A 57,671-nucleotide genomic window follows, 5' to 3' on the forward strand; every position below is an offset into this window, starting at 1 on the left:
AATGGCAAGAAAACGTTATGACATATGATATAAAGCAGTTCAATAAATTAATGAAGACAGTGATCGAATGGAAAAATGAAATTATTGCAGCAATTTCAACGGGTTATAGCAACGGATATATAGAAGGATGTAACAATCGAACAAAGGTACTCAAACGGACTTGTTATGGCATACAAAAATTTAAACGAATGAGAAATCGGATACTTTATATGGCTGCATAAAAATAGAAAATAGCGAGGAGAAATCCCTCGCTAAAAATTCACTTTATGTTTTTACCCCAACACTTGACAAAGAACCAAAATAACGCAGGACCAGAAGCTCAGCTTCCGGCTCTGCGTTATTTTTTTATTGCCAATCAAACCATTTTTCAATAAAACTCATTTGATTATTTTTCTAATTCTTTATACAAAAAATAATCAAAATCTGCTGCTTTATTGTCACCTGTAATATCGATACAATTCATCCCCACAAACGCTCCCGTAAAAAAGCCGCCGCCGCTTACATAATCATCTGACAAGCGATACGATTTAAATACAACGGGAATTGCATGATACGTTTCTCCATCAAACGAATAAAAATACTGATAATGATCCACACGAACCGACACCTTAAAATGAACTATTGTTATGTTATCCGGTATCGGAATTTCAGCATTTTCGAGCGGCATGGAAAATACAAAATTGTCTGCCACTGCAACATCAATGACTCGCCCAACATCTTCTTTCCAGGTTATATGAATACTTGACCAGTTTTTCGTATTGTAATAACAAGTCAAACCTGCCAGCTGTTGAAAAGATTCGGGATAAAATTCCACAGCCGTTGCTGCGTCAAAAGAAAATGCCTGCCAGCGGCGAGCTACAAACGCCTGTGTGAATTTTGAAAGTAGTGATTCCTTCCCATAAAGCCGCAAATACCCTTTTCTCGCAGTCAAAGAAGCAATATCCTCTGTCAGAGGAATCCGCAGTGATTGAAAGTTCAAGTTGAGTTTTGGTTCTGTAAAATCATCTTTTATTGGGCAGGTTGGCTCCCACTTTTTTTCTGACAGCTGCGGGGCCACAACTTTAACAGAACCCTGTTTACCACCAACAACCTTTGGCCAGCCATCAATCCATTCAATTTTCTGAATTGCTGTTTCTCGTCCCAATGGACAATAAGCGTGCTGTTCTCGTTCCAGTATTGGCTGATCGCCTATCGGCAGCGGACGTCCTGTCAAATGGGCCAGATACCACTCCCCAGTTTGCGTTTGGACAAGCGATGCATGTCCGCATTTTTGCAATTCATTATGTGGTGCCTGCCATGCTGTCAAGAGCGGATAATCTGGCTGAATTTCATATTCGCCCATAAGAGTCTTGCAACGAGCAATCGTTTCAGAATGCTGATACCTTGTACCACCTTCTGCCGTAAGCAGATAATACATACCATCAATATAATACAGATGCGGACCCTCTGTATACTTAATATCCGTCCCCTTATAAATAATTGATGATTTTCCGATAAGCTTTTTCAATTCCGTAGAGTATTCTTGTAAAACTATTCCATAAAAATTATGGTGGTAGACACGTTGATCCCAATACATATTCACCAAATACTTTTTCCCGTTCGGATCATGAAACAAGGATGCATCAAACCCGGAGCCATTCAGCCGAACTGGTTCACTCCACACACCATCTATATGCTCACAGGTAGTCAGATAATTGTGACAGTCTTTCCACATACCATCAACAACTTTAACATCCGTATAAATCAACCAAAACTTACCATCTGCATAGCTAAGATCCGGTGCCCAAATTCCGCCGGAATCTGGATTGCCTTTCATATCCAAATAACTGCTTTTATTCAATGGATGTGTAATCAAATGCCAATTTACTAAATCTTTCGAATGATGAATCTGCACGCCTGGAAACCATTCAAACGTCGAAGTAGCAATGTAATAATCATCGCCCACCCGGCAAATGCTCGGATCGGGATTAAAACCTTTTAATACTGGATTTTCAATAAACACAACAAATAGCCTCCCTTAAATATGAATAACTCACAAGCAAAGAACACTTTATTTAAAATTTAATAGGTAATATTTCAAACATGACTAACGTTGACCGGACCAACCTGATTTACTTCAGTTTTACGATTTTCTATAACTTGAATAATTTCTTTATATTTTTTATCATCTAAATTATAAAAAGAAATATCCACAATTGCCACAATCAAAAAAACAATAGGGATAAGAGTCGTCGTAATCAAAATACCACTTAAAGCTTCCGGTGTTTGTACTTGATTTGCCACATAGCCAAAGTGCGCCAGCATAAACCCGGGAATAATCCCACCAAGAGCCAAGCCAAATTTAAAGAAGAATCCAATAATCGCATAGATCATCCCGCTAAGTCTCTTGCCAGTTTTGTATTCTCCATATTCAATGGTTTCAGGAATCAATGCCCACATAAAGCCTCCAGCCACGATCATTCCGCACGCAGAAATAAACCGCGCAATAAAAATCATCGTAATATTATCTGCGGAAACAATGTATAACATTGCTGCCCCCACAATACCTAAAAAAAGTGATATTTCAAGCAACCGCACCTTACCCAACAGTTTGTTAAGTTTCGGAACTAACGGCAACAAAAAGAATGCCGGCAGCGTTCCCAATAGACCATACCATTGAGCCAAATCGGGACGAGCACAATTATAGGTAATAAAATAAACACCGATTGAATTAGAAACTGCATTCATACCAAAGAGAATGATAAAAAACAAACTCAAAACCACTAAGGGTCTATTTACTTTAAATTGATGAAACAAATCCTTGAATTTTACATTTTTGTCGTTTTTCACATCCAATCTAACGCGCTCCGTTGTCTTTGAATAACAATACAATAAAAGTAACGCTCCAACAACACTGTATACACCCATCGTTAATTGCCAGCCGAACCTTGCATCCTCGCCCGTATAACTGCCAGAAATCATAGTTACAATAACCGGTACCCCAAAAGCCACCAGCAACCCGCCAAAGTTAGCACATAACATTCGAATCGAAGTCATACTGACTACTGTCTTATTATTACGTGTCATTGCCGCAGTTAACGCACCATACGGAATATTGATCGTCGTGTAAATCAAAGATAAACCAATATAGGTAGCATACGCATAAATTATTTTTAAACCATCGCCGAAGTCTGGTGTGGTAAAACACAATATTCCCAGTATAGCAAAAGGAATGGCTCCATATAACAAATACGGACGGAATTTCCCTTGTTTAAATGTATGTTTATCAACAAAAGTCCCCACGATTGGATCTACAACAGCATCCATGACACGGACGATAAGGAACATCGTCGCGGCCACTTCCGCGCTCAGCCCGTAAACATTTGTATAAAAGAAAAGTAAATAGGTACAAACTGTAGTGTAAATTAAATTACACGCCAAATCTCCCATAGAATAGCCAATTTTTTCCTGAAGTTTTAAATCGCCTTCCGTTATAGCTTGTGATTCCGTAACAATCATCCTCTTCCGCTTAAATTTTAAATTTAGGCAGCTAAAAAGAATAGAACCCATTAACGATTCATCCTTTTCAGTTGAGCCGACAATCCTCATTCATCTTGCTTTTACTTCCTACACGATTTAGCACAAAATCATTTCTAACCACAGAAAATCTGCACTGATGGGCCTCACAAATTCTCCAAAACTTTTATTTCATTTTTTAGAATATGTTTTTCTTTTTTGACTTCCAATCCATTAACGAGATAAGAAAAAACAATTTGCATTGCCTTTCTGCCCTGCGTATAAGGATGTTGGTAAATCGTCACATCAATCACCTGCTGTTTTAGCATTTCCACTGTATTTGGTGCACTATCAAAAGAAACAATTTTAATATGCTGCTGTCTGGCCTGTGACAAAACAGCACGACAGGTGCCGTAAACACCACCAGCGGTAATAAACAACGCATCCAGCTGCGAATAGGTCTGGAGCAAACGATTCGTCACTTCAAAAGCAAGGATATCATCATCTTCAGATTCTACGATTTCCAAGATCTCGATCTGCGAATATTTCTTCTCCATAACTTTTTTAAAACCGGCAATTCTTTGGTTATGTCCGGCTACTTTAAATGATCCCGTTACAACACCAACTTTAGCTCGGCCGCCTGTCAATACTCCCATAATGCCACAAGCCGTTTCGCCGCCATTTATATAATCACTCCCCACATAGCAGCTGCGCTTGCTGTTTTCAATATCAGTATTGACCGTTACAACAAATACGCCCCGCTCCACCAACTGATCAATTTTATGTTGTACTTTAAGATCACTAATCGGATTCAAAATAAGAGCATTGACCTGCGAACCAACATCTTCCATAAGGCGGCATTGTTCCTCCACATCATATCCATGCATTGTTTGAATTAAAACTCGTACGCCATATGCTGTATATTCCTTTTCTGCTTCGCGGATGCCGCGAATTACTTCATCAAAAAATGGATTCCCCTCAGAAATAAGTACAACTCCAACTACTATATTTTTCTTTTTTGCGGCCAATGCCTTCCCCGCCGGATTTGGTTCATATCCCATCTGTTCAGCAATCTTTCGCACGAAACTTTCTGTTTCCGGTTTCACCTTCCCTCGGTTGTTTAAAACACGATCAACCGTCCCACGTGAAACATTGCATATTTCTGCTATTTTTTTTATCGTTATCGACATGTGTCACATTCCTTCTCATTGCCAAATTCTTTTTATTCAGAATAGCATGTAGACAATGACCCGTCAATAAAGGCTCCGCCACCCTGAGTATTTGCACTGCCCCCAAACTCTTCTCAATTATAAATTTGCCAGCAAACGATACTGATTTTGGAGCTGTTCATAAAGCTGCTGATAAAGCACATGACCTTTTGCATAATAATCTTGATGTTCTGCGATTGGTTGACAAGATTCATCCTGTACAATAAATTGATCACAGGCGGTCGGCACATCCGCGAAAATTCCTGCTGCCACACCAGCCAGGATAGCCACACCAAGGACCGCCCCCTCCTGAGAAGCAGCAGTTTTTACCGAACAACCAAACATATCGGCAAGAATCTGACGCCAAAGGCCTGATTTACTGCCGCCGCCACAAGCCATCATCTGCTCAACTTCTAAGCCCATTTCCTTTAAAATGGATTGACAATCCTTCAATGAATACGAAACACCTTCCATTACAGCTCGCAGCAAATCAGCCTGTTTGTGAATCGCTGACAATCCGAAGAATACGCCACGACAGTTTGGATCAAGATGAGGTGTTCTCTCTCCCATCAGATACGGCAAATACAGGAGCTTATTACTGCCCATTGGTACAGATTCCGCTTCTTTATTGATATAGTCATAAAAGCTGACATTAGCAAGCTTTGCTTTTTCTTTGTAATTCGTGCAAAAATTGTCCAGATACCAACTAAGTGACAGCCCCGCCGCTTGTGTAACCCCCATAACATGCCAGCAATTCGGTACAGCACAGCAAAAAGTATGGACACGCCCTTTTGGATCAATCGTAATTTTGGAACTATGTGCAAAAACCACACCACTTGTGCCAATTGTCGTAAAAGCCCGCCCATCTCTAACCGTGCCAGTTCCAACAGCCGCTGCTGCATTATCTCCAGCACCACCGGCAACAACCGTTGCTGTTGTAAGTCCCAGCAGCTTTGCACTCTGCACAGTCAAAGTCCCCGTAACTTCCGGTGATTCATAAACCTTACCCAGCAAAGCCCGATCAATTTCCAGTTTTTCTAAAATTTCATCTGACCAGCAGCGATTCGGTATATCCAAAAGCTGCATACCACTAGCATCCGACACTTCTGTAGCATATTCACCAGTCAGGCAAAAACGCACGTAATCTTTCGGCAGCAATATATGACGGCATTTCGCATAATTTTCCGGTTCATGGTTGCGTACCCAAAGAATCTTTGATGCTGTGAAGCCAGTCAATGCTGGATTGGCCGTGATTTCCATCAAACGATCCGCACCAACCTTTTGCGTAATTTCCTCACACTCTTTTGCTGTTCGTTGATCGCACCATATAATTGCTGGTCTTATAACCTGATTGGCTTCATCCAGCATAACTAAGCCATGCATCTGCCCTGATAATCCAATCCCTTTGACATCTGCGGCTGGCACCTTGGACTTTGTCAAAACAGATTGAATGGTATGTACCGTCGCCTGATGCCAATCTTCAGGGTGCTGCTCCGCCCAACCATTTTGCGGTTGATATAGCGGGTATTCCTCGGATGCCGAAGCGATTGCCTGGCAATTTTCATCAAACAGCACTGTCTTCGTCGCTGAAGTTCCTACATCAATTCCTAATAAATATCGCATTGTTTTCTCCCTGCTCTCTCCGTAATTCACCATATAACGTTAACCTTTTACGCCTTTAAATTTTTTCCAGTCAATCCAATAAATGCTCCAACTGTTTCCAGCCTACTTTCTTTATGTGCAATCAGCCATTTATTAACTGCAAACAAAAGTTTATTTTCGCCCTTCTTTTCTAACGTAACTTTTAATTCTTCATTGGTTCCCTTCGGCAATACGATGCCGCAGCGGAACTTGCCCCCAGCACTACAAGGCGCATAATGCAATGTTGTCGCATAAAGTTCAACGGTTGTTCCCGCTGGCACAAAAAACAGTTTCATTTTGCCCGTATCATAAGAATAGTCTTTAAGATCAACATCCGGCTGCCACCCCAAAATCAGAATCAAGTCCGTAATAGCAATGTCAACTTCGGAACTACGATGGTATTCAACTGCATTAAGCAAATGATTATCACCATTACAATAACCGAATTGAATCGGCATTCCACCATATATTTCTTCTTCCAAGACCTTAAATGCCGACAATTTTTCAAGACGTGGCTCCGATGGTGTATACACCACATCGTCCGGCAGCGGTGTAGATGTTTCCATGACCGTAGAAATCTCCCGACAATCCAGTTCTAGCACCCGGCCGTATTTCGTAAAAGCTTTATCAGTTACCTGTTTCATTGTATTTGCTCCCCTCAGCCTATGCGAGTATACGCACAGCTTCTTTTTGTTGTATTGCCTAACTCTTTGCTCAAGCTTTTTTATTTTGATTGTAAATATCAAACGCCACAGCTAGCAAGAGCACCATTCCTTTTATTCCCTGCTGCCAATCAATACCGATCCCCAGAATCGACATACCGTTATTTAAAACTCCCATAACCAGTCCGCCGACCACAGCACCAATAATCGTGCCTACCCCGCCAGTTGCCGAAGCACCACCAATATAGCAAGCGGCAATGGCATCGAGTTCAAACGAAGTTCCAGCCGAAGGCGCAGCACAGTTCAAACGAGCTGAAAAAACAAGTCCAGCAACCGCTGCCATCAGCCCCATATTAACAAAAACGATAAAACGAACCCATTTCGTCTTGATTCCTGATAACTGCGTAGCCCGTTCATTACCACCCAAAGCATAAATATGCCGACCGATAACCGTTTTGTGGCAAATAAAGGAATACATAAAAATCAAAGCTGCCAGCAAAATTAAAATAATAGGCAAACCTTTAAACTGTGTCAGCCAATAAGTGGAAAAGAGGCTGACAAAAACGATTAAGCCAAATTTTGTAAAAAGCCAACTTTTCCCGCTAACCGGAATACCATATTGAATTTTTTGCTGATGATCGTTCCATTCTGCATAAACACCACAGACAGCAAGAATGAGTCCAAGAATCATCGTGCTGTAAGGGATTGCGCCAACTAGCGGTATATCCTGCAAAAAGCGTTGTGCCACAAATTGGTAAGATTCCGGAAATGGTGCCAAGGTATTCCCATTGAGTATTACCATTGTCATCCCGCGAAACAGCAGCATCCCCGCCAGCGTTACGATAAAAGCCGGTACTTTGACAAAAGCCACCCAAAATCCCTGCCAGGCTCCGATCAGAAGCCCTGCCACCAAACAAGTAATAATGGTTAGTCCGACCGGCATATCCATCGACACAATCATCGTACCTGCAATAGCTCCGATAACTGCGACAACTGACCCTACCGAAAGATCAATATCCCCCGTCAAAATACAAGGCAGCATACCGATGGCCAGAATCAAAATATAGCTGTTTTGCATAATCAATTTAGAAATATTCATCGGTACCAGCAGCACACCATCCGTCTGCCATTGGAAAAAAATCGCGATCACAATCAGGGCAACAAACATGGCATATTTATTTATAATAATACTGAATATATTTTCCCTAGATAATTGTTTTATTGGTTCACCCGCTGGTTCTGCTTTACAACTCTCATCCACAGGAATCGCCTTGCCCTTCAAAAAATTATTCATCTTACATTATCCTCCTTTTCAAACGCTCAGACTACTTGCTTATTTTTATTGCACCGCATAATGCACTGCATGACGCTTTCCTGTGAGGCCTCTGCCTGAGACAGTTCTCCGACAAAGCAGCCTTCATTCATCACATAGATACGATCACTGATCCCCAAAACTTCTGGCAGTTCCGACGAAATCACAATCACTGATTTTCCCAGACGAGCCAGTTCGTTGATGACACAATATATTTCATATTTTGCCCCAACATCAATACCGCGAGTCGGTTCGTCAAGAATCAGCACATCCGGATCGGCATAAATCCAACGGGCCAGCATAACTTTTTGCTGATTCCCACCCGAAAGATTTTTCGTGAACTGATGGATGCCCTGTGCTTTGATATGCAAACGTTCCAAATATGATTCAGCAACTTTTATTTCCTTTTGTGCATTCACGACACCGCGCAGTGACAATTTTTTCAAACTAGGTAAGGTTGTATTCACCCTAATATCATCGATCAAAATAAGACCCTGTCCTTTACGGTCTTCGGTTACGTAAGCAATACCATTTTTTATAGCATCGGAAACAGTTGTTATTTTGACTGTTTTCCCATCTTTAATAATTTCACCCGATATATGTGCTCCATAAGCCCTGCCAAATATGCTCATTGCCAATTCCGTCCGTCCCGCTCCCATCAATCCGGCGATACCGACGACTTCACCTCGACGTACATTTAAATTCACATTATTAACAATTACTTTATTGGCAATATCAGGAGAATATACGTTCCAGTTTTTTATTTCCAGACAGACGTCACCAATTTTGCAATCCGTTCGCTGCGGATAACGATTAGTGATTTCTCGGCCTACCATGCCTTTAATAATTCTATCTTCACTAAATTCATCTGTATTCTTATTTAATGTTTCAATTGTTTTGCCATCACGTATGATTGTAATCTCATCAGCAACCTTGGTTATTTCATTCAATTTATGTGAAATCATAATCGCTGTCATGCCCCATTTTTCTCGCAGCATCAACAGCAGCTCCAATAATTTCTCACTTTCTTCATCGTTCAATGCTGCCGTTGGCTCATCCAAAATCAGCAATTTCACATCTTTCGAAAGTGCCTTGGCTATTTCAACTAACTGTTGCTTACCAACACCGATTTTATTAACCGGCGTATCCGGTAAATCGTGCAGGCCTACCGTTTCCATAAGTTTCATCGCTTCAAAACGACACTTACCCCAGTTAACAACTCCCTTACTTTGGCATTCATTACCCAAAAATATATTTTCCATAATCGACAAATACGGTATCAGTGCCAATTCTTGATGAATAATAACAATACCCTTGTCCTCACTATTCCGAATGGTTTTAAACTTACATTCTTCACCATGATATCGGATCATCCCGGTGTACGTTCCATACGGATAAACACCACTCAGCACATTCATCAGCGTAGATTTCCCCGCCCCGTTTTCACCAACTAAGGCATGAATGCTCTTTTCCTTCACCTGAATATTGACCTGATCCAGAGCACGTATACCACCCGTAAACTCTTTGACAATATCCTGCATTTCCAATAAAATGTTCGGCATACTTTCACCTTCCATTCTGCACTTTAATTGAAACAGATATGCAATAATGTAAAGTTACTGCATATCTGTCACATTATAACTTATTTCTATAAATCGCTTTCTTTATAATAACCAGATTCAATTAATAATTTTTTGTAGTTTGACATATCGACAAACTGCGGTTGAAGCAAATAAGATGGAACTACTTTTTTACCATTGTTATATGTTTTAGTATCATTTACTTCTGGTTCTTTTCCATTGACAATAGCTTCCACCATTTTTACTACCTGATCCGCCAAAGCCCGCGTATCTTTAAATACCGACATAGATTGTTCCCCTGCCAAAATAGCTTTCACATTAGAAATATTGGCATCCTGCCCAGTTATAACCGGCATTGCTTTACCAGCTCCATAACCTGCCGATTTTAAAGCTGACTGTACACCTAAAGAAACCGAATCATTCGAACATAAAACAGCATCAATTTTATCCGAAGTATAATGGGATGTGATTATATTATCCATACGTTCTTGTGCTTTTGCTTCATCCCAATTTGGTGTTGCACATTGTTCCCGTGTTTTCTGACCTGATTTCACAACCAATTTTCCCTGATCGATATACGGTTGTAAAATATCCATGGCACCTTTAAAGAAAAACACGACATTATTATCATCCAAAGGTCCCGTAGCTATTTCAAAATTATAAGGCCCTTTGCCTTCTTTAAGCCCCAGCTTCGTTTCTATATATTCCCCTTGAATCTTCCCAACACCATAATTATCAAACGTTGCATAATAGCTGACAGCATCTGTATTCATAATCAGACGATCATAGGCAATAACCTGAACACCAGCACTTTTGGCTTCATCAAGTACCGAAGATAATGCACCACCATCAATAGCGCCAACAATAATAACCTTTGCGCCTTTCGTGATCATATTTTCAATTTGCGATACCTGCATTTCTACTTTGTTTTCCGCAAACTGTAAATCCACATCGTAGCCTTTTTCTTTCAGTTTCGCTTCCATATTAGATCCATCCTGATTCCAGCGCTGTAAAGATTTTGTCGGCATCGAAACTCCGACTTTAATCTGCTTATCAGATCCTCCGGAACTACTGCTCGTATCTTTTTGACCACCACAACCAGTCATCACAACCGCTACCATTGCCGCTAAACAAAACACCAGTATCTTTTTAATACTCATTACGCTCTGCTCCTTCTCATAGTGCTCAAGCACATTTTTATCTAGTAAATACCAATAACAGTCTGCCTCATATCGTCTGCTAACACATTTCTACCGTTTTTTCGCCTCCTTGTAAGCTTCCAGCCACAAAAGGATATCCAAACAAATTACTTTAAAACCAGGAAAATATTAGCAGTTCTTTCCAAAGCAAAATCTGCACTCGGCAAAATACTTTCGATAACGGGGTCATTTTTACTATGTAATATAATAAGTCGAAAAGTTCAATTCTTTCCATAGTGTGCGCAAGCACATTTACAAGAATTAATATAGCACCATTTCTTGAAACCGTCAATATATTATTTGAAAATTTGTAATATTTGTTTTAATTTTATTTATGCCCTTTTAATGAATAAACAGGAAGTCAACAGCTATTTTTCACGCCACACAGACTGTTTAAATACGAAATCCAAGTTCTTTTATTTAAATTTCACATTATTTAAAAATTCTAAACAATGTGAAAAAATGGTTGACACGTCTTTTATCAAGTGCTATATTTTAATAAAATCATCAAAGTGCTCAAGCACATAAAGCAATATCAGAAATTAACAAAACAAAAGGAGCGTTTCATTATGACAATGACTAATATTCCACAGGTAAAATGCGGTATTATTTCTGTAAGCCGTGACTGTTTCATTATCTCCTTATCAGAAAACAGAAGAAAGGCTATCGCAACCGTCTATAATAAAAAATACGGATCGATCTACGAAGCAAAAACCACTGTAGAAAATGAAACTGACATGCTCACAGCCTTAGATGAAGTTAAAGCCGCGAACTGTAATGCTTTAGTCGTATTTCTCGGTAACTTCGGCCCAGAAACACCAGAAACTTTAATCGCCAAAAATTTCGATGGCCCCGTGATGTATATAGCTGCTGCTGAAGAATCCGGCAAAAATCTAATCAACGGCCGCGGCGATGCGTATTGCGGTGTTTTGAACTGTTCTTATAATCTTGGTTTACGCAAGATCAAAGCTTTCATTCCAGAATACCCCGTTGGTACAGCCGAAGAATTAGCCGTAATGATCGCTGAATTTCAACCAATAGCCCGCACGATTATCGGACTTTCCAGCCTTAAAATTATTTCCTTCGGACCTCGTCCACAGGATTTCTTTGCCTGCAATGCCCCTATCAAACCGCTCTATGATCTCGGCATTGAAATAGAAGAAAACTCCGAACTTGACTTACTCGTCTCTTATCGAGCCCATAAAGATGACCCGCGCATTTCATCCGTTATAAAAGAAATGTCTAATGAACTTGGACCAGATGGCAACCCTTACCCAGAACTCTTACCACGCATGGCACAATATGAACTGACTTTACTCGACTGGGCCGACAAACATAAAGGCGCCAGCAAATACATAGCATTTGCCAATAAGTGCTGGCCGGCTTTCCCGACCGAATTTGGCTTTGAACCATGTTATGTGAACAGCCGTCTTGTTTCCAGAGGTATTCCCGTAGCCTGTGAAGTCGATATCTATGGTGCGCTCAGCGAATATATCGGAACTTGCGTCAGTGGTGATGCGGTAACGCTGCTCGATATCAATAACTCAGTACCACAAGATTTATTCGCTCAAAACATTCAAAACAAATATAAATACGATTTAAAAGACACCTTCATGGGCTTCCATTGTGGGAACACCCCATTATGTAAATTATCCAAAGGTGCTGTAAAATATCAGCTGATACAAAACCGCCTGCTCGAAGATGGCGGCACACCAGATATCACCCGTGGTACCTTAGAAGGCGACATCGCTGCCGGAAATATCACGTTCTTTCGCCTTCAAAGCACTGCCGGTGCAGAACTTCGTTCCTATATTGCCCAAGGTGAAGTGCTCCCAGTAGCGACACAATCCTTCGGTGGCATCGGCATCTTTGCTATTCCGGAAATGGGTCGTTTCTATCGCCATGTCCTCATCGCAAAACAATATCCACATCATGGTGCTGTAGCCTTCGGTCATTATGGCAAAGCACTGTTCTCAATCTTCCAATACCTCGGTATTAAAGATATTGCTTTCAATCAACCAAAAGGCATGCTTTATCCGACAGAAAATCCATTTGCCTGAGCAGACAACTAAATTATGTTATATAAAAAAGCACCCTTCCGGGTGCTTTTTTAGGTTTCATATCAATATGGAAGATTGTCTCTTTACATAGTCAATTCATACAATTTTTTTAAAATTTCATTGTTACGCCTAAACCAAAACCATTGTTTTCGAAATCAATTTTTGACCCGGTATATCCCAAATCATCATCTTTTGTATAACGATAATATACATTTAAATCCGCACTCCGAGATAATGGATGGCTAAGACCTGCTTCCAAAGTAACTAAGTCAGAACCAGCGGCTACAGTTCCCCATGCACTAACAGCGCTGCTCAATGGCACAGTGGATGTAATACCAACCTGTACTTTGTTTTTTGCATCGATATCTCTCGAACCAATACTACCATCGATTCTATGCAGACCAACAAAAGCATCTGTAGTTGGTGTCAGTTTATAAAGCACATTAAATTCTTGTGTATTTATATCTGACTTAATATTACCGTTATCAATATTACCTGACCCTAATGCATGGTATTTATATTGAATTGCATATTTATCAGAAAGTCCCGTTGTAATGCCTGCATCAAGTTTCGTGTTCGTATCGAAATCATCACCATTAACAGCTGTTTTAGAATTGAAAACTCCTAAATCCACCGCTGTTTTTCCTTGTTGAATATCAGTTTGAGGTGCCGCAAAAGCCGTTACAGTCATAAGAGCTAAACACATTGTTAATAAACATATTTTTTTCATGATTAATCCTCCTGTTTGTATGATTGCCTATTTACAAAGACTTTTTCATATTAACTCTGTTTGTATTCTATATAAATTCTTTAATTCCTGCTATTATTTTACATTAAAATTTACCCTAGTAATTTTTTCTTTTATAAGCTCACGCACGCATCTACCTGCAAAAAGAGCAAGCCTAAAAGAAACGCACAGCCATGATTTTTTCGTTTCCATGGCTGTGCGTTTCTTCTTATTATTTGTCAGTGTCTAGACTCTGCCTAAAATCCTGCATCATAGTGTCATAGGCAATATTCAAATCTTCATCCAAATTAAACAACCCCGACGAGCCTACGATAAAGCACTCGGTTCCAGCATCTGCCAGCCTCGAAAACGTATTCTTATTACAAGCACCATCAACTGCCAGTATATAAGAATAAGCATTTCGCTCTTTCCACCGGGCCGCTTCATTGATGGATTTCATTGTCTCAGTAATAAAATCCTGTCCGGCAAACCCTGGATCTACCGTCATAAACGTAAGCAGATCCAGGTAATTCAGATACGGTTTGACCGTCTCCAGGCTCGTTTCAGGGTTAAGGACAACCCCGCATTTACAATCGGCCTGTCTGATTTTATTAAATAAGCGAAATGCCTGACCACTGATAGTTTCCGCGTGCAAGGAAATAGAATCGGCACCGGCTTTTATCAACGGATCGATATACTGCTCAGGATTCGTGACCATTAAATGACAATCAATCGGTAAATTCGTGATTTGGCGCAGTCCTTTGACAAAATCTACCGATAAAGATAAATTTTTGACAAAATGTCCATCCATGATATCCACATGATATAAATCGCAACGTTGATTCAATATAGACACCTGCTCTTGAACTCGCATAAGATCCATACACATCAGAGAAGGAGCAAACTTCATTTTCATTGCACAGTCTTCCCTTCCATAAGTTCATCGCCGTCGAGTTTTGCATTATAGATTGCTTTGCAAACCGAAATTTCTTTATGGTAAATCTGATCAAATAAATGTTTCAGATCAGACAAAGAACTCTGATGCGTAATTAAATCGTCCCCTTCCAATCTGCCCGTATCGAGCATATGAACCGTATATTCCCACTCGTTTAACGGCATGCTCATATAATATGAATTCCAAATCCCTAAAAGTTGCAATTCTTTTCTTAAAATGCTGCTGTGATTTTTTAACGCAAGCATCGTATCTTTCTGTGGATTTCCCAAAAGAACAATTCTGCCAAAGGTTCGACTCAATTCAATCGCCGTATTCAAACCTCCTGTCGTACCAGTTCCTTCAATAACTACATCGACACCACGTCCGTTCGTTAGGCTCGAAATATTCTGGGCAAGCTTTTCATCTTTGACATTAAGAACCTGCAAGCCTCGCTGCTTTGCAAAAGAGATCTTCTCGTCCGATATTTCCAGTAAAATAACCTTTCTCGCACCAAAAATCTGTGCCCAACGAGCCGCCATAATACCAATCGGGCCTGCTCCCACGATAACAAGCGACTCACCGGCAGTAAGTTTTGCTTTGCGAATCGCATGCTGTGCAACCGTTAAAGGTTCTGTCAAAGCGAGCATTTCCGATTTCACCTGCGGATTTTGCGAAAACACGAGGTTCCACTTGCTTGGAACTAAACAATATTGCGCAAATCCACCATCATTTCTTGAACCTAAATACTGATAGGCTATACATTCAGCATAATGTCCGGTCTTGCAATTCTCACATTTCATACAGGGAATAAGCGGGAAAGCAACCGCTGTTTTCCCTAGTAAACCCTCGTTCTTACGATCCCCCACTTCACTGACAATCCCTGAAAATTCATGACCCAGTGTCACGGGATAAACCTTCGTTCCCAGTTGGTACACTCTTGGAATATCTGAGCCGCAGATACCACAAGCACTGATTTTCAGTAAGATTTCATCCCCCGTTGGTATCGGTTTCACCTTATCATCCAAGGTGAATTCATTGATTTTATGCAAACGCATCGCTTTCATGAAACGTTCCCCCTATTTTAACTTTTGTCCTGCTATATTGTGACAGTTGCTTACAACAGCTTGCCGATTTCAATACAATTTTCTGATGGAATAATTTGTATCTTAATATCGATACCCTGTGCCAGAAAACCCTTCATGACACTGCGTTCAACCTCCGAAGCGGCAATATTCTTATACAGCGTCTTTCTGCCTGGCGCCATGCCCATACCGCCCAGATTGATTTCGCCAAGAGCAATGCCCCCATCCATCAAGCGCTTATACGTGTCCGGAACTTTTGCCAAAAGGATTGTCGGTGTATCCAAACCATCCTTCAAGGCTTCAATTGCCTGATCGCAAGAATACACATCTACTTTGACCCCAGTCGGTGCGGCAAGTTCGATGACTTCAATCATAAAAGCATCCACTGCCACTTTATCATCGATGACTAAAATCCGTTTTGCCGGACGCGTCTTCATCCAAGCGGTCATTACCTGCCCGTGAATCAACCGATCGTCAATTCTCGCCAATACTATGTTTTCCATGAAATCACTCCTCTTTATTTTTTCGGCAAAGTACTTTTATTCCATCTCTGGCTCCCGCACTCACCTGCTCAACCAGATCACAAATCTCTGAACTTTCATCTCGTTCCAAAGTCAGCGAAAGCACCATGGATAAATTCATCCCTGTAATGATTTGAATATCTGCTGACCTGCTCAAAAAGCCCACCGTATTATAAGGTGTTCCACCGAGTACATCCACGAGAACGATCACCCCTGCTCCCGTATCCAGTTCAAACAAAGCCGCTCTCACTCGTTCCTTATAGGCTTCTGGATTTTCACCTTTTTCCAAAGGAACCGCCCGCATCTGCATTGCCGCTCCAGCAATCATTGCCGAACTTTCCATGAGCTGTTTGCATAGCTCACCATGACTCGTCAACAATACACCAACCATTTCATTCACCTCATCTTAAATTTAAAATCCGTTCCGCCGCTACAATTTTTATTGTGCTAACGGTGCTAAAATCCCCAATAAGGATGCGACAATCCCAACAACAAATAAAATCGCAATAATAGATGTTGGACTCATACGGTTCGAAATCAATTTCCACACGCCTAAGGTTGCTGCTAACGGAAGCATACTTGGTAGCAGCGAATCCAAAACCTTCTGCAAATTGATGCCCACTTCACCAACACTAAACTCAATCGGTGTAACAATGCCAATCCGCGTTGCCGCCAAAGACCCGATAACCATAAGCCCGACCACACTAAAAATTTCCGTAATACGATTCAGCGTACCCGCCTTCAAAAAACTCAAAACAGCGGTCTTCCCTTTCTTATACCCAAGCATGTACATACTATAACCCGTACTAAGCATGATGACTTTATAACCGACTTCAAAGAAAATCGGTCCGAAAATATTACCTGCCAGCGCCAGACTGCAACTAATCCCTGCCAAAATCGGATACACAATCCCCTGTGAAACCGTATCGCCAATCCCCGCCATTGGCCCCATTAAACCAGTCCTTACCGAATTAATATCCTCATCTGTGATTTTTACACCATTTGCCGCCTGTTCTTCCATTGATGCCGCAATCCCGTGAATGACCGTCCCAATATAAGATGGTTCCGTATTAAAAAATACCATATACTTCTGAATTGCTTTTGCTCGTTCTGCTTTCGTTTTATAAAGTTTTTTAATAATAGGAATCATTGCATTCGCTGTACCCAAAGCCAGTAATCTTTCAAAATTGTAACAAGTTTCACTCGAATAACCAAGCAGCCAATGCTTAATCAAATCCCGCTTTGTCAGCTTCACTTTCGGCTGTACATCCATACTTTCTTCTTGCGAATCTGCCATTATTCAGCCACCCCCGTTTTCTTGTCCGTCGTAAAGAAATAAATAAGAACACCAATGATCGCGGCAAAAATCGTAATTGCCATTGTATCCAAATGGAGATAAACCGTCAGAAAATAACCCGCAAAGAAAAATCCGACAATCTTCTTTTTACTCAGATAACTCAGCAGCATCGCAATTCCAAGTGCCGGCATTAAAGCCCCGACTACAGAAAACGCTGTAATAATAGACGTTGGAATCGCCGCCAAAGCCCTGGTTGTCACATCACCGCCATAATAAACTAAAATAAAGGCCGGAATACCATTTAAGATAAAACTCAAAATCCCCGATGGTACATAATTCATAAACCGAAGTTTTGTTAAGTCTCCTTCAAGAGCATATTTATCGGCTTTGTGAATCCAAATACTATTGATGGTCATATAAGCTTGAAACGATAAAATCCCCAACAAACTAAACGGTACCGCAAACGTTGGGGCAAGACTTGGATCGGCCCCCGAAACAAGCGTCAAAGCTGTCCCGAAAACACCTGCAACCATAAGATTCCCTGGCATCGTCCCACCTGCCGTAATCCATCCCAAATACGTAAGCTGAATATAAGCCGCCGCCTTCATACCTTCAACCGGCTGCCCCATCGCTAGTGCCACAAGAAAACCTGCCCACAAAGGATATAACCAAGTCCTCGTTATAACATGGCTTACCCACCAAGTACTCATGGTAGCAATAACTGCTACCAAAATTGCTGATAACATAAATAAAGTCCCTCCAATTTATTAAATTCACCTGCAAAAAACGATTGTCAACTTTCCCTCCTTCCTTTGACTCTTTCCTGAAGCTTAACTGCCTACACATCACCCCCTCAAATTTCAGTAAAACTCAGTAAAGCACTCGTTATAATTAACAGAATTTTCCGATTTTATCTTTCACTTCATCCCATAAAGCCAGCTGGGATTAGCCGCCCTTCTTATTGGAAGGCCTGCGGACTTTTACCTGCAGGGCAATGTCAAAGCCTAAGGCCTTAGCCAGCTTCTCCAACGTTTCAATCGTCGGCATCACTTTTCCATTTTCAATATTGGATATATGCTTTTGACTGACGCTGCTTTTCAAAGCCAATTCTCCCATGGTAAGATTTTGTGCTATACGTTCACTTTTAATATAAAGTACCAAGTCCCGTATCACTTTTTCCACCTCGATGTTTTAATTTCCTCATGTCCGTTGCTCCAACACGTAAAATGGATATTTTAATTTACAAAAATCTGAATTTCCTGAATATTATTGTTATACTTAAGTAAAATACGAAGATAAAATGGCTGCATCCCCTCCTTAAGCCACTTCATTTTTTGGGAATTGAAAGGTACCCTTTAGCAACGTAGAAATTTTTACATGCAGAGCACGAGCCAGTTTCTGTGCCTCGATAATATTCGGGAAATATTTATCATTTTCCCAATCACTGATTGTAGTTTGCGGAAATCCTGTTTTCTCAAAAAGCTTGGTTTGCGAAAACTTTTTTGCCTGCCGAATTCCTCGTAAATTTTGTCCAAAGGTCATTTTCATTCCCCCTCAAATGTCATTATAACGACGTAGCGTTTATAAGTCAATGCTACATCGGTAACTATTTAAATTTATTTATGTTAAAATAACGATAACACGTTAAAAAGGAGCTATAGATTATGGATATCACCGCCAAAATCGCCGCAAGAATTATGGAACTCTGCAAAGAAAAAGGCCTTACGATTAATAAATTAGCTGATTTATCGGGTTTAACTCAATCTACCCTTGATAGCATCGTGAACGGAAAAAGCCGTAATCCCCAAGTTGTTACGATTTATAAAATTTGTGAGGGTCTCAATATATCGTTAGCTGAATTTTTTACGGATACTGAACCTTCCATCACGACCTGTGCGGAAAACGAACTTGATTATCTACCAGACCCCGTCAAAGAAGAACTGGATATCATCAAAGATTATGTACTCCATAAGCACGGGATAAAAAACCATAAAGTTAGCAAATCTAATAAAAAATGATCTTTTTAAGAAGTTTATGCCTCTTCATAAAACAAGCCTCTTCCTTTATTTTCATGCCTATTGCTTCGTGATATAATCATTTAAGGATATATAATGTAAAGTTCTATCTACTTACATAAAGCGACTTAATAATATGACATTTTAATCATAGAGTATCATTAAAAGACACTTTATGATTAAAAAAATTTGTTTTTTTCTTTTATGTCTTACTATTCAACATATTTTACTTTATCGGATTTTTAATCAAAATAAATTTCATCTTGCTAATTAGTAACCCCCCCTTTTATTACAGACAATTATTCTAATTTTATCTTCTCTTAACTTTCCATTATTGAATCACTATATGTGTCTTTTAAAGACACTTTAATTATACAACTTATATAGATCTTGTCAAGATACTTTTTAATTTTTTCTGTAATGCTACTTTTATTGTGTATCTCTATCAGCAACTTTATTATTATCTTAGAAAGAGGTGTACTTCCATGAACCCACTACGCGAATTACGCAAAAGAAAAGGGATTACGCAAACGGAATTAGGACATGTTTTACATGTTCAAAAATCTGCTATATCAAAATATGAGCTAGGCAGAGCCACGCCCAGTTCTGATATTCTAAAAAAACTATCGGACTATTTTGGTGTATCAATTAATTACATATTAGGTGCTAAATTTCATAAAACAGAAGACCAACAACCTTCTACCGATCTTGTAAATTTTCTTAATCAATCAGAAGTAATCTTTAATGGTATTACTTATAAATTAAATGATGAGGATCGACAAAAAGCAATTACCGCTCTCGAACGTATCTTTTTGGATGCCAAATCCCGCAGTCCAAAAAATTTCTCTAAAACATAGAAATACCCCCATATAGGACTTTTATATATCAAATGTCCTATATGGGGGTAACATATCGCGTACGACAGCCCCTTTCATTATTATTTCAACACTACTATTCATGATTAATATTCTCTATCTGTATTTTTGTATATATCCTTTATATGATATGTAGACAAGTTAATTATTTTGGAACTAACTGTCATTGTACATAATTTACATACTCTTATATATTCTTTTATTAAAGACTGCATTTTAGAATCTAAACCATATACATTCAATTTATTTAAATAAAGTTCCATTTTCTCTCGATTTGACAAAAACCAGTCTAGATTTTTTTTCTTATATTTAAGCCCCATATTAACATAAGCATGTACAGAATATATAAATGCATTTGAATATTCCTCCGATAAAATCAATTCTTCCATTTTCTCAAATCCACTAACGAATCGACTTGATACTTCATCACTATTCTTAGTTTCATCAAGTCCCCACTCCATAAGATTTTTGGCCAGAGCATGTTTAACCTGATATGAATTGCTTCTCAAATTTTTAGCTATTAATAAATGATTGTTTGCATCTTCATATTCTTGTGATAGTTGACATAAAATTCCATATTGTACCCAATAATAGCTTATGTTTTTGCATTCATTCTCAATTTCTAAAAATAAATTTTTTAAACTATTTTTTTCAACAATTTTCTTCTTTAATAGTTTTCTAACACCCAATATTTTTTGGAAAATTTCATAATAATTATCATTAATCTCATAATAACTATTATCCATGTCAGTACTGATTGCAGGAAGCATACAGTTAAGTATGTTTTTTATAATGTTTATATTTCTTTCAAAATTTAATTCAGTATATATGAGTTCTTCAAATATCCTACGACGGCATAATTTTATTAGTCCATTTTTTTCATAAAATACATTATTTTCCTCCAATAATGTATCAATTGTTACATCCCCTAATGCATTATCACTAAAATCAATAACGAGTTCTTGTGGAACCCAATTCACTCCAAGAATACTTAATAAGAAAAAAATCTCTACATAATCATAAAACTTCGTTTTTTTTAATTTTGGTATAGCTTCTTCTTTATAATATTCCAAAAAATATCTGCCCTCTGTCGAATAATACAACACATCTATAATATCCGTGCGTTCTGATATTTCCTTTAAAATATTTTCTTTAAAAGCCCCATTTTTCTGATAATTTCCCAACCTATTTTTTTCAAATAATTTATCATAAACAATTTCTTTATCAAATTCATTATCAACATAAAATTTATCTTGTATAGTATTTATTATATATTCTTTTTGACGATGATTTTCTATAGTGTCGGTTGTTATAATAATGACCTGTTCTATATTTTTAGGATAATTATTAATTATTTTTTTTAAATTAATATAATTATATGCCGCATCATCCATAAAAAACACTACTTTACTTTTTTCAGGCAAAGATTCTAAATATTCATGTACTGTATCAATATTTCTAAAACTTTTGGTAAGTTCAATAGAAATATACCCTTTTTTAAAACAATCTACTAACGCCCTTTTTGCAAGAACCGATTTTCCCATGTAATCTTTACCAATAATGCAAAAAAATTTAGATTCATTTTTATTTGTAAATTCTTCAAATTGATTTTGAAAACTATGATTGGTAACATCCCAATCATTTAAAATATCATCATATGAACATTCTTGTCCACTATAAAGTTTACTGCTATATGTTGTATATTTTTCAATATCTTCTATAAAAAATGCTCCTTTTTGAGAAAGTTCTTTCTTTGAATTTTCAACATAATTCACATTTTTTTCTATATAATTAAAAAACTGTTCTGTCGTAAAATCAATCAAATGATATTGTTTATTATTTTTTATTTCATTACGTAATGCCATGTCATTTATCTTAGGGGTAATAAAAAAATATTTTCTGCCATTATTTTTGTATCCACTTTCTTTATATATTTCGATGATTATCTTCAAATCATCTTCTTGAAATTCTGTTCCTAAAAATATAACATCATTGTTAAGAAAACTATGTGCAAATTCTAATAACAAACAATCACTTTTTTTTGTAAACTTCCTATACTCCTCATCATCAAAAACAATCCCACGCTCTATGCATTCAACATTTCCATGTAGTTTAACTAATTTCATTTCTTCATTTTTATTCGACCCTTGCTCCATCCTATCCCAAACATTTAATGGTTTGTTTTCATTTTTATAAATCTGTTCAACTAAATCATCAATATTGAGTGTATAAATATCTTTCCATGGATAACTTAAAATCTTTTTTTGAAAATCTTGTTTTTCATTCAAATAACATCCCGATAATATGTTTTTTAAATGCTGATCTCTTATTTTTCCCCGTCCTTCTGAACGTAATAAAGTTGCTATTTTTCGTAAATTTCCTTTTATGGCTTCTACTTCTTTTAAATCTTCAGCATCTATCTCTGGCAATGGATGCTTTATATAAAAATAATTATACAAGTTTTCAGCTAATTTTTCTCCTAAAAGTAATGATGTTCCACTTTTATTTTTTGCACCAAGAGAAAATCCTGCGCCCAGTACTAAGACTGGACGTTGAGATTTCATTCTACCAACTAATAATGCGCAAGCATCGTTTGAATCCATTATCAAACACTCCCTTGTTAACCTTGATTTTTTTAATATATATTATCAATCTTATGCGCCTAAAAACAAATAACGGTATTCTTAGACTTTTACTTTTATAAATATTCTCTACGTCTTTAGTATTACCTTTTAACTCATCTCGCTTTTTCTTTAATAATAAAAATGATTTTTTTGCCGCAATACGAAACATGCCAACCAGAATAACATTGAAATTGCTGCAATAATCCGGTAGAAGTATCAGAAGTTATTCCTGATATATCAACACACGAAAACCAGTGCCAATATACCCACCCCTTATCCTAGGGGTATAATCCAAACAGCATACATAAAAATAGCCGTCCCTATATACATATAACATAAACGTTAACCGAACAGCTGTTATTCTCATTTTTAAATTTCTTTCTGTTTCATTAAAAAGTCTGGAACAATTTTATGACTATTTTGTCTTATATAAAAATTTATCTTTATGCGATTTTCGTCTTTAAGTGGAACCGTTGATAAATTTTCTACACACGTTCGCGCCGGAAGAAACGCAATTCCCCGTTTTGCCAAAATCATTGATTTGATCATTTCATAAGAATCAATCTCTAATAGCTGACTTATTTTAATGTTATGTTCACTGGCAAAAGCCAAAGAAATTTGCCTAAAAGGACAACTTTTATCTCGATTGATAAAAAATGTTTCATCAGATAACGCCGTGATCTTTTTATTTTTCTCTGTAAATAAAAGAACCGTTTCCTCATAACCCCCTACGCGTTTGAATAAAGGATTGATAATAGTGGAATGTGTGACAATTATATCTACATCCCCACTTTTCAGCAAAGCTTCTAATAAACGATTTTGTTCTATATACAGTGAGCAATACGATTTGAATTTCATCAACTTTTCTTCAATGTAAGTTTTTGCGATAGATTGCGTCGTAGCAATTTTATACACTTCATTTTCCGACGTAATATTTCGTTTCAGATCATCGAGAATATCCATTATTTTATCAGAATACAGTAATAAAACTTCCCCCGCTCGTAACAAGCGAACACCTTTATTATTGCGTTTAAGTAAAGAAACACCCAATTCATTTTCCAGTACTTTAATGCGTTCTGAAACATTCGGCTGTACATAACCAAGTTCGTTTGCTGCTTTCGTTATAGATTCTAATCGGGCAACGGTTCTAAATATACGCAGATCGTTGAATTCCATTTTCTCACCTCTATACTCATCATTATAAATGATGGCAAATATAATTTATACCTTTTTTACAATGCTGCAAGAAAAGAATATACTGAACCTATCAAAAAAAGAAAAGAGCGTGATGATAATGGTTGGTATGCAATATAAAATCATAGTCCCTAAAACTTATGATATGAACAGTATTCGCGACAGAGTTCTTAAAAATGGTTCTAAAACAGATTCCTTTCCTGGTTTGCTTTTTAAATTCTATCTGATAACAGAAAAAGATAAATACAAAAATATCTATAATTCTTACGCCCCACTATATTTATGGGATAAAACAGAAGGTATGAATCAATTCATTTTCAACGGATTTTACGATAATATATTAGAATCCTTCGGTTGGCAAAAAATCAATATCGGCATCCCTTTAAACGTAAAAACCGATGCAAACTTACTTAAAAGTAAATTTGCTATAGAATGTACTGGCTGCATTCAAGAAACTCAAAAATTAAATTCCGCTGTCTTCAATCTTCCACAAAACAATTTATCGGAAAAATCCATCGGAGAGTTTTTAATTTACAATCCTGATAAATGGGCATATAGTCAATTTTATTTTTACGAAGACATCCCTGATGAAGTTTATGTTATGGAAAACATTAAAATCTATGAAATTTTGCACATATCATCTAAAGAATAGACCATAAAAAATGCCGTTACCTTGATGACAAGTCTTTGGTAATGGCATTTTCAACGCTTACTTTAGTAGTGTTATCTAGCTTGCTTCGGTTTTTCTCCTTGGATTTTTGAATTCGCAGGGTACACGAGTTTGACAAAGACCACAACCAGCTGTTTTTTTTCCACCATATTTTTCAGCCAACTGCACTGACTCTTCACTAAATAAATAAGTCCGGCACTTTATCTTGTCATGACCACTCGTCGTAATCGCCCCTACGGGACAACGAGAAATACAGGCATTACAATTTAAACAATTAGCTTGGTAATTCTGTTCTTTTCGTAAAGTTGGCAGCAATTTCAGGTCAGTGATGACTGATCCGATCCGCACCGCTATACCAGCTTCTGAGATAAATGCATCATTCATACTAAAAGTTCCCAATCCTGCCGCATAGGCTGCATGTCGCTCCGACCAATTGGAAGCAAAGCCTACCGGTGTTTCTGAAAAAGATTGAAATATATCTGACAGTGTAGGCGCCACAGCCTGATGACCAAGTCCAGTAAGATACTCAACCATATGACGACGAAGTTCACAATTAAACTCTTCACCAAAATATCGAGTTAGAGCCCACTCCCGTCCAGGCCACTGCTCCTGCAAACGGTTACTTTGTCTTGCTCGTTCACTAATAGGCAAAATCCAACATATTACGGTTCCGCCAGCTACCCTTTGATTATCAAAAGTAGCTGCAAATATTTCACGTGGCGTAAGATGAAATTCGCCAATACTATTCTTGTATTCCTGGAACAATGGATCATCCCAAGATGCATACCCCACCAGAGGTTCCGAAAAATATATCAACCCCGTTTCCTCATGCTGATTTCCCAGACTTGTCGCTACGAATCGACGGATTTCTTCCAAAATTTTTATCTCCATATCATCGTCTCCTTTTTGTACTGTTTAGTCCAGAATTATTATATATATAGGCATCGACATAAAAAACCGATGCCTATATATCACGCCTCAGTTTAAAACTGTTAACGCCTCTCTGGCCATATCTTCCAAAACGCCACGGTTACAACGCCGTCTGGCGTCTACATTCATGCCAGTAGCCAAAGCCACGAAGAACCTGGCCAAAGACCGAACATCCCGCCCCGCAGCAAGTTCACCACTTTCTTGCCACTGTGCAATAAAAGCTGCCAGCTCGTCTTCCATCTTTTCGGTGCTGCCCCGTATTATCTCACGAATCTCTTGGTCAGTTGTAACCAATGCCGTAGCCGTATTGGTAAAAAAACAACCACCTGGATAATCTTCATGTACAGCTATATCTATTATTTCTTGCAAAAAACAAGCTATGCCTTCTCGCAAAGAAGGTGCCGATGCCAATATCTCACGACGCCGTTGCCTGACCATCGTGCCGTAATACTCGATGGCCTCACAAAACAGTTGCCTTTTATCGCCAAAAGTATCATACAAACTAGACCGACTGATTGCCATTGCTTCTATTAAGTCGGGAAGACTCGTAGCTTCATAACCCTTTAGCCAAAAAATCTTCATAGCTTGAGTCAAGGCTTCTTTTCTTTCAAATTCTTTGGGTCTTGCCATTTTTTCATCCCCCAAATATCAGTATAACAATTCCGGATCAATCAGTCCATAATTTTTTCATATTCATTTTCGTTGAAGGTAGTTTTTTCTAGTGAGAAATTATCAGTAGCTAGTTCCTCTGACTGGCATAAGTTTTTTTGTTTATGCCTATTTTAGTTGTTTTTATACGATTCAGCCAAAATTGTCATTGGGTGCTTAGATTTCACTTGCGCCCCATGAGAAATTTGATTGCGACAAGTACCGCAGTCCGTAAGAACTGCATCTACACAACTTTCTTTTACTGCATTAAATAGGTTTTCACCAATCTTCATCGAACGTTCATAGTTTTCTGCTTTGTAACCATAGTTACCGGAAATACCACAGCAGCCAGCGTCAAGATCATCAATCTGTAAACCGGGAACAAGTCGCAAAAGATCGAGTGACGGCAGACCGATACCCTGTGCACGCAAATGACACGGCGCATGATAGGCAAATTTATGATTTATCGCACCGAAATTCGTGTTTAGCTGACCTTTTTGTGCAATATCGACAAGAAATTCAGAAGCATCAAAAATATGCTTTGCATTTTCTTCAACATCCGGAATTTCATCTTGAAACAATTCATGGTATTCCTGCTTAAGCATCAGGCTGCAGCTAGTGCAGATCGTAAGAATCGGATAGCCTTTATCAATGCATTTTTTGATCAAATGCGAATTTTTCGTTGCATTTATTTTAACTTCTGCCATATAGCCAGTAGTGACAAGTGGCGAGCCGCAACAAGCGAAATCTTCCTCTAAAAGAACTTCATAGCCGTTCTGATTCATTACTTCAACAAAGTCCATGCCGACTTGTGGTTCATTGTAGTTGATGACGCAGCCCGGAAAAAGCACTACTTTTTTATCTGAAGACAACTGTTTTTTACGTTTGAGCATCGAAACAAAGGTTTCTGAAGCAAATTTCGGCAATGGTCTTTCATCAGCAAGTCCCATAACTTTTACCATACCAAGAGATATCCCCAGGCTGGCACCAATGTTAGCAAAAAAAGCCCCCAATGGAATACCTGCGAGCAATCGTCCCATCTTTTCCGGATGTCCGATCATTGCGTCACGCTGCGTATGTTTATGTGTTGCATAATATTTAGCTCGAGCCATCATATTCATTGTTGAAATTGGCACACTCGATGGACAAGCAATATCACAATTTTTACAGTTGGAGCACAAGTACAGGGTCGAATCCATTTCCTCATCCGCAAAATGCAGTCTCGACTGTGCTGGACCTACCATTTTAGGACCACGAAATTTATGTGTTGCTGCCGTTACCGGACAAGCCGTTATACAGGCTGTACAAGAGATGCAACAATCTGGCAAATTTATTTTCTTTTCATCCATTTCATTATACCTCCATCGCTGACGCAGCAGCTTGATAAGCAGATGCAAGTGCTACACCATTTCCAGATTTTTCAAAACAGAAATCATACCCGCAGAGATTGCGTCCGGCAGCAAAAACATTCTTCAATACCTTTTCGCCATTTTCATTGACTGGACACATTTCATGATTAACCATAACACCAGCCAAGGAAAACGGTTGTTTTTGATTGGAGAAGAGTTCGACATTTGCCCATTCGTCTTCTTTTTGGGACATAACTTTTACCGGTAAATGGAAGATCGGTTCAATAACCTTATTGTTGTCGAGAACTTCAAGACCACCACTGTAATAACCACCTGTAGCTAAAATAAAACTTTTAGCGGCATATGTATGTTCTTTGCCGACCCCGCTGACTACAACAGCTTCACATACACCATCTGTTACGACAGCCGAGTTCACTCTGGCTTTTTCAATAATTTTTACGCCATGTTTTCTAGCAGCATTATGAAGAAGTTTTGACAAACGCATGCCTGCCGCCGCTGGTGGAATACACAGAGCTTCTGTAATATCACAGTGCAATGCAGATTTCATTTTGTCATAAGCAGCATAGCTTGGCATCGTTCCAAGAACCTGTGGAAATACAACGGCAGCCCCAGGTTTTACGAGAGCTTGCAGCTGGTTAGCACAGTCTTTTTGACCTTCCTTTGTATCGAGCCAGCGAGCGATATCCATGATCATAATATCACGCCCCCCGATGGCTTCTTCCATCCGCGGATCTACGGTTACGATTTCATATTTTTTATCTTTGCCAATCGTCTTTTTCAGCATTTTTTCCGTCAATTTAGCATAATAATCCTTCAAACCTTTGAAATCAACGAGATAAATTGTATCCGCTTTTTTTAGAATTTGTGAATCAAATGATTTCGGATAAAGTCCCGTCGGTTTCATCGTTCCGATAGCTGTCGGAACCCAATGAAGTTCATCCACACTGCCCTCATAGGCATAGCCTTCCTCTTTCGTAAGCTCAAGCAGAAATTCTACGGCTGCTTCGACTCGCTGTAATCCAAGTTTGCTGTACGGATGATCACTCGGCAGTGCATCTATACAATGTTTTAAGGAGCTGCTTTCTTTTTTATTGTCCGGATAGGCCATGAGATCAATTAAACCACCGCCAATTTCAAAAGCACCATAACCGTAGCGAAGCATCGTTACCGATCTTCCTTTTTTCGCTGCCGCAATCGCCGATAGTATCCCAGAGATACCACCACCAATCACAACTACATCACATGCTTTCATCAATCTATTCCTCCATCAATATTTAATACACCGTCGTAGATACCACGCATAAGTTCTACTTCACGAACCGTATTCCCCCACATAACAGGGGAAATGCCTTTATAACGAGCCTGCAAAAAATCTTTCATTTCTGCGATTGTATCATGATCTTTCACAAGATTATTCTGCGCAAGCATTCCCATACTGCGGAATGTACAGAATGCGCCCTGACAAGTCCCCATTCCCATTCTCGTCTTACGCCGAATATCGCTGAGTGTATATCTAGAAGCCGTATCCGCATTCTTTGTCACTTCTTCGATTTCAGCCATCGTTACATTTTCGCATTCACAAACGATTTCCCGCTTCAAAGGCTCAGTTTCCATACGTTTTATAACATTTTTAAAGCTCTGCCCACCTAAACGGGAAGCGGCAAGCTTAACGCCAAAGGATGGGAAATATTTGCGTGCTTCTTTGATATCAGCTATATCGATATCTGGCACGAGTTCTTCTTCTGCTGTACGACAGACCATCGTGTTATGGATATATCCACAGACGAGATCCGCCATTTTTTCAGCCATTAAACGGTACGTCGTAAACTTACCACCACAAATACTAGCAAAGCCTCTAAGTCCATCATGTTTATGGTCAAGGATGACAAATCCACGCGATACACCACGACCTTTCGCTCCAGCATCCGCCGTATAAAGTGGTCTAGAACCACAAAACGCACGCAAAATACGAAAGCCACGCAGATTTTCAAATGTAAGTTCACCGATACGCATCAAGTATTCAACTTCAGCAGTTGTTACCTGTGTATCTTCTGGCGACTCAACGGACTTAGATGTCGTTCCAAGAATTGTAATTGAACCATGCGGTACAAAAATATCACCATCAGATGATTTATGTAAACGGTTGATAATGCGGTTTGTAATTCGGTGGTTAAAAGCGATCAAAGTGCCACGGTCTGGCTGTACATTGACTGGAATATTAGTAAATCCAGCAACTTTCCCAGCCCAAGGACCGGCAGCATTCACGACAAAATCACATTCGATATCATATTTTTGTTTTGTAAAATAGTCCTGTACCGTAACACTGGTTACCTGACCGTTGGAAGAATTCACACGAATAACTTCCGTATACGTTTTAACACGACCACCGTAGCGTTTTGCAGATTCAACATTCTGCCAAGCCATACGAAATCCATCGATAGCAGCATCCGGTACACGGTATACAGCCTGTGCACGCTGTGTTAAATTCGGTTCCAACTGCCAAGCTTCTATCGGGTCAATTTGGATTGCTGGCAAATTGATATTCTTACAAGCCTCTACCCATTCTTTTTCATAAGCAGGATCATCTTCCGGCAAGCGTACGAAGAAACCTTCTGTCGCTTCAACACAATGTTTACCAATCTTACGCAGAATCCTATTCTCCTCAATACATTCACGCCCTGCTTCCGCATCCTTTACGGCATACCGTCCGCCACTATGCAGCAAGCCATGATAACGAGAGCTTGAGCCGTTCACCATATCACGCATTTCAAGCAGCATTACATCTACGCCGCGCATTGCCAAGTCGCGAAGTATTCCTACCCCAGTGGCCCCGCCACCAATTACAATTACAGTCGCCTTTTCCATATTTATTTCGTCCTCCTCTTATTTTTAAGGTTCATGTTTATATTCAACTGTTACAAATTGACTGAAAGAATTATAACATTTGAATGATTTTTTCTGTAGCAGAAAAGCTCTATTTTTTGTAGGAATTTAACACTTTATTAATGTAGGTGTTTTTCCTACAAAAATCAGACTATATCCGCTATCCTTATTTTTTTGAAATAAGGATAATATATACGAAGACTTATTATGCATAACGGCAGATTAGCAGACACCAAACACGTCTGCTATGCCAAAAAGAAAAAATAGAAAAGAGGTTTTTACATGTTAGGAGCTATTTGGGATTTCTTTAAAACTGGCGCAAATATTGCACCAATCAAAGATCCAAACGAAATCAAAACAAAGTTTAACAAAATGCGGTGGCAGGTATTCGGCTCAATTACAATCGGATACGGTCTATTCTATGTACTTCGTCTTAATTTTTCGGTAATCAAAAAACAGTTGCTTACATTAGGTATTCTCGATGCACAGCAGCTCGGTATTATGGGTTCCGCCTTATTTATTACGTATGGTCTTGGTAAGTTTACCAACAGTTTTTTGGCGGATCGATTCAATAACAAACGTTTCTTTGCTTTCGGGTTATTGATGTCTTCCGTAGCCAGCACGGCGATGGGTTTTTGCAACAGTTTTACACCACTCGTTGTTCTCTGGGGGATAAACGGCTGGTTCCAGTCGTTCGGTGCCGGTCCTTGTATCGTGGCTTTAAACCAATGGTTTACCAATAAAGAACGCGGCACATATTATGGTATTTGGTTTACGAGCCATAATATAGGAGCAGCCTTTACATATATCGTTACAGCAGTTTTGGTAACTTCGTATAGCTGGCAGATGGGATTTATCATTCCAGGAATTGTATGTATGATTGGTTCATTAATAATTCTTCTTTGCATGCATGATCGTCCAGAAACAAATGGACTGCCAAATGTTGAAATATATAAAGGTGATATCGCTCCAGAAGAAATCAAGACTGACAAAACGGTTGCTCAACTCCAATGGGAAGTTGTTAAAAATCCGGCAGTTTGGATTCTTGGACTCTCCAGCCTTTGCTGCTATATCACTCGTTATGCAATTGAAAGCTGGGGTATCATCTACCTGACAGCAGAAAAAGGCTATTCGACCGTTGGTGCTGGTAGTGTTCTCGGGGTTATGCAGGTTGCCGGTATCTTTGGTGCTATGACTTGTGGCTTGGTATCGGATAAATTTTTTAACCACAAACGCAACAAACCAGCTTTAATCTATGGTATTTTATATACAATAGCGGTTATGCTTTTCCTTTGGGCTCCTCCAAGCTTTGCCATGGATATGTTCAGCCTTTCTTTATATGGCTGGGTAATGGGCGCACTGGTTTGCTACCTCGGCGGTTTAATGGCTGTTGACATCGTACCGAAACGTGCTACTGGTGCGGCGATGGGAATGATTGGACTGCTCAGTTATGCTGGTGCCGCAATCCAAGAAGGCGTCAGCGGTTATTTAATCAATGCAAATATGACAATTGTTGATGGTCAAAAAATTTATGACTTCACTGCAGCTGGTGAATTCTGGGTTGGAGCCGCGGTTCTTTCCTGCATATTAGCATTATTCGTATGGAATGCCAAACCAAAAGAAATCATATAAATTATCTAGATATACAAAAAACGGACAGTGCAAGCTGACCGTTTTTTTGTACGATAAAAAGCTACTATATAGAACGCATTAAATATTTTATATGGCAATCGTCAGAAATGGGATATAGGGCAGACTAGTTAGATGTCATTTATTTTATACATTATATATAGAAAAATACTTATTTATAGATTTATCTCGTTTCGCCGTATTACACGTACTGGATTAATAATAAAAGCGTCAAAACAAAAGCAAGCAGATGCTTTTACAGGGTATTTTTGTTATAATAAGCCTAATCCTATGTTATCGGATTATACTAGTTACTCAGATTTCGCATAGTAATGTTATGAAAGGAATTTTTAAGAATATGATATATCGGCAATTCCCCCTCCTTTTAATCAGTTTCCTGTGTTTATTTAGTTTATCGGGATGTGGTAAGACGCAGACTGAAGATTATATTGATTTTAATAAAACTCAGTCAATAGTACAGGATGATATAGCTGTAACGAATGGTCAACGCCCTTTGGTTATTGCACTGGCAGCTGTGATTTCACCACAAGAAACAATAGATTGTTATCGAATCCTTGCGCAGCGAATCTCAACGGTTACCGGTCATCCGACTGTGTTAATTCAGCGCAAAACATATATGGAAGTGAATAAACTTTTATCAAACGGAGAAGCCGATATGGCCTTTCTTTCAACGGGCTCCTATGTGTCTTACCATGGTTTCTATGACATTGATATACTAGCTATGGCCGCACTGGATGATGAAATTGTATACCGTCCTTATATAATTGTTAACAAAGACAGCAATATATATTCTGTGGAGGATTTGGTTGGTAAGACCTTTGCCTTCACTGATCCATTAAGTTTTTCCGGGCATTTGATCATTGAAGATATGCTTCATTCACAGGGAACAAACCCCGAACGATATTTCAAGCGATATTTTTATACCTATAATCATGATAAATCCATTTGGGCCGTTGCTCATCATGTAGCTGATGCAGCAAGCATTGATAGCCAGATCTACGACTATGCTAAAAGTAAAAACCCTGAGATTACGAACAACATTCGAATTATTTCAGTGCTTGATGCGGCTCCGACGGGACCTGTCGTTGTGCGCAAGGATCTTCCGCAGGAGCAAATTGAACAGCTGAGACAAATATTTTTAGAAATGAATCAAGATCCCGATACCGCACAGGCAATGAAAAAGCTTATGATAGACCGCTTTATTTCACCGCAGCCAGAGCGCTATATTCCATTGAAGAAAATTTATGATCGGACTACTATATAGTTATGAAAATAAAAAGCGCTAAGTTTAGAGAAAAAATCAATAGTTTTAGTTTATATTACAAAATTAATATTTTGGTCATTGGAATGATTGTGTTATCGGGTATTGTAATTAGCATAATAATGTTAAATGCTACTTCGCATCTTTTGGGAACACAGCTTGACAAGCGTGGCATTGACATTGGTAACTCTATTGCAGCTCTAAGCAGTAATGACATTTTGATTGAAAATTATTTTGATATCTCCGATCGACTAAATAAAACCAAGAACAATAATGCCGAGGTCCGTTATATACTTATTACGGATTCATCCGGCAGAATTCTCGCCAGTACTTTGGGAAACAGCCTGCCAAAAGGACTCGCAAACGTTCGTTTACCCGTAGCCGAAGAACTGTCCGTTCAGTATGGCAATGAACTTTGGATTAAGAACCTACACAGTAATGAAGGTGAAATTCGAGAAATTTTATTTCCAATTGAAGAAGGGAATATCGGTTTTGTTCGAATCGGTTTGTCGGAAAAGATTATGCAGGGTCTGCTGGCAGAAAATATCAAGGAAATTATTTTAACTGTATTATTCGTTAGCTTTTTGGCGGCGATTGGTGCGACGCGCCTTTCTTACTTGATCGTGAAGCCGCTGCGCGTGCTGCTGGAATCATCCCACCGAATACAGCAAGGTGATTATAATGTGCGGATAAAGGGTCAAAATGCTGATGAAATCGGCAACCTGGCACGGGCTTTTAACGCCATGGCACACAGCCTGCGGAAAAAGAATCGGGAAAATTATCGTCTGCTAAAAGAGGTACAGGCCAAAGAAGAAATGCGGGTATCTTTGATACGGAATCTTTTTACGGTTCAGGAAGATGAGCAGCGACGTTTATCGCGAGAACTGCATGATGAAACCGGACAGTGTATGGTTTCATTGCTGGCTTATATAAAGGTCCTGCATTCAAAAATGACCACCGCAGAACAAAAAAAGCTGTTGGCTGATGCTCGCACCGTCACGGTAAATGTTCTGGAACGCATCAGAATAATGGCAGTGGAATTGCGACCACCAGAGCTAGATTATCTCGGTCTTGTAGCAGCTATGGAAAAATATATCATAAATTTTAATAATCAAAATTCGCTAAATGTCGAATTTACTCCGCCCTTGGAGAAGTTGAATATGTCAAATAATACAGCGGTATCATTATATCGTATTCTGCAAGAAAGCATGACAAATATTGTTATGCATGCCAACGCACACAATGTATATATTATGATAAAAAAGGTTGACAGCAGTATCTATATGCAGATTCAAGATGATGGTCAGGGCATGGGCGAAAATGCAGTGGAAATTGCCCGTGGTAAGAATCGTTTGGGGTTATTTGGCATGCAGGAGCGGGCAGAATTACTTGATGGCGTTCTAAACATTGACTCTACGCCTGGTAACGGGACTAAAATTACTGTTATATTACCGATTGGAAGTGAAGAATGTTGAAAAAGCTGAGAATTATATTAGCCGATGATCATGCCGTGCTGCGCACGGGGCTGAAACTCCTACTGGATAACGAAGCGGATTTCACGGTGGTTGGTGAGGCAGCAAACGGTCAGGAGGTTCTTGCTGTATTAGAACATACGGAAGCCGACGTCCTGATTTTGGATCTGTCCATGCCAGTTATGAGCGGACTAGAATGCTTAAAGGAAATAAAAAAATTGCAACTTCCTATTAAAGTTCTCGTGTTGACGATGTATCAGGATAATCATTATATAAAAGAAGCAATGCAGCTGGGAGCCGGTGGCTATTTGGCGAAAAACTCAATTGACACAGAACTCTTTGAAGCTTTACGAACTGTTGCAAGGGGGGCACGCTATTTGAGTGAACAAGATACTCAAATTCTGCTCGATAAGCTCTTTAATAATCCAGTAGATCTACTCGATGAGCAACCGTTTTTTTTAAGCAAACGCGAAAAGGAAGTTTTTGAACTGCTCGTTCACGGCTACTCCTTAGGTGTAATAGCAAATATGCTGTATTTGAGCATCAAGACAGTCAGTACCTATAAGACCAGACTGATGCTAAAGCTCAACTGTAAACAAAAAAGCGAACTGGTTGACTATGCATTAAAGCACAAAATGTTATTACCAAAACATGATGATTTATGAAAGAAACTAACTATTTCACAAAACTTCCCCATATAGCAAATGCCTTTAAAACCATTTAGTCTACTATATCTTTCTTTCCAGACAGGTGAAAACCCTCAAGTATAGATTCATTATTCTACGCTTGAGGGTTTTTGAGCAATGTTCTTTTTTATAAGATTTCATTATAAACTAGTATTTAGATTCCAGAAAATCGGAAACTTTCTTTTTAAATCCATTAGTTATTTTTTAAAACCGCACCTGAAAGATATGCACCGATATCACTATTTTTATCATATTCATTGCGATCACTATTTGATATTGTACACATGCTTCCCTGCGCTTGTGTATTGTTAGCTAAAGCATCCTTGCCAGATTTTTCACTTGCAACATAAGCAGCGGACCCACCTGTTTTTGTTGTACTGAGCACTTTTGAAGATTGAGTTCCGTTTGCTGCTGTAGTTATTTGTGTAAGAGTAACCGTCATAGACCCATCGGATCCCATAACTACAGTACGTTGAATTGTCGTCTTGCTGCCATCGCTGTTACTACTACTGCCACTACTGGTAGAAGTGCCATCAATAATCTTCTGAAGTTCCTTCGCCCATTTATTATCACTCGAAGTTGTGGTGCTCTTGTTGTCATTATCCCACATAGCACCACCTGTGGCGCCGATTCCACTAATACTCCCCATAAAAATATATCTCCTTTTAATAACTCCATTTATTATTATTTTTGATCCGTCACTATATTTATCGTTGATATCGCTCCATTAATAAGCAAAAAATTTACTTCCACTCTTTTCCCAAAACTTTTTCAATAAATATTCTTGCAATTGTAGGATCAAATTGTGCGCTGGAACATCTTTTTATTTCGTCTATGGCCTCTTCTTCACTTAAAATTGTGCCATAAGCCCTATGAGTAGTCATGGCATCAAAAGAATCAGCGATGGCAATAATCCTAGCCTGTATTGAAATTTTTTCACCTTTAAGGCCTCTCGGATACCCTTTTCCATCCCATCTTTCTTGATGTTCAAGAACATAATCTGCTATCTCGGAAAACTCATGGACAGAACTTAATATACGATACCCTATTTCAGGATGTCTTTTCATTTCAGTCCATTCATCATTCGTTAATTTTTGAGACTTGTTAAGAATACTTTCCGTAATTCCTATTTTACCGATATCATGCATAAGTCCAGCTGTTCTAATTTTATTGATATCGTCTTTATCAAAATTCATTTTAGTTGCGATGTCTTCACAAAGCTTACTGACTCGATTCGAATGCAGCATCTCTCTATTATTTTTTTCATACAGCGTATTTATTATAAGGTCTACTGTCGTACTCCTCGTACTTGAACTTTCATAAACTTTGTGTTTATACATGTGGTCTTCAGCTTTTTTGAATATCTCTTGAATGTTTTCTTTCTCATTCATCTTTGTTGCATAACCAAATGAAATAGAAACATTAAGAGAACTTACTTTTTCTTTTGCAGCCCGTTCCCAAATGCGTTTAATAACCATCTTTGCTTCAAAACCAATTGTTTTAGGTAATATAATAACAAATTCATCTCCACCCAGTCTGGCAATAATATCATCCGCCCGGCAGCTGTTCTCAATCGCTTTTGTCACTTTCCTAAGTAGTTCATCACCCATGGCATGTCCGAAGGAGTCATTGACAAGTTTTAACCCATTTACATCCCCCATGGCAATGGTCAGCGGAAGGTTGCTTTTTGTATCAAGTCTCTTTAACTCTTCTTCGTAAAATCTACGATTATATAGTCCAGTAAGTTGGTCATGAAAACCTAAATATGAATTTTTTTTATTTTGAAAAATCAAATCTTTATTGACAATGACCAACTCTGCTGCCCTGTCTGCTTTTTCTTTATTTGCAACGACTAATTCTATGGATCGGTCTACTTTCTCTTTATTTGCAAGAACTAGCTCGGCTGCCCGTTTTTCTTTCTCTCTATTTTGAAAGACAAGCTCTTCATTCGCAATAACCAACTCAGCAGCTCGTTTTTCTTTTTCGCCATTTTGAAAGACAAGTTCTTTATTTGCAATAACTAACTCTGCGGCTCGTTTTTCTTTCTCTTCATTTTGGAATACAAGCTCTGCATTCGCGATGACCAGTTCTGCGGCTCGTTTTTCTTTTTCGCCATTTTGAAAAACAAGCTCCTTATTCGCAATAAATAATTCTACGGCTCGTTTTTCTTTTTCTTCATTTTGAAAAACAAGCTCTTTATTCGCAATGACTAATTCTGCGGCTCGATCTGCTTTCGCTTTATTCGCAATGACTAGCTCTGCAGCCAATTTCTCTTTTTCTTCATTTTCTTTTGACTCTTTTAATGCTCTTTCTATAACAAAAATCAATCGTCCCAGTTTGTCTTTAAAAACATAATCTGTAGCACCTTGTTTTAAAAGTTCCACTGCGATACCAGCTCCAATGAGCCCGGATACACATATGAAGGGGGTAGCTGGGCATATAGCTTTAACATGTTTTAGTGCAATAAACCCATTAAACCCAAGCAACATGAAGTCAGAAAGGATGAGATCATATTTTTTCGTTGATATTGCGTCAACAAATTCTTTCTCCTTAATAACCATATCCATCCTAATTGAATAGTCTGAATTTTCATTTAAGTATTTTTGTATCAAATCAGCATTGAGCAGAGACTCTTCCAAGCAAAGTATTTTCAATTGATATTTCTTGTCAGTCTTCTTCATGATCGGACCCTCGAAATATTCCAACTTGTTTTATGACGCATTTATTCGCAACAAATTCATAAACGTTAACGAAGTTTTTTCTTTCACTAAAAAAAAACAGTGTTTTTTCTATTATTTCATTAAATTTTAAGGCTTGTTTTAAAATTTTTGAAAAATATAAGCCATCCAGATGGCTCGCATTGACATATAGAATAGTTCTTAACTCCATGTTTACTCACCTTTCTTTTGCCTAGAGAAAAACAAAAGGCACTGCCTTCACCAGCCTTGACCTCAGCCAAAATTTTTTCGTCATGGCAATTAATACTTTGTGAACAGCCGTTAACCCAATTCCCATACCTAATGAATTCTTTAGTATGAGAACTTTTATTATACATAATAATTTCGATATTTTCTTGAAACATTCCTGCTTTTTAACTAATACCAGCCTAAAAAGTACTACCTGATATTTTTCCGATAGCTTAAAATCAGTGAAAGGAAGGGGACGAATCGCCTTTAACTGTTCGTCTTTGATTTCTATTTTAAAACTGATAAATACAAAAATGCATCCTCTATAATAGATATGAATCTACTATAAAGAATGCATTTTTCTATAATTCCTGTGCCAGTGTATTCAATCGTTCCGCTAGATGAATCAGCTCTTCAATGCTGGCGGAAATCTCTTGTGTCGCCGCTGCCTGTTCCTGACTGGTCGTTAAGGAAGTACTGCTCCTTTTGTCCACTTCGCTTACATTTTTCTTAATGTCTCGTGTTAGTGCTTTAATCTGTGATACTGTTTCGCCTGATTGTGTCGCTAATTTTCTAATTTCTTCGGCTACAACAGCAAAGCCTCGTCCCATTTCACCGGCACGGGCAGCCTCAATTGCAGCATTGAGCCCCAACATATTAGACTGATTTGATACGGATGAAATAAATTCCGTAATCGTATTTATTTTATCAATAGCTGTTGTAACATACTGAACATATTTATACAAGTCCTGTTCATTTTCATTGATCGTAGCAGCACTTTTTGCCAAATGTTCTATTGCCGTGGATATGCCAGCTAAGTTATTCGATAAGTTCCCTGACATATCCTTTAAATTTGCTGCATGTGCTTTTGGTATAACAACGCCTAGTGTAGCCACAATTACGTTCCCATTTTCTTCATCATATACCGGATAATTTGCAATATAAACTGGTACACCATAACGTTCCGAACCCAATTCTACTATTTGTACAGTCCCAGAATGAATCGTTTTATAAGCAATATCTGTTTCCTTCAATTCATATCCAACTGCCATCCCCGATAATGTAAATTTTCGGGATGACTGAATGTAAGCAATTTTTGTTAAGTCTGACATATATAAAAATGCACCCTCAGGGAACAATTCAACAATGATCGGAGCAAATTCAGAAAACCCACTCGCTATCGGATGCAGGCGTGGTAAAACGACCGAAAAAGCCCCTACTATAGTTTCCGCATCATCTACTAATGGAATAGCAACGGTAGTCAAACGCATTCCATATGCCGATCTCGGTACTTTTTCACTTAAAACCCGTCGTTCATTCATCGCTCTGACTGCAATACTTGTCTCCTTCAAATCTGAACCCACGCTGAAAATTGACAAGTCAAATGTCTTGGAAGCAGCTTTCCATTTTATCGTCCGCCCCTCTATAAAAAGAAACACGGCCCCTCCTGGAATTACATCGACTTCTAACGCAGCTATCATTTTTAACGCATCGACATATTTGATATGAAGCATCTTATCTGTCTGATCCAAAATAAACAACTCCCTTTCGCTAATGCACATTCAAACAAAATACGTTCCAATTAATGTCCCTTCACTATCTTTATCTCTAAGAATAGTATACGACAAACATGTCCCTATACCTGCAAAGTAGCTGTCAGACTCGCGGAAATTGACAAGACATTTTTCGCTGGAATTAAATTCAAATACTACATTTCTAGTTGTTCGAATTTACGGCTTCCGTAAACAGTTTACAGAAAACTTCTTCTTATCCCCTACGGTTCCACATCATTATATATTCTTTTATTCCAGAGCTTGCATTATTTTGCTCGATCATTTTTTTGAAATCGCATTTTTTATAAAATGAAATAGCATTTACGTTTTCAGCATAAACGGCCAATTCCATTTTTAGATATACCGTTTTACAGTAATCGATAAGTTTCCTACCAATCCCCCTACCTTGATAGTCTGTTTTCACAAACAAAGCACCAATAAAAGAATCTTCTAAAACACTGATAAACGCTGTTATCTCATTATTTTCTTTATATACATACGTTTTTGCTAAAGGAATATAGGATTTTTTGACTACGTCATAATGATCTAGCCAATAATCTTTATGTATAAAGTCATGCGCATCTATATTTACATTGAGCCAAATCTCCATAATTTCATCTATTTCATTTTCTCCTAATGTACAAATCATAAATACTCCTTGTAACCTCTTGATAAATTCAAACCTTATTTCTTCTATTGTACAATATCTTTCATATTTCATAAAGAAAAAGGCTTCAGCAAAATACCAAAGCCCTGAAAAACTATTTTGTTTGATACTGATTACTTGAATATACGATGTTAAAATTTCAACATATCATTTTCATCAAAGGTAAAGTCTGGGCCCCAAGCAACTTCCCAATAGTATCCATCCGGGTCAGAAAAATAGGCATGATAGCCACCCCAAAAAACGTCTTGTGGCTCTTTTACAATTATTGCTCCCGATCTTCTTGCTAATTCAATAATTTCACAAACTTCTGTTTTACTTTTAGCGTTATATGCAAGAGTAATTCCGGCAAAACCATTCACAATTTCAGGTGGATTCTTTTCATTAATATCCTTTGCTAACAATTTCAACGGATATAATTCAAGTTTTGTTCCAGATGCATCAAAAAAAATCACTTCGGGATTGTTGCTTTTTTCATTTGTTGTAAAGCCAAGACCATCACGATAAAATTTAATTGACGTTTCCATATTTCTTACACCTAAGCAAATAATGTTCATTCTGTTCATGTAAAAACCCCCTTTTTTAGATACGCTGAATTTAACAACAGAAATTGATACCGAATCTAGTACCATATTATAACATTCTTTGTCATATTTAGGTAATGGGACTTTCCTCACTTTTCCCTTGCCTGCTGCTGGCGGTACTTACACAAATCTCTAACATATCTGTAAGAGATTTGCTATATTCCCGCCCAAGACCTGTTGGCATAGTCCTTTATCTTTTATCAGAGTTTCTATATTGATTTTTGCTGATAGTGGTGAAGTATATGGGGCATCTGAGCTAAACAACACTCTTTCAGGAAATTCACGTATAGCAAATTCTAATGCCAGCGTCGTAAATGTTGCCGACAAATCAATATAAACGTTAGATAAATCCTTGCAAGCTACTAAAGTGTCAAGCCAATGGATACCTCCCATATGCCCTAAAATCAGCGACACACTTGGATATCGTTTAGCCAAATCTAATAAAATTTTGATATCTTGCGTTACCAGGGGAAAAAATGTATGTACCCAAAGCGGCAGGTTTCCCGTACTCCTAGATGCCTGAAACAGGGGTTCAAGCAATTCGACTTGCCCGCTGTTCGGTGTCAATTCACCAATTCCATAAAAGCTATTTTTTACAATATATTTTTCTATCCAACTCAAATTTTCTTCATAGGATAAACCCGTCGGTATGGAGCCAAACCCTATATATCGCTGAGGGTTTTCTTTGATCGCCGACTTTAGTTCCTCTATCGCCTTTAACCTTTCTTCTATGGGATTTTTTATTCCGTTTATTATATCGTATAACATTCCCATTTCTTTTTTAAACTCCATAAGACTCGATGCTTTTTCTGGATGCACTACACTAGTAAACAGCACCGTCTTATCGATTTGCGCCTCTTCCATCCATTCAATTTGCCGTTCATTCGGCAAAACCACATGTGCATGACTGTCAATTATCATTTCATCACTACCTTGTTCTCAACTTTTCTGTTCAAACTCATCCAGTTTCTCTTGCAAACGATAGGCTACCGCTTGCAAAAGATCAATTTGTTTCTGCACTTCCGCCAGTTTTTTTTGATACAAGACATATGCTTCCATACAAAGCGGTCGATCTAACTGTTTTAGGGTCGGACAGCCCATAATCTCCCTAATTTGAGCTGTCCCTAGCCCCAAGTTTAAATACAGTTGAATTTTTTTCACCGTATCAATTGCTGTTTCATCGTATATTCGATAACCATTCGGCATACGTCCGGCTGTGAGCAGACCAACCTCTTCATAATGCCGCAGCGACCTTATACTGGCACCGGTATTTTTAGCTAATTCTTTAATATACAAGATATGCCCCCTCTTTTCTGGCTGATTCTTAGTATAAAGTATAACATCAATGTTATAGTCAAGCCTATTCGTTAAAATTTTACAAATTAAAATTCAATCCAAAAGATCCGGAACAGCATTTCGACTGCACCGGATCTTTTAAAGGTTTTCTCTAAAATCGTTCAATTTGAAATTTATTTTATGTCCAAGGTATTTCCACTTAGCAATCGATTACAAAAGTCTTGCAGCTGCGCCGCTTCCTCCAATTGATTCGCAGATAGTTGGCTCATCACTTGCTGCAAATAAAGTCCATCGTGACCAATAACGCGGCTCGTTTGCCGTATACACTCGATAATGTGTTCCTGCACTAGAGCCTCCGGATCTTCTATCAAGGCTGACATTAGCAGTGCCTTCACAATAACAAACTGGACAAGCAGCCGGAACCATTCAACATAAAACAGAGCGCCTTCTTCTGTAATAAAAATGTTTTTAAACACTTCATTCACCAGATAGTTTTCCAAAAGGCCACTATATTGGGGCAGGAAAAACAGTCGGTAAAACTCTTTATCTTCTATGTATTGCTGCACACTGTTTTGAGAAATCTGTGATTCTTCATTAAGCTGCCAATGTGATAAAACTGTTTCCAACTGCTGGCGAAAAGACGGGCGAAGTTCCGGGTTTTGCAACCGCTGGAAAAATAACTGTCGTATACCATCAAGCTGGTGCACAATTAAAGTATTGTTGATCACAGCAGACACGTCCTGCGATCGTATTGTTTCAGCTATTTTTAACTTTTGTTGATAAACGTCGACCAAATGATGAAATTTCTTTTCTGCATGATGTCCTGAAAGACCACCTGCCTGCCAAAAAAATTCATTTGCAAGTTCTATTCGTCTTTCCAGCGACAACTTTCGATCCTGCAAAACTTGGATCAGGAAACGTCGCAAAGGCAGACAATCCGTTTCCAGCCGTTGATTTTTGTCTGTGATACGCAATCCATCGAGTTCAGCAACAGCAATTTTTTTGGTTACGAAACGCAACGGCTCTTTGCGTTCCAAAATCAATCGTGCGACCGCAGGACATGATACACACAGAGACCGCTCAGCATATTCTTCATTCCAGATATAAATCACACGCGGGTATGTACGACAGGTTTCTGATAAATTTGTTTCTTCTGTTTTTCGCTGAATCATGCATAGACCATCGTTACATAAAAACAGACAGCGCTTTCCCTTGCCCATTCGAATACAGGCAACATCTTTTTCCCCTTCATCCGTCTCTTCTTTTCGGTGTACAATCGCACGCGAGATCATCGCTTTAAACTCCGCATTATGACTTTTTTCATAGCGCTCGCAAGTAGCTTCATCTATCACAATATCCCAGCCCCTGCAGCAGGTATCCGGGCAAAGCAGCCCAATACAAGAAAACTCTGCCATATAGTCTGGTTCAATAACCTCCAGCATCGTTTTCTCTTCTTTATTTCGCAAACCTTATGCCTCCCATAGTTTCACAGTAAATCGACTCAATGTATTTTAGTATATTAAAATACCCATACTATCATTTTAAAAATTTAGTAAACTATATAGAACGCATTAAACATTTTATATGGCAATCGTCAAGAATGGGGTATAGGGTTGAGTGGCGTTACGTAGGAAGCAAACGATGCCCTATACCCCTTCCTGGCAGACTAATAGACTGGATGGAATGTCTTTAATGCATTTTCTATATAGTCCTTTTTTTACAAATAAATTTTCAAATATAGATTACAGCTTTATGTACCCAAAGTCAAATCGACTTTCAAAATCCCCTTCCACCCGATTTACTATGCTTGCTGCTTGAATACAAAAAAAGCCTGCAGATTCAGGTTGGAATCTTTGCAGACTTTTTACTGTAATAATTTTGTAAATGTTATAAGATTTATTTAGCAAGTAATGCTCCTGTATTTTTGCCCAATTTGATAACTTCTTCACTCGGGTTCCATAGGCCTAAATTTTCATTGCGCCCCTGCAGAACAAATTTAGCATTAGGATTTCCCATTGTAGCTGCTGCTTCGGCACAAAGTTTGCCAAAGCTGCCGCTTTTTAGACGATTCACCAGCAATACGCGTTTGATATCAGGAAATTCAGTCATCATATTATAATCCCCTGAGCTGTCACCGGCAACCATGATTGGTCCATAACCGCGTTTATCAGCTACTACACGTTGGATACCAAGAGTCTTTCCATGTTCGCCAGTTGGTACCAACCCTTTTTTGTAAGAATCTTGATATACATTATTGGTCTTTTCAAGCTGCATACCGATCACATTTTCCCGTGCCACATTATAACCATATTTCGGATTGGTGGCAAACACAGCTACCACATCTTCCAATGATGCGGTACATACATAAACGTCAAAACCATTCGAGCGCAACGTACTCATTAAATCCCCAATTTCTTCCGTTAAACGAAGACCCGTTGTATGGGAAACGCCCACAACACCAGCTTCCCCTGGTAAAGTATCTGGACTCAACCAAGTTTCCTTGCGAATAGCCTGTCCTAAATTATAATCATTTGATTTTTCAGTGAGAGCTGTTACTTCATCTGTGGTCATATTTTCAAAGAAATAGAGCACCCATGTATAACTTATTTTACTGGTATATTTATCATCAATCGCTTGATAGATATACCACATTTTAGCACGAAAATCCATAAATTGATCTGTTTTTTGGATATCTTCCAAACTCATTTTCCCCTGCATGCCAGCATAATTATTATAAATAAAAGTGTAATCTCTTATTAAATCATTATTCACTGCTTCAAGCGTTACGGCTTGCCCTGCCATATTATTGTACTCTTTATTAAATGAACCTTGCGGAACGTTTTTTGTAACAATCTTGCCAAATTCTTCTGGTTTTAATTTAAAGACCAAGTTTTGAATCTGATACATAAATAAGGCCTCTTCCGTATCATTCATAATGGAAGTATTATCCCAGTCAAACACTACATAAGGTTTCTTTCCTGCGTTATAATTTGAACTCTTCGTACCATACGTATCAATAAATTTTTGCATAGCTGTCCGTGTAGCAGGCGCCCATTTTCCTTGCGTTAATACTTGCCCGGCAGCACTTGCCATAGAGCTTGTGAACATCACCATAATGAGCATCACCGTTGTTATTAGTAGGTTTTTTTGAAATTTAAACATAAATATCACACCTTCCGTTTTTTTATAATACGTAAAGCTTGCACCTAACTATAGTCTTTGGAATTAAGCTTGCTTTTGCAATACGATGAATGTATCTCATATCTCAACGTCTTGCAAAACTTATTCTTGTAAACTCTTAAAAGTATAGCATGATATAAGCCAATCATTATTAATTAATTGTTAATTGTATGTAAAAATATCTTAACAATCGTACGGTGTAAGAAGTACATGTGACTATCAAAACCGCCAGAGTATAAAAACAACCCTAAAACCTGCCAAGCTTCGTATTACGAGTTTATTTCAAATACGCATCTGTTAACATTATGAAAAAAAGAGTATCATTAAGACAATAAGGAAAATCCCTTCCTTTGGCTTTTGAAAGGAGTGACTAACATTGCAAACGATTCATAAAGAAAATCATTTTATGGCATCTGACATAGTCAAAGATCTTGTCATTGGCATGTCAGATGGCTTAACAGTCCCTTTTGCCCTTGCAGCAGGACTATCTGGTGCCGTTGCTGGAACAGGCATTGTCGTCACAGCCGGACTTGCTGAAATTGCGGCTGGTTCTATTTCTATGGGACTCGGCGGTTTTTTGGCAGCCCGTAGTGAAGTTGAACATTATATTAGCGAAAGAAAGCGGGAACAGTGTGAACTGCACTCCCGCCTTGCAGATGAAGAACAAGAAATTATTGATATTTTTAATTCCTATCATATTTCGCAAGAAACAAGTCGCCCCATTGTTGACGCTTTGAAGAAAAAACCGGAAACCATGGTTGATTTTATGATGAAATTTGAACTTGGATTAGAAAAACCGGACCCAAAACGAGCTTTAAAAAGCGCGGCAACGATTGCAGGTGCCTATGCAGCCAGCGGTATTATCCCGTTATTGCCTTACATGATGCTTTCCAGTAGTCAGGATGCACTTCGCCTTTCTGTTGTCATTACATTATTGACGTTGTTTTTCTTCGGCTATTGCAAAGGACAATTTATCGGGAATAAACCTTGGCTCAGTGCTCTGCAAACGACCTTAATTGGCGGTATCGCCGCCGGAGCAGCTTATTTCCTAGCACAACTATTTACAGCCTAAGCAAACAAAAATATCTGACTATGTTTGCTTGTTTAATAAAACTAGAGCATCTTCTCTCTCATTTTTCCACCGAGCAAAGAGACCTGGTCGCAATTGAGGACTGCCACTTGACCAAGACATGTCTGTTAATTTCACTTCATAAATAAAGTTGATAATATCCGCTTCATTCATACTATTTAAGTCCTTTTCAACGAATTTTGCGGCATCACCAAATACTTGAGCTCCATAGTAAGTACCATGCTGGATGCAATTACTAAATAAAACTTGTTGCAACGCATTACTGTGCTGGCTAATATCAAAATTATACCATTCGATTAATTTTTCTGCACCAGCATCATAATACTGCGGTTTTACATATTCATCCTGCAGCATTGCAAAGCCATCTGCATCCGTATTTCCAATATCTTCCCACTTATCTACGAAAGACTGATCACTGGACGGATCTCCAGCTGAAGCTAGTTGTCTGCCATATTCGTCATACGGTACTTCATGCTGACATAACCAATGTATAAAATTCTGCACAACTCCTGCGGCACTGGCAAACTGATATATTCCATAAGACCACCCGCCGCCATCTCCATTCGACTGCGACACCCTCGCCGGATTATTATTACTTTCATATTTTGCACTTAAAGCTCCTAAACGTTCCATCTCGTACTCCTCCATTTGTAATAAATTTGAATTTAATCGAAACAACAAACGAATTTATTCAAATCTCCCGCCTTTACTTATGAATTAACATGCCATAAGCATGTTATAATACAACTTAAAAAGAGGACTATATTCTTGAGCAGCGTTACGCAAAAAGCAAACGACGCCCTTATATAGTCCTCTTTGTGACAAATTGATAAACTTAGTTAAATTTTTCGTTCATTTATACATATAGTCAGCCATCATAGGAATATTATTATCAATCCCTTTTGTTAAGAGACATTGATAAATATCGATTCCCCCCGTACGAAAAGCTGAAGCACAGCCGGATAAATAAAGTTCCCACATACGAATGAAGCGTTCATCATATAGTTTTCGCACTTCCGGAATTTTTTTCTGGAAATTAGCATTCCAAAAATCCAATGTTTTTGCGTAATGAAGACGCAAACTTTCCGTGTGCAACACATGAAAATCAAACTCTGGAAAAAGCTGCATGGTTTCACGCAAGGTTGGCACATAGCCGCCTGGGAAAATATATGTTTTTATCCATGAATTTGTCGGCGATTCAAAATTTGCCATAATGGAATGCAAAAGGAATGTGCCCTTATCTTTGAGCAATGCATTCACTTTAGAAAAATAAAGTGGTAAATATTTTTTCCCTACATGTTCAAACATACCAATGCTGACGATTTTGTCAAACTGTTCTTGCTTCGGATCCATATCCATGTAATTTGCTAAACGAATATCAACCAGTTCCTCTAACCCAAGTTCATGCACACGAGACCGAGCACCTTCGTATTGTTCTTTACTGAGCGTAATGCCAGTTGCGTGAACTTTATATTGTTGAGCTGCACGAATAGCAAGCCAGCCCCAGCCACAGCCAATATCTAAAAGATGTTCATTTGAGTTTAAATTTAATTTTTTTAAGCTATGATCAATTTTTTGCAGTTGTGCTTGCTCGAGTGTATCTTTTTCAGTCTTAAAATAAGCACAGGAGTAAGACATCGTTTTATCAAGCCATAAGGCAAAAAAATCGTTTCCTAAATCATAGTGCTTATGTATATTTTTACTTTCTATTGCTTCGTCAATTTCTTTTAACTGATGCGCCAAATCTTTTAGATGAAAATCCGCTTTCGCTTCATTCCCGTTATTTTTGAACATCGTTGCAATGACATCGTCAAGCGATCCTTCAAAATCAATAACTCCATCCATATAGGCTTCGCCCAACGTAAGTATAAGGTTTTTTTTCACATCATTTAATTTTGGTGCTTGATGAAATATTATTTTAAATACAGGTTTTTCACTACCATAACACACTTCTTCTCCATCCCAAAATACGACAGAAAAACTACCTTTGTCCCACAATTTAAAAAGAGTTTTTAATGTTGCTTTCTTAAACATACAGGTCCACTTCTTTCTTCATTTCCAAACTGATTTTTGATTAAAGCACAGCTTAACATCCGTCTGCACCTACAAGATTTTTTGGTGTTTTTTATTAATGGTATAACAATAGTATAGCAAGGAGTAAAAAAAATGTATAATAAAATAAATAAATGAATTACATTAATTTTATCAATAACAACTATCGCCCTCTCACTGCATTAAGCTTTTCATTTTTTAATAGGTATGATACAGTATTATGTATCATACCTATTCGTGTGTAAAATAATAATAATTACATACTGTTGCCAATCGATTTATATAGATGATGGAGATTTAAAAATGAGTAATATTCCAAGTAGTCAACAATTAGAAAATTTTATGATTTATGGTCGCGTGGGTAATTTTACATTGGCGGCTAAACAAGCGAATATTACACAATCAGCATTTAGTTTTCAGATGAAAAATCTAGAAACCCTGCTTAACGTAAATTTGATCAGTCGTTCCAATCGCGGCAGCAAATTAACACCAGAAGGTGAATTCTTTTTTAAAAAGCTCAGCCAGATAATGCCCATGCTGGCGGAAGCGATCTATGATGTCCAGCACTTAAATGGTGAAAAACCATTGGAATTAAAAATCGGTGTATTGACATCACTCGGTGATGTACTGATGAATCAACATATTTCATATTTTCATGAGAATAATTCAAATATCTTAATTACAGTTTATAATATGGAAGAAGAAGATCTTCTGACTTCCTTGAATGATGATCGTATTGATATTGTTTCTACGTTTTTACGAACAGATCTTGTTGTAAAAAATTATGAAAAAGTTCTATTTCGTCTCGATGACGTAGTTTACTATGCACCTAATATTCCAAAAATAAAAAATGCCGTGAGCTTGCAGCAAATGGAAGCTTTGCCGCTAGTTCAATACCCTTCACACTCTTTTATGAATGGGATTATTGAAAAATATTTTCAGCACAGCCGTAAAATATTGCCGGCTGCTGCACGTTTAGCTACACCATATGCTATTGTTCATTACTGTCAACAAAATCCGGCTGGTGCTTTACTACCGGAAAGGCTCTTACGAGCGTTGCAAATTGAAGACGGTTATTATGAAATGGAATCATCTTTGCAATTAAAAGCTTATCTTTTATATAAAAAAGAAAATCCAAAAAGTAAAACAATGCAGGTGTTCATTGATTATATCATTAATTTAAATCGCGACTTTTGTTAAGTTTTCAACAAAAACTGTATAACTATGTTTCAGCGGAGAAAAATACTATAAATAGATAACTGCTATAAGTGTGGATAGATTAGTTTTACTTATAACAGTTATCTATTTATTTTGTTATACAAAGGCATAAATTGGGTATATAGTAAATGCCTATAGAGAAGACAATAGATTATATGGATTCTCTAATGCCCGATAAGGTTCAAATAAAAGCGAGCCCGTTCAAGCATATTGTTGAAAAATTTATATAAGGGTGATTTTAAAAATGGTTAAAGCTAGTTTGTGGACAAAAAATTTTCTGATTGATACAATTGTTAATTTTTTCATTTATTTGGTATATTATTTATTAATGGTTATTATAACAGTATTTGCAACGAATAATTTACATGCTTCCCTCAGTGAAGCTGGATTGGCTTCCGGTATTTTTATTCTTGGCACTCTTTTAGCTCGTTTATTAGCAGGACGATCGATTGAAACGGTTGGGCGAAAAAAAATGCTTTATGCCGGCATGTTTTTTTATTTTCTGACTACGCTTTTTTATTTTGGTGCCAATAGCTTAATGATTTTATATGTTATTCGTTTTTTCAGCGGCATCGGCTATGGTATTGCTTCTACGGCAACAAGTACAATCATCGCGAATATTATTCCTACAGAACGTCGTGGTGAAGGAATTAATTATTATGGCTTAAGTACAAGTATAGCCGCTGCCATGGGGCCATTTTTAGGGATGTTTCTCAATCAGCATTTTGATTTTACATCCATTTTCATTTTTTGTGCTGTTTTATTGGGTCTTTGCGTTCTGGTATGCTTCTTTCTGGATATTACCGAAATTAAACTTACACCGCAGCAAGCGGCACAAATGCACGAGTATAAAATCAGTAATTTTATCGAGTTAAATGTTTTGTCTATTGCTAGCGTCGGTGTATTTATGGGACTTTGTTATTCCAGCGTTCTGAGCTTTTTAGCAGCTTATTCTCAAGAAATAAATCTTGTAGGAGCCGGTACATTTTACTTTGTTGTTTATGCTCTCGTCATTACGGTTTCACGACCATTTACCGGTATTTTATTTGATAGAAAAGGTGAAAATTTCGTTTTGTATCCATGCTATATTTTTTTAGCGATTGGTTTATATATGTTAAGTCAGGCACAAAGCAGTTTTTTAATGTTACTCTCCGGTGCTTTTGTTGGTTTAGGGTATGGCACTTTCATGTCCAATGGACAAGCCGTCTGTGTCAAGTTATCACCAGCCCATCGCATGGGTATTGCTACATCAACTTATTTTGTGGCTCTTGATTTTGGTTTGGGTGTAGGTCCGTTTCTCTTGGGCTTTTTAAGACCTATGATCGGTTTTCCTGGAATATATATGCTAACGGCTATCATTGCCTTAGCTTGCATTGTTCTATACTATGTTTTATACGGAAAGAAAGCAGGTAAAGAATTTGCCCGTATTCGTAGTGAAATGGCGAATTAATGACTTAAAATAAGAATTTGCAATATAAAATTTTTAAAAGTTCTTACAAAAAATGCATCTTTACCAATAAGTAAAGATGCATTTTTTAGCAAGTAGTAATCAATTATGCGAATAAACCTACAGCATAACCTGCAATACCGATAACAAATAATCCTAAAATGATTACAAGCGGATTCAATCCTTTTTTAAGAAGGTACATGCAGATAAATGTCATTAAGAGCGGAACAATACTAGGCATTAAGCTATCCAGTACCGTTTGAATCGTAGTCACCACTTGTTTGCCATCGCTGGCAACATAGGTAGAGAGCACAAAGGGCATATTCACTGTCGTCCATTTTGCAACAAGTGCCCCCATAACTAAAAGTCCGAGAACCGAAGATCCTTCTGTTAAATACCTAAGCTTATTACCACCCATATCTGTAACGAGCTGTGTTCCTTTTGAATAACCATACATAACGCCATACCAGTTGGTTGCCAAACGAATTACATTAAAGGCAATAAAGAAAATCAATGGTCCCATTAAGCTACCAGTTAAAGCAATACCGGCTCCAAGCGCTGCCAGTACCGGACGCAGTGTGCCCCAAAAAATCGGATCACCAACACCAGCAAGCGGACCGATCAGACCGATTTTCACGCCGCTAATAGCACCTTCACTGATGTCAGCACCATTTGCTTTTTGCTCTTCCATCGCAGCTATAATTCCCATAATCGGTGTTGCCAGAAACGGCTGTGTGTTAAAAAATTCAAGATGACGTTTTAATGCATCTTTCAATTCTTGACCTTTATAAAGTTTTTTCAGTGCTGGGATCATTGAAACACAAAATCCGATAGCCTGCATTCTTTCAAAATTGAAAGAACCCAATAAAAAGTTGGAACGAATAAATATAGAAACTAAATCACTTTTCGTTAATTTTTTTTCAGCCATGATACATCCTCCTTAAATAATTACATTAAATCTGAGTCATCGATTGTATTGTCGCCGCCTGCACTCGAGTTTAGCTCACGAGCAAGTGACTTTACATGGAAATAAGCACAAATTAAACCAACGGCTCCAAATCCAATTAAATTGATGTTTGTAAAAACGGCTAGTAAGAAACCTAGAAAGAAAAATGGCATCAACGATTTAGCGTTCATCATATTAATAACCATTGCATATCCGACTACAACGATAAACCCACCGGATACTTGCAGTCCACGCGTGATTACTTCAGGGATCGATGCCAAAAGTGCATTGACTGTATCCGTTCCCGCTACCATACCAACAAGTGCGGCTGGTACAGCAACACGGATACCCTGCAGTAAAAGTCCCAGAAAATGGCACATTTCAATACCGCGAGTACTGCCTTCCGCTGCATATTTATCAGCAAGATGTTGAAAAAATACGGTAATAGTTCGAACAAAAATAGTCAATACCTGCCCCGCTGCTGCGAGTGGTATAGCAACAGCAATACCGGCACCAATGGATTGATGACCAACAATGACAAGAATAGCCGATATAACACTAGCCAATGCGGCATCAGGCGCCATGGCGGCACCAACATTCATCCAGCCAAGCGCTAACATTTCTAAAGTACCACCTAAAATAATACCAGTTGTCATATCACCAAGGACAAGACCTACCAATGTGCAAGATATCAGCGGGCGATGCGTCTGTGCCTCATCCAGCACGCTTCCCATACCGGAAATTGCAGCAACAATAATTAATAAAATAAGAGTTCCAGTTGTCATGAAAATCGCTCCTTCTTTTTTTGTTTAAGTATCATAAATTCATAGATTTTAATTTTTCTATGACATTTACTTTAGGATCTTTAGCGAGTTGGCGCAGTTCGAGTTTAACTCCTTTTTCGTCAAGCTTTTTCAAAGCTGCGATATCCTGTTCATTAACAGAAACTGCTTGAGATATCTGGGTTTTCCCATCAACATACCGCATACCACCAAGATTTACACTCTCAAAAGGAATGCCAGCTTCTACCATTCGCAATACATCGGTGGGATTCGTAAACAGAAAAAATGTATTGAAGCTATCATATTTGGGATTGTTAAAAGCTTCAATCGCTTTTTGAATAGGAAGAATATACGCCTTAAGCCCAGGCGGCGTAACTTGTAATACAAGTTGCTTTCTTAGTTCATCTTTAGCTACTTCATCACTACAGCACATAATACGGTTACAATCATACGCTTTTACCCATACCGTAGCCACTTGTCCATGAATCAAACGATCATCGATTCTAACAAAACTGATTTTCATTTTTTTTGACCTCCGCTTAAAAATCTTACTTAAAATTCCACATGAAATTTTGGGGGCTGCTTTTTGATTATCTTAATTTAGAGTTCATCTTCAACCTGCTCAGTTAGTAATGTACGATGAAAAGAATTCAAACCGGAATGTCCGGCAGCAATCGCCCTATTTGTGACTTCCACTATTGATGTTTTTTCAGCTAGCGATTGCAAGCTCAACATATCAATTAGCATAGGAAGATTTACACCTGCAGCAATACCATAATCATCCGACTCCATTGCAACACGACAAGCTGCATTATACGGACTGCCGCCAAACAGATCATTTAGAAAAATGACTCCGTCTGTCGTATCCATGTCAACAATAGCCTGTTTGTATTCTTTAACTAAATCTTCCACCCCTTTCCCTGGAATGAGATGAATGGCCTTTACATTACTTGTTGGACCAAAAATCATTTCAGCCGTTTTCAAAAGTTCTTCAGCAAAATAGCCATGTGTTCCGATAATGATTGCTAACATAAAGCAGCCTCCTATATATCTTTCAAAACAAACTTCAATTTGTTATAAAAGATTTAAAATAACGTACACTCTTTATTAATGCAAGTGCCATGCCAATTTGTGTGTCAGAATAAAAAAAGGCTATTTTCAGCATGTTGTCTTAATACTCTGTTTATAAAATGACACACTAAATGCAATCGTGACATTCTATATACGAGATTACAACATACTAAAAATAGCCTAAACAAATACTATTGACATATCGCTATAAAAAATAATATTTTTATATCATGGAAGCAATAAATGCCTTTTCATCTCTGGTTAAAACAATCTTAATCGTTTTCTCGAATACCTCTGCAGCCATATTGACACACTGTAATTTTTGCGTGTTAATCGGTGGATATTCTTCTTCATCGTAAGATAGCCCTGTTTTCATGATCATTCTTTCCAAAGCACACCCGCAATGAACCAACAGACGAATGCGTTGCGGATTTGTTAATGGATACCCCAAGTGAGATTCTAATAAGCTGTCAAACTTCAATAGTGTGTCAAGAATCTTAGCCGGATTTAAATAGGTAAGCATTTCTACTAAACTTTCTTCACAAAAGCTACGTAAAACCAAGTGTTTATTGGGAGGTACCTGGCGTGAACCACCAATACCAATCAACGTTCGTAAAATATTTTCAACTTCACCATCAATTACCTGTTCTAATGGTATAAAGGGAATATCACATTTTGGATTTGCCGCACCTACAATTGCGATGATACGATATTCTTTGGATATTCCCTCTATGGATTCCTGTACTTTATAAAGTCCGACTGGTAGTACTTTGATTGGCCGCGGCGTAATCGTCGGCAAGATATTTTCTAGAATTTTTTGCAGTTTTTCGGCTGTCCCTTTGCCTGATGCACAAATCGTAACAATGACCTCGGGCTGTTTAACGTGTTCTGCGGGCAAATCATCCGCACTGCTTTCATAGCCTTTGAAATTGTTGAGCGAGTCATAAACCGCATTCAAACTAATACCCGCTACATCAGCTTTGCGTATAGCTTCTAATACCAACGGTGTAGAAACCATATCCAGCATTTTAACGGGGATTTTAAGTTGTTCTGTGATCATCGGACCAAAATTAATAATTGACCCCATATCAGCTAATAATAAAATCCCTTTATGGCAATTCATAGTTTGGAGACGTTCCATTATTTTACTAAATATAACCTGTGGCTGTACCTCGATTGGCATATCAAAAACAATTAAATTTTTCAACTGCACATTCAAAAGCTTCTGTGCTACATCCGTCATAGAAGTAGCCGTATGAACCCCATGCATAACCACAATGATAATGATTTTTTCATCATCATCTTCTTCTTTTAGAGAATTAAGCAACATTGCAAAGTATTCAATTTCTGCCGGAGGGACCATTATATGATAGTATTCTTCAATTTTTTGTTTAATTTCCATCGCCAAATGAAATTCTTCCGTATCTTTACCTACGGTACCTTCAATTGCATGACTTGACAGTGGCTGCTGCGATTTGATTCGCTTAAAAAATACGCTTAAGTGAAGACTAAAAGCATATAAGAAACGATCTAGTGAACTTATTTTTAAGTGTTTTTGAACGATCGTGGCAATCTCTTCGGTAAAATCGATTAAATCATAATCAATGATTTTTAGCAAACGATCCTGCACGGACATATTAAAATCCTCTTGTTGATTGCAAAATGATTTTATATAAGCATTAACATCTGCGGCAATAATCTGTTTAATGACTGCACTTTGAATATTTTCACTTTTAAGTGCCTTGATTTTTTTATCGACGAGATGGTACAAATTAAACGATGTATCTTCTGTTTCTTCCATCGGAAGTTTTTGGTCGTTTGGCGAGATAAATAAAGCTTCGTTAATATATTGACTCACAAGAGCCAATTCTCGCCGATTCGAGCTAAGTGCCAATAAGCCGGATTTTATAGAAGCCGGCAGAAGTTTAAAGTCAATTTCTATATAATTCGGATTATCAATGCCATTCAAAAAAGCTTGAGCACATAACAATTTGATATTGGACTTCATCTGTCCGACATTACCAACGCCGATGTTACCAATCAACGCTTTTAATGCTTCAACGCTAATCTTTACCGTTTTTTGAATCGAATGAACCTCATTTGCCAGTAACAATTTAATGATATCAAGTTTTTCCTCCATAGATCGGTCTGCTAAAGGTTGGATTTTTATGATGCTGGGGATACGACGGATAAATGTCTTGGTAAGAGCAGAATCAGGATTTTCTGTTGTCGCTCCAATAATGAGGACTGTTGCTTGACGACTTCGCGTTGTTTCGCCCAATCGATTAAAAGTTCCTGTATCCATAAAATAAAACAGCATTTCCTGCCCCTCAGGGGGTAAACGATGAATTTCATCAAGAAATAATATTCCATTATCTGCGGATTCCACCAAACCAGGTTTCGCACTGTCAGCACCGGTAAAGGCTCCTTTTATATGACCAAAGATATGTGAAATTAACAACTGAGGGTTGTTATAATAATCCGCACAGTTAAAAATAATAAACGGAGATTGCTCACTGAATTTCCCGATTGTTTTACCATATTCATACATCATATGGGCAAACAAGGTTTTCCCCACACCCGTCTGTCCGACAATCAGCGTATGTAAACCATGAGGCGGATACAAAATCGCTGCCTTAGCTTGTTCAATTTGTTTTTTCAAGCTGCCATCCGAACCAATTAAACAATCAAATCCACTTTTTTGTATGGTAAGTTTTTTAGCAGAGGTTACACCACTTTCAACTGTAGCTAATTCTTCAATTTCAAGAGGTAATGTCACGCCCTTGGTCTGTTCAAATATTTCTCTATCAAAATATAAAACAGGACGTCCAGAAAACTTAAGGATTTTCCCATCTCGATACAAGTTATTAAGTTCACGACTGACAT

Annotated in this window: 53 protein-coding genes (1 of these 53 running past the window's edge); 12 read left to right on the forward strand and 41 right to left on the reverse strand. The window is 38.2% G+C overall.

Annotated elements, in window-relative coordinates; all coding sequences use genetic code 11:
• Nucleotides 1-221 (forward strand): transposase (locus F606_RS0109195; RefSeq protein ID WP_019553595.1); only part of this gene is annotated, 221 nt, incomplete at its 5' end.
• 164 nt (nt 222-385) lie between these two features.
• Here the strand turns inward: F606_RS0109195 and F606_RS0109200 are convergent.
• The 8 genes from F606_RS0109200 to chvE form a co-directional block, all read right to left on the reverse strand.
• Nucleotides 386-2,002, reverse strand: coding sequence for a glycoside hydrolase family 43 protein (locus F606_RS0109200; RefSeq protein ID WP_019553596.1), 1,617 nt, complete (start codon nt 2,000-2,002; stop codon nt 386-388).
• 74 nt (nt 2,003-2,076) lie between these two features.
• Complete coding sequence (locus tag F606_RS0109205) at nt 2,077-3,498, reverse strand: glycoside-pentoside-hexuronide (GPH):cation symporter (protein WP_019553597.1); 1,422 nt, start codon at nt 3,496-3,498, stop codon at nt 2,077-2,079.
• A gap of 164 nt (nt 3,499-3,662) precedes the next feature.
• Complete coding sequence (locus F606_RS0109210) at nt 3,663-4,685, reverse strand: LacI family DNA-binding transcriptional regulator (RefSeq protein ID WP_019553598.1); 1,023 nt, start codon at nt 4,683-4,685, stop codon at nt 3,663-3,665.
• Between the two features lie 117 nt (nt 4,686-4,802).
• Nucleotides 4,803-6,326: a xylulokinase gene (xylB, locus tag F606_RS0109215; protein WP_019553599.1), complete on the reverse strand. Its 1,524-nt coding sequence runs from the start codon at nt 6,324-6,326 to the stop codon at nt 4,803-4,805.
• A 47-nt stretch (nt 6,327-6,373) separates the two neighbouring features.
• Entirely contained in the window at nt 6,374-6,988 is a 615-nt protein-coding gene (locus tag F606_RS0109220) for a DUF4867 family protein (protein ID WP_019553600.1), read from the reverse strand.
• 70 nt (nt 6,989-7,058) lie between these two features.
• On the reverse strand, nt 7,059-8,300 hold the full coding sequence (gene mmsB, locus F606_RS0109225; RefSeq protein WP_019553601.1) for a multiple monosaccharide ABC transporter permease: 1,242 nt from the start codon (nt 8,298-8,300) through the stop codon (nt 7,059-7,061).
• Between the two features lie 26 nt (nt 8,301-8,326).
• On the reverse strand, nt 8,327-9,880 hold the full coding sequence (gene mmsA, locus F606_RS0109230; protein ID WP_019553602.1) for a multiple monosaccharide ABC transporter ATP-binding protein: 1,554 nt from the start codon (nt 9,878-9,880) through the stop codon (nt 8,327-8,329).
• An 86-nt stretch (nt 9,881-9,966) separates the two neighbouring features.
• Nucleotides 9,967-11,058: a multiple monosaccharide ABC transporter substrate-binding protein gene (gene chvE, locus F606_RS0109235; RefSeq protein ID WP_019553603.1), complete on the reverse strand. Its 1,092-nt coding sequence runs from the start codon at nt 11,056-11,058 to the stop codon at nt 9,967-9,969.
• Nucleotides 11,059-11,666: 608 nt separating this feature from the next.
• Between chvE and F606_RS0109240 the strand changes: the two genes are divergently transcribed.
• Nucleotides 11,667-13,157, forward strand: a complete 1,491-nt coding sequence (locus F606_RS0109240) for an L-fucose/L-arabinose isomerase family protein (RefSeq protein WP_019553604.1) — start codon at nt 11,667-11,669, stop codon at nt 13,155-13,157.
• 109 nt (nt 13,158-13,266) lie between these two features.
• Here the strand turns inward: F606_RS0109240 and F606_RS0109245 are convergent, their stop codons facing one another.
• From F606_RS0109245 to F606_RS0109285, 9 genes are all read right to left on the reverse strand, one after another.
• Nucleotides 13,267-13,887 carry an outer membrane beta-barrel protein gene (locus F606_RS0109245; RefSeq protein WP_019553605.1) on the reverse strand — a complete coding sequence of 207 codons (621 nt, stop codon included), beginning with the start codon at nt 13,885-13,887 and terminating at the stop codon, nt 13,267-13,269.
• Between the two features lie 229 nt (nt 13,888-14,116).
• The gene (alsE, locus tag F606_RS0109250; protein WP_019553606.1) at nt 14,117-14,800 is read right to left on the reverse strand and encodes a D-allulose 6-phosphate 3-epimerase; all 684 of its coding nucleotides are present in this window, start codon (nt 14,798-14,800) and stop codon (nt 14,117-14,119) included.
• On the reverse strand, nt 14,797-15,882 hold the full coding sequence (locus F606_RS0109255) for a galactitol-1-phosphate 5-dehydrogenase (protein WP_019553607.1): 1,086 nt from the start codon (nt 15,880-15,882) through the stop codon (nt 14,797-14,799). Before F606_RS0109255 ends, alsE begins: the two co-directional genes overlap by 4 nt.
• Before the next feature lie 50 nt (nt 15,883-15,932).
• Nucleotides 15,933-16,403, reverse strand: a complete 471-nt coding sequence (locus F606_RS0109260; RefSeq protein WP_019553608.1) for a PTS sugar transporter subunit IIB — start codon at nt 16,401-16,403, stop codon at nt 15,933-15,935.
• A gap of 4 nt (nt 16,404-16,407) precedes the next feature.
• Nucleotides 16,408-16,812, reverse strand: coding sequence for a PTS sugar transporter subunit IIA (locus F606_RS0109265; protein WP_019553609.1), 405 nt, complete (start codon nt 16,810-16,812; stop codon nt 16,408-16,410).
• Nucleotides 16,813-16,860: 48 nt separating this feature from the next.
• Complete coding sequence (locus F606_RS0109270) at nt 16,861-17,718, reverse strand: PTS system mannose/fructose/sorbose family transporter subunit IID (protein ID WP_019553610.1); 858 nt, start codon at nt 17,716-17,718, stop codon at nt 16,861-16,863.
• The gene (locus tag F606_RS0109275; RefSeq protein WP_019553611.1) at nt 17,718-18,464 is read right to left on the reverse strand and encodes a PTS mannose/fructose/sorbose/N-acetylgalactosamine transporter subunit IIC; all 747 of its coding nucleotides are present in this window, start codon (nt 18,462-18,464) and stop codon (nt 17,718-17,720) included. Before F606_RS0109275 ends, F606_RS0109270 begins: the two co-directional genes overlap by 1 nt.
• A gap of 199 nt (nt 18,465-18,663) precedes the next feature.
• Nucleotides 18,664-18,891, reverse strand: coding sequence for a type II toxin-antitoxin system RelB family anti-toxin (locus F606_RS0109280; RefSeq protein ID WP_019553612.1), 228 nt, complete (start codon nt 18,889-18,891; stop codon nt 18,664-18,666).
• Between the two features lie 144 nt (nt 18,892-19,035).
• A complete protein-coding gene (locus tag F606_RS0109285) occupies nt 19,036-19,260 on the reverse strand; it encodes a helix-turn-helix domain-containing protein (protein ID WP_019553613.1) in 225 nt (74 codons plus the stop codon).
• A gap of 122 nt (nt 19,261-19,382) precedes the next feature.
• Between F606_RS0109285 and F606_RS0109290 the strand changes: the two genes are divergently transcribed.
• Together F606_RS0109290 and F606_RS22295 are read left to right on the forward strand one after the other, a co-directional pair.
• Nucleotides 19,383-19,736, forward strand: coding sequence for a helix-turn-helix domain-containing protein (locus F606_RS0109290; protein WP_019553614.1), 354 nt, complete (start codon nt 19,383-19,385; stop codon nt 19,734-19,736).
• Between the two features lie 482 nt (nt 19,737-20,218).
• On the forward strand, nt 20,219-20,590 hold the full coding sequence (locus F606_RS22295; protein WP_019553615.1) for a helix-turn-helix domain-containing protein: 372 nt from the start codon (nt 20,219-20,221) through the stop codon (nt 20,588-20,590).
• 104 nt (nt 20,591-20,694) lie between these two features.
• On the opposite strand, the gene F606_RS0109300 is transcribed toward F606_RS22295, so the two are convergent.
• The gene (locus F606_RS0109300) at nt 20,695-23,211 is read right to left on the reverse strand and encodes an SIR2 family protein (RefSeq protein WP_019553616.1); all 2,517 of its coding nucleotides are present in this window, start codon (nt 23,209-23,211) and stop codon (nt 20,695-20,697) included.
• 390 nt (nt 23,212-23,601) lie between these two features.
• Complete coding sequence (locus F606_RS0109305; protein ID WP_019553617.1) at nt 23,602-24,408, reverse strand: LysR family transcriptional regulator; 807 nt, start codon at nt 24,406-24,408, stop codon at nt 23,602-23,604.
• Nucleotides 24,409-24,469: 61 nt separating this feature from the next.
• On the opposite strand from F606_RS0109305, the gene F606_RS0109310 reads away from it, so the two are divergent.
• On the forward strand, nt 24,470-25,078 hold the full coding sequence (locus F606_RS0109310; protein WP_245542106.1) for a DUF4865 family protein: 609 nt from the start codon (nt 24,470-24,472) through the stop codon (nt 25,076-25,078).
• Between the two features lie 75 nt (nt 25,079-25,153).
• Here F606_RS0109310 and F606_RS0109315 read toward each other — a convergent pair whose 3' ends face one another.
• The 5 genes from F606_RS0109315 to glpA form a co-directional block, all read right to left on the reverse strand.
• Complete coding sequence (locus tag F606_RS0109315) at nt 25,154-25,987, reverse strand: epoxyqueuosine reductase (RefSeq protein WP_019553619.1); 834 nt, start codon at nt 25,985-25,987, stop codon at nt 25,154-25,156.
• 87 nt (nt 25,988-26,074) lie between these two features.
• A complete protein-coding gene (locus F606_RS0109320; protein ID WP_019553620.1) occupies nt 26,075-26,656 on the reverse strand; it encodes a TetR/AcrR family transcriptional regulator in 582 nt (193 codons plus the stop codon).
• A gap of 152 nt (nt 26,657-26,808) precedes the next feature.
• Nucleotides 26,809-28,023 carry an anaerobic glycerol-3-phosphate dehydrogenase subunit C gene (locus F606_RS0109325; RefSeq protein WP_019553621.1) on the reverse strand — a complete coding sequence of 405 codons (1,215 nt, stop codon included), beginning with the start codon at nt 28,021-28,023 and terminating at the stop codon, nt 26,809-26,811.
• A 4-nt stretch (nt 28,024-28,027) separates the two neighbouring features.
• Nucleotides 28,028-29,296 carry an anaerobic glycerol-3-phosphate dehydrogenase subunit GlpB gene (gene glpB / locus F606_RS0109330; protein WP_019553622.1) on the reverse strand — a complete coding sequence of 423 codons (1,269 nt, stop codon included), beginning with the start codon at nt 29,294-29,296 and terminating at the stop codon, nt 28,028-28,030.
• A complete protein-coding gene (gene glpA / locus F606_RS0109335; protein WP_019553623.1) occupies nt 29,296-30,909 on the reverse strand; it encodes an anaerobic glycerol-3-phosphate dehydrogenase subunit GlpA in 1,614 nt (537 codons plus the stop codon). The genes glpB and glpA overlap by 1 nt, the downstream gene beginning before the upstream one ends.
• 300 nt (nt 30,910-31,209) lie before the next feature.
• Between glpA and F606_RS0109340 the strand changes: the two genes are divergently transcribed.
• The 4 genes from F606_RS0109340 (at nt 31,210) to F606_RS0109355 (ending at nt 35,975) form a co-directional block, all read left to right on the forward strand.
• Complete coding sequence (locus tag F606_RS0109340) at nt 31,210-32,559, forward strand: MFS transporter (RefSeq protein WP_019553624.1); 1,350 nt, start codon at nt 31,210-31,212, stop codon at nt 32,557-32,559.
• Nucleotides 32,560-32,914: 355 nt separating this feature from the next.
• Complete coding sequence (locus F606_RS0109345; RefSeq protein ID WP_019553625.1) at nt 32,915-33,841, forward strand: substrate-binding domain-containing protein; 927 nt, start codon at nt 32,915-32,917, stop codon at nt 33,839-33,841.
• Between the two features lie 2 nt (nt 33,842-33,843).
• Nucleotides 33,844-35,313: a sensor histidine kinase gene (locus tag F606_RS0109350; protein ID WP_019553626.1), complete on the forward strand. Its 1,470-nt coding sequence runs from the start codon at nt 33,844-33,846 to the stop codon at nt 35,311-35,313.
• Nucleotides 35,307-35,975 carry a response regulator transcription factor gene (locus tag F606_RS0109355; protein WP_019553627.1) on the forward strand — a complete coding sequence of 223 codons (669 nt, stop codon included), beginning with the start codon at nt 35,307-35,309 and terminating at the stop codon, nt 35,973-35,975. The genes F606_RS0109350 and F606_RS0109355 overlap by 7 nt, the downstream gene beginning before the upstream one ends.
• 214 nt (nt 35,976-36,189) lie before the next feature.
• On the opposite strand, the gene F606_RS0109360 is transcribed toward F606_RS0109355, so the two are convergent.
• The 10 genes from F606_RS0109360 to F606_RS0109410 form a co-directional block, all read right to left on the reverse strand.
• Complete coding sequence (locus F606_RS0109360; protein ID WP_019553628.1) at nt 36,190-36,645, reverse strand: hypothetical protein; 456 nt, start codon at nt 36,643-36,645, stop codon at nt 36,190-36,192.
• Nucleotides 36,646-36,739: 94 nt separating this feature from the next.
• Complete coding sequence (locus tag F606_RS20895) at nt 36,740-38,677, reverse strand: bifunctional diguanylate cyclase/phosphohydrolase (protein ID WP_019553629.1); 1,938 nt, start codon at nt 38,675-38,677, stop codon at nt 36,740-36,742.
• Complete coding sequence (locus F606_RS23350; RefSeq protein ID WP_019553630.1) at nt 38,664-38,885, reverse strand: hypothetical protein; 222 nt, start codon at nt 38,883-38,885, stop codon at nt 38,664-38,666. The genes F606_RS20895 and F606_RS23350 overlap by 14 nt, the downstream gene beginning before the upstream one ends.
• A gap of 379 nt (nt 38,886-39,264) precedes the next feature.
• On the reverse strand, nt 39,265-40,434 hold the full coding sequence (locus F606_RS0109375) for a methyl-accepting chemotaxis protein (protein ID WP_019553631.1): 1,170 nt from the start codon (nt 40,432-40,434) through the stop codon (nt 39,265-39,267).
• A gap of 235 nt (nt 40,435-40,669) precedes the next feature.
• Nucleotides 40,670-41,176: an N-acetyltransferase gene (locus tag F606_RS0109380; RefSeq protein ID WP_245542107.1), complete on the reverse strand. Its 507-nt coding sequence runs from the start codon at nt 41,174-41,176 to the stop codon at nt 40,670-40,672.
• Nucleotides 41,177-41,253: 77 nt separating this feature from the next.
• Nucleotides 41,254-41,685, reverse strand: coding sequence for a VOC family protein (locus F606_RS0109385; protein WP_019553633.1), 432 nt, complete (start codon nt 41,683-41,685; stop codon nt 41,254-41,256).
• A gap of 150 nt (nt 41,686-41,835) precedes the next feature.
• Nucleotides 41,836-42,624 carry an amidohydrolase family protein gene (locus tag F606_RS0109390; protein ID WP_019553634.1) on the reverse strand — a complete coding sequence of 263 codons (789 nt, stop codon included), beginning with the start codon at nt 42,622-42,624 and terminating at the stop codon, nt 41,836-41,838.
• A gap of 18 nt (nt 42,625-42,642) precedes the next feature.
• On the reverse strand, nt 42,643-42,999 hold the full coding sequence (locus F606_RS0109395) for a MerR family transcriptional regulator (protein WP_019553635.1): 357 nt from the start codon (nt 42,997-42,999) through the stop codon (nt 42,643-42,645).
• 173 nt (nt 43,000-43,172) lie between these two features.
• Nucleotides 43,173-44,465 carry a flagellin lysine-N-methylase gene (fliB, locus tag F606_RS22300; RefSeq protein ID WP_019553636.1) on the reverse strand — a complete coding sequence of 431 codons (1,293 nt, stop codon included), beginning with the start codon at nt 44,463-44,465 and terminating at the stop codon, nt 43,173-43,175.
• A gap of 430 nt (nt 44,466-44,895) precedes the next feature.
• Nucleotides 44,896-46,161 (reverse strand): HAD family hydrolase, encoded by a 1,266-nt coding sequence (locus tag F606_RS0109410; RefSeq protein ID WP_019553638.1) that lies wholly within the window; start codon nt 46,159-46,161, stop codon nt 44,896-44,898.
• A gap of 394 nt (nt 46,162-46,555) precedes the next feature.
• On the opposite strand from F606_RS0109410, the gene F606_RS0109415 reads away from it, so the two are divergent.
• On the forward strand, nt 46,556-47,251 hold the full coding sequence (locus F606_RS0109415) for a VIT1/CCC1 transporter family protein (RefSeq protein WP_019553639.1): 696 nt from the start codon (nt 46,556-46,558) through the stop codon (nt 47,249-47,251).
• 18 nt (nt 47,252-47,269) lie between these two features.
• Here F606_RS0109415 and F606_RS0109420 read toward each other — a convergent pair whose 3' ends face one another.
• Nucleotides 47,270-47,902 carry a VgrG-related protein gene (locus F606_RS0109420; RefSeq protein ID WP_019553640.1) on the reverse strand — a complete coding sequence of 211 codons (633 nt, stop codon included), beginning with the start codon at nt 47,900-47,902 and terminating at the stop codon, nt 47,270-47,272.
• 219 nt (nt 47,903-48,121) lie between these two features.
• Nucleotides 48,122-49,303: an SAM-dependent methyltransferase gene (locus F606_RS0109425; RefSeq protein ID WP_019553641.1), complete on the reverse strand. Its 1,182-nt coding sequence runs from the start codon at nt 49,301-49,303 to the stop codon at nt 48,122-48,124.
• 321 nt (nt 49,304-49,624) lie between these two features.
• On the opposite strand from F606_RS0109425, the gene F606_RS0109430 reads away from it, so the two are divergent.
• Entirely contained in the window at nt 49,625-50,521 is an 897-nt protein-coding gene (locus tag F606_RS0109430; protein ID WP_019553642.1) for a LysR family transcriptional regulator, read from the forward strand.
• Nucleotides 50,522-50,783: 262 nt separating this feature from the next.
• On the forward strand, nt 50,784-51,989 hold the full coding sequence (locus F606_RS0109435; protein ID WP_019553643.1) for an MFS transporter: 1,206 nt from the start codon (nt 50,784-50,786) through the stop codon (nt 51,987-51,989).
• A gap of 103 nt (nt 51,990-52,092) precedes the next feature.
• Here the strand turns inward: F606_RS0109435 and manZ are convergent, their stop codons facing one another.
• From manZ to F606_RS0109460, 5 genes are all read right to left on the reverse strand, one after another.
• Nucleotides 52,093-52,914 carry a PTS mannose transporter subunit IID gene (gene manZ / locus F606_RS0109440; protein WP_019553644.1) on the reverse strand — a complete coding sequence of 274 codons (822 nt, stop codon included), beginning with the start codon at nt 52,912-52,914 and terminating at the stop codon, nt 52,093-52,095.
• 20 nt (nt 52,915-52,934) lie between these two features.
• The gene (locus tag F606_RS0109445) at nt 52,935-53,717 is read right to left on the reverse strand and encodes a PTS mannose/fructose/sorbose transporter subunit IIC (protein ID WP_019553645.1); all 783 of its coding nucleotides are present in this window, start codon (nt 53,715-53,717) and stop codon (nt 52,935-52,937) included.
• A gap of 31 nt (nt 53,718-53,748) precedes the next feature.
• Nucleotides 53,749-54,237: a PTS sugar transporter subunit IIB gene (locus F606_RS0109450; protein WP_019553646.1), complete on the reverse strand. Its 489-nt coding sequence runs from the start codon at nt 54,235-54,237 to the stop codon at nt 53,749-53,751.
• A gap of 77 nt (nt 54,238-54,314) precedes the next feature.
• Nucleotides 54,315-54,746, reverse strand: a complete 432-nt coding sequence (locus tag F606_RS0109455) for a PTS sugar transporter subunit IIA (protein ID WP_019553647.1) — start codon at nt 54,744-54,746, stop codon at nt 54,315-54,317.
• 262 nt (nt 54,747-55,008) lie between these two features.
• Nucleotides 55,009-57,671 carry the 3' portion of a sigma-54-dependent transcriptional regulator gene (locus tag F606_RS0109460; protein ID WP_019553648.1) on the reverse strand. Its footprint extends 130 nt past the window's final position, so 2,663 of the gene's 2,793 nt are visible here — the last part of the coding sequence; its start codon lies off the right edge, out of view; it ends in the stop codon at nt 55,009-55,011.

Source organism: Propionispira raffinosivorans DSM 20765 (assembly GCF_000381065.1).
In the GTDB taxonomy this organism is placed as follows: domain Bacteria; phylum Bacillota; class Negativicutes; order Selenomonadales; family Selenomonadaceae; genus Propionispira; species Propionispira raffinosivorans.

Bases quoted from the DNA above. Each gene is read 5' to 3' on its own strand.
- F606_RS0109205 (WP_019553597.1), bottom strand. From the start codon at position 3,498: ATGATTGTTACGGAATCACAAGCTATAACGGAAGGCGATTTAAAACTT.
- F606_RS0109210 (WP_019553598.1), bottom strand. From the start codon at position 4,685: ATGTCGATAACGATAAAAAAAATAGCAGAAATATGCAATGTTTCACGT.
- xylB (WP_019553599.1), bottom strand. From the start codon at position 6,326: ATGCGATATTTATTAGGAATTGATGTAGGAACTTCAGCGACGAAGACA.
- F606_RS0109220 (WP_019553600.1), bottom strand. From the start codon at position 6,988: ATGAAACAGGTAACTGATAAAGCTTTTACGAAATACGGCCGGGTGCTA.
- mmsB (WP_019553601.1), bottom strand. From the start codon at position 8,300: ATGAATAATTTTTTGAAGGGCAAGGCGATTCCTGTGGATGAGAGTTGT.
- mmsA (WP_019553602.1), bottom strand. From the start codon at position 9,880: ATGCCGAACATTTTATTGGAAATGCAGGATATTGTCAAAGAGTTTACG.
- chvE (WP_019553603.1), bottom strand. From the start codon at position 11,058: ATGAGTATTAAAAAGATACTGGTGTTTTGTTTAGCGGCAATGGTAGCG.
- F606_RS0109240 (WP_019553604.1), top strand. From the start codon at position 11,667: ATGACAATGACTAATATTCCACAGGTAAAATGCGGTATTATTTCTGTA.
- F606_RS0109245 (WP_019553605.1), bottom strand. From the start codon at position 13,887: ATGAAAAAAATATGTTTATTAACAATGTGTTTAGCTCTTATGACTGTA.
- alsE (WP_019553606.1), bottom strand. From the start codon at position 14,800: ATGAAAATGAAGTTTGCTCCTTCTCTGATGTGTATGGATCTTATGCGA.
- F606_RS0109255 (WP_019553607.1), bottom strand. From the start codon at position 15,882: ATGAAAGCGATGCGTTTGCATAAAATCAATGAATTCACCTTGGATGAT.
- F606_RS0109260 (WP_019553608.1), bottom strand. From the start codon at position 16,403: ATGGAAAACATAGTATTGGCGAGAATTGACGATCGGTTGATTCACGGG.
- F606_RS0109265 (WP_019553609.1), bottom strand. From the start codon at position 16,812: ATGGTTGGTGTATTGTTGACGAGTCATGGTGAGCTATGCAAACAGCTC.
- F606_RS0109270 (WP_019553610.1), bottom strand. From the start codon at position 17,718: ATGGCAGATTCGCAAGAAGAAAGTATGGATGTACAGCCGAAAGTGAAG.
- F606_RS0109275 (WP_019553611.1), bottom strand. From the start codon at position 18,464: ATGTTATCAGCAATTTTGGTAGCAGTTATTGCTACCATGAGTACTTGG.
- F606_RS0109285 (WP_019553613.1), bottom strand. From the start codon at position 19,260: ATGACCTTTGGACAAAATTTACGAGGAATTCGGCAGGCAAAAAAGTTT.
- F606_RS0109290 (WP_019553614.1), top strand. From the start codon at position 19,383: ATGGATATCACCGCCAAAATCGCCGCAAGAATTATGGAACTCTGCAAA.
- F606_RS22295 (WP_019553615.1), top strand. From the start codon at position 20,219: ATGAACCCACTACGCGAATTACGCAAAAGAAAAGGGATTACGCAAACG.
- F606_RS0109300 (WP_019553616.1), bottom strand. From the start codon at position 23,211: ATGGATTCAAACGATGCTTGCGCATTATTAGTTGGTAGAATGAAATCT.
- F606_RS0109305 (WP_019553617.1), bottom strand. From the start codon at position 24,408: ATGGAATTCAACGATCTGCGTATATTTAGAACCGTTGCCCGATTAGAA.
- F606_RS0109310 (WP_245542106.1), top strand. From the start codon at position 24,470: ATGCTGCAAGAAAAGAATATACTGAACCTATCAAAAAAAGAAAAGAGC.
- F606_RS0109315 (WP_019553619.1), bottom strand. From the start codon at position 25,987: ATGGAGATAAAAATTTTGGAAGAAATCCGTCGATTCGTAGCGACAAGT.
- F606_RS0109320 (WP_019553620.1), bottom strand. From the start codon at position 26,656: ATGGCAAGACCCAAAGAATTTGAAAGAAAAGAAGCCTTGACTCAAGCT.
- F606_RS0109325 (WP_019553621.1), bottom strand. From the start codon at position 28,023: ATGGATGAAAAGAAAATAAATTTGCCAGATTGTTGCATCTCTTGTACA.
- glpB (WP_019553622.1), bottom strand. From the start codon at position 29,296: ATGAAAGCATGTGATGTAGTTGTGATTGGTGGTGGTATCTCTGGGATA.
- glpA (WP_019553623.1), bottom strand. From the start codon at position 30,909: ATGGAAAAGGCGACTGTAATTGTAATTGGTGGCGGGGCCACTGGGGTA.
- F606_RS0109340 (WP_019553624.1), top strand. From the start codon at position 31,210: ATGTTAGGAGCTATTTGGGATTTCTTTAAAACTGGCGCAAATATTGCA.
- F606_RS0109345 (WP_019553625.1), top strand. From the start codon at position 32,915: ATGATATATCGGCAATTCCCCCTCCTTTTAATCAGTTTCCTGTGTTTA.
- F606_RS0109350 (WP_019553626.1), top strand. From the start codon at position 33,844: ATGAAAATAAAAAGCGCTAAGTTTAGAGAAAAAATCAATAGTTTTAGT.
- F606_RS0109355 (WP_019553627.1), top strand. From the start codon at position 35,307: ATGTTGAAAAAGCTGAGAATTATATTAGCCGATGATCATGCCGTGCTG.
- F606_RS0109360 (WP_019553628.1), bottom strand. From the start codon at position 36,645: ATGGGGAGTATTAGTGGAATCGGCGCCACAGGTGGTGCTATGTGGGAT.
- F606_RS20895 (WP_019553629.1), bottom strand. From the start codon at position 38,677: ATGAAGAAGACTGACAAGAAATATCAATTGAAAATACTTTGCTTGGAA.
- F606_RS23350 (WP_019553630.1), bottom strand. From the start codon at position 38,885: ATGGAGTTAAGAACTATTCTATATGTCAATGCGAGCCATCTGGATGGC.
- F606_RS0109380 (WP_245542107.1), bottom strand. From the start codon at position 41,176: ATGAAATATGAAAGATATTGTACAATAGAAGAAATAAGGTTTGAATTT.
- F606_RS0109385 (WP_019553633.1), bottom strand. From the start codon at position 41,685: ATGAACAGAATGAACATTATTTGCTTAGGTGTAAGAAATATGGAAACG.
- F606_RS0109390 (WP_019553634.1), bottom strand. From the start codon at position 42,624: ATGATAATTGACAGTCATGCACATGTGGTTTTGCCGAATGAACGGCAA.
- F606_RS0109410 (WP_019553638.1), bottom strand. From the start codon at position 46,161: ATGTTTAAATTTCAAAAAAACCTACTAATAACAACGGTGATGCTCATT.
- F606_RS0109420 (WP_019553640.1), bottom strand. From the start codon at position 47,902: ATGGAACGTTTAGGAGCTTTAAGTGCAAAATATGAAAGTAATAATAAT.
- F606_RS0109425 (WP_019553641.1), bottom strand. From the start codon at position 49,303: ATGTTTAAGAAAGCAACATTAAAAACTCTTTTTAAATTGTGGGACAAA.
- F606_RS0109430 (WP_019553642.1), top strand. From the start codon at position 49,625: ATGAGTAATATTCCAAGTAGTCAACAATTAGAAAATTTTATGATTTAT.
- F606_RS0109435 (WP_019553643.1), top strand. From the start codon at position 50,784: ATGGTTAAAGCTAGTTTGTGGACAAAAAATTTTCTGATTGATACAATT.
- manZ (WP_019553644.1), bottom strand. From the start codon at position 52,914: ATGGCTGAAAAAAAATTAACGAAAAGTGATTTAGTTTCTATATTTATT.
- F606_RS0109445 (WP_019553645.1), bottom strand. From the start codon at position 53,717: ATGACAACTGGAACTCTTATTTTATTAATTATTGTTGCTGCAATTTCC.
- F606_RS0109450 (WP_019553646.1), bottom strand. From the start codon at position 54,237: ATGAAAATCAGTTTTGTTAGAATCGATGATCGTTTGATTCATGGACAA.
- F606_RS0109455 (WP_019553647.1), bottom strand. From the start codon at position 54,746: ATGTTAGCAATCATTATCGGAACACATGGCTATTTTGCTGAAGAACTT.